At 51.1% G+C, this 57671-nt stretch carries 54 protein-coding genes (2 of these 54 running past the window's edge); 41 read left to right on the forward strand and 13 right to left on the reverse strand.

The features are described 5' to 3' along the window. The 32 genes from HUV30_RS17330 to HUV30_RS17485 all read left to right on the forward strand — a co-directional run. Nucleotides 1-1452: the 3' portion of a SpoIID/LytB domain-containing protein gene (locus HUV30_RS17330; protein ID WP_174406755.1), read on the forward strand. Its footprint begins 144 nt before the window's first position; 1452 of the gene's 1596 nt are visible here — the last part of the coding sequence; its start codon lies beyond the left edge, outside the window; its stop codon occupies nucleotides 1450-1452. Nucleotides 1453-1652: 200 nt separating this feature from the next. Beyond that, on the forward strand, nucleotides 1653-2552 hold the full coding sequence (locus HUV30_RS17335) for a hypothetical protein (protein ID WP_174406756.1): 900 nt from the start codon (nucleotides 1653-1655) through the stop codon (nucleotides 2550-2552). Between the two features lie 8 nt (nucleotides 2553-2560). Further along, nucleotides 2561-4405, forward strand: coding sequence for a CsgG/HfaB family protein (locus HUV30_RS17340; RefSeq protein ID WP_174406757.1), 1845 nt, complete (start codon nucleotides 2561-2563; stop codon nucleotides 4403-4405). Nucleotides 4406-4548: 143 nt separating this feature from the next. Continuing rightward, nucleotides 4549-6483 (forward strand): SH3 domain-containing protein, encoded by a 1935-nt coding sequence (locus tag HUV30_RS17345; protein WP_174406758.1) that lies wholly within the window; start codon nucleotides 4549-4551, stop codon nucleotides 6481-6483. A 17-nt stretch (nucleotides 6484-6500) separates the two neighbouring features. Then, nucleotides 6501-6971, forward strand: a complete 471-nt coding sequence (locus HUV30_RS17350) for a DUF1425 domain-containing protein (protein ID WP_174406759.1) — start codon at nucleotides 6501-6503, stop codon at nucleotides 6969-6971. Nucleotides 6972-6973: 2 nt separating this feature from the next. Next, a complete protein-coding gene (locus HUV30_RS17355) occupies nucleotides 6974-7513 on the forward strand; it encodes an LpoB-related protein (protein ID WP_174406760.1) in 540 nt (179 codons plus the stop codon). A gap of 411 nt (nucleotides 7514-7924) precedes the next feature. Next, nucleotides 7925-8743: a glycosyltransferase family 2 protein gene (locus HUV30_RS17360; protein ID WP_174406761.1), complete on the forward strand. Its 819-nt coding sequence runs from the start codon at nucleotides 7925-7927 to the stop codon at nucleotides 8741-8743. A 461-nt stretch (nucleotides 8744-9204) separates the two neighbouring features. Continuing rightward, a complete protein-coding gene (locus tag HUV30_RS17365) occupies nucleotides 9205-10347 on the forward strand; it encodes a glycosyltransferase family 4 protein (protein WP_174406762.1) in 1143 nt (380 codons plus the stop codon). Beyond that, entirely contained in the window at nucleotides 10278-11429 is a 1152-nt protein-coding gene (locus HUV30_RS17370; protein ID WP_205245250.1) for a glycosyltransferase family 4 protein, read from the forward strand. Before HUV30_RS17365 ends, HUV30_RS17370 begins: the two co-directional genes overlap by 70 nt. Then, on the forward strand, nucleotides 11429-12772 hold the full coding sequence (locus tag HUV30_RS17375; protein ID WP_174406763.1) for a radical SAM/SPASM domain-containing protein: 1344 nt from the start codon (nucleotides 11429-11431) through the stop codon (nucleotides 12770-12772). The genes HUV30_RS17370 and HUV30_RS17375 overlap by 1 nt, the downstream gene beginning before the upstream one ends. Further along, on the forward strand, nucleotides 12759-13685 hold the full coding sequence (locus HUV30_RS17380; protein WP_174406764.1) for a hypothetical protein: 927 nt from the start codon (nucleotides 12759-12761) through the stop codon (nucleotides 13683-13685). The genes HUV30_RS17375 and HUV30_RS17380 overlap by 14 nt, the downstream gene beginning before the upstream one ends. A 122-nt stretch (nucleotides 13686-13807) precedes the next feature. Continuing rightward, a complete protein-coding gene (locus HUV30_RS17385) occupies nucleotides 13808-15592 on the forward strand; it encodes a methyltransferase domain-containing protein (RefSeq protein WP_174406765.1) in 1785 nt (594 codons plus the stop codon). A 433-nt stretch (nucleotides 15593-16025) separates the two neighbouring features. After that, nucleotides 16026-17006, forward strand: coding sequence for a UDP-N-acetylglucosamine 4,6-dehydratase (inverting) (pseB, locus tag HUV30_RS17390; protein ID WP_174406766.1), 981 nt, complete (start codon nucleotides 16026-16028; stop codon nucleotides 17004-17006). A gap of 14 nt (nucleotides 17007-17020) precedes the next feature. Further along, a complete protein-coding gene (gene pseC, locus HUV30_RS17395; protein ID WP_174406960.1) occupies nucleotides 17021-18133 on the forward strand; it encodes a UDP-4-amino-4,6-dideoxy-N-acetyl-beta-L-altrosamine transaminase in 1113 nt (370 codons plus the stop codon). Between the two features lie 47 nt (nucleotides 18134-18180). Further along, nucleotides 18181-19062 carry an aldo/keto reductase gene (locus HUV30_RS17400; protein ID WP_276512329.1) on the forward strand — a complete coding sequence of 294 codons (882 nt, stop codon included), beginning with the start codon at nucleotides 18181-18183 and terminating at the stop codon, nucleotides 19060-19062. Beyond that, nucleotides 19059-20375 carry an aminotransferase class III-fold pyridoxal phosphate-dependent enzyme gene (locus tag HUV30_RS17405; protein ID WP_174406768.1) on the forward strand — a complete coding sequence of 439 codons (1317 nt, stop codon included), beginning with the start codon at nucleotides 19059-19061 and terminating at the stop codon, nucleotides 20373-20375. Before HUV30_RS17400 ends, HUV30_RS17405 begins: the two co-directional genes overlap by 4 nt. A 9-nt stretch (nucleotides 20376-20384) precedes the next feature. Next, nucleotides 20385-21074 carry an acylneuraminate cytidylyltransferase family protein gene (locus HUV30_RS17410; RefSeq protein WP_174406769.1) on the forward strand — a complete coding sequence of 230 codons (690 nt, stop codon included), beginning with the start codon at nucleotides 20385-20387 and terminating at the stop codon, nucleotides 21072-21074. Between the two features lie 14 nt (nucleotides 21075-21088). Further along, complete coding sequence (locus HUV30_RS17415; RefSeq protein ID WP_174406770.1) at nucleotides 21089-22153, forward strand: N-acetylneuraminate synthase family protein; 1065 nt, start codon at nucleotides 21089-21091, stop codon at nucleotides 22151-22153. Between the two features lie 6 nt (nucleotides 22154-22159). Next, nucleotides 22160-22849 (forward strand): LbetaH domain-containing protein, encoded by a 690-nt coding sequence (locus tag HUV30_RS17420; protein WP_174406771.1) that lies wholly within the window; start codon nucleotides 22160-22162, stop codon nucleotides 22847-22849. After that, entirely contained in the window at nucleotides 22842-23612 is a 771-nt protein-coding gene (locus HUV30_RS17425; RefSeq protein WP_174406772.1) for a TIM barrel protein, read from the forward strand. Before HUV30_RS17420 ends, HUV30_RS17425 begins: the two co-directional genes overlap by 8 nt. 6 nt (nucleotides 23613-23618) lie before the next feature. Continuing rightward, the gene (locus HUV30_RS17430; protein ID WP_174406773.1) at nucleotides 23619-24551 is read left to right on the forward strand and encodes an LbetaH domain-containing protein; all 933 of its coding nucleotides are present in this window, start codon (nucleotides 23619-23621) and stop codon (nucleotides 24549-24551) included. Then, entirely contained in the window at nucleotides 24548-25129 is a 582-nt protein-coding gene (locus HUV30_RS17435; protein ID WP_174406774.1) for a hypothetical protein, read from the forward strand. The genes HUV30_RS17430 and HUV30_RS17435 overlap by 4 nt, the downstream gene beginning before the upstream one ends. Further along, nucleotides 25116-26042: a ketoacyl-ACP synthase III gene (locus tag HUV30_RS17440; protein ID WP_174406775.1), complete on the forward strand. Its 927-nt coding sequence runs from the start codon at nucleotides 25116-25118 to the stop codon at nucleotides 26040-26042. The genes HUV30_RS17435 and HUV30_RS17440 overlap by 14 nt, the downstream gene beginning before the upstream one ends. 9 nt (nucleotides 26043-26051) lie before the next feature. Next, nucleotides 26052-26294, forward strand: coding sequence for an acyl carrier protein (locus tag HUV30_RS17445; RefSeq protein ID WP_174406776.1), 243 nt, complete (start codon nucleotides 26052-26054; stop codon nucleotides 26292-26294). 19 nt (nucleotides 26295-26313) lie between these two features. Next, entirely contained in the window at nucleotides 26314-27360 is a 1047-nt protein-coding gene (gene pseI, locus HUV30_RS17450) for a pseudaminic acid synthase (RefSeq protein WP_243452235.1), read from the forward strand. 52 nt (nucleotides 27361-27412) lie between these two features. After that, on the forward strand, nucleotides 27413-28087 hold the full coding sequence (locus HUV30_RS17455; RefSeq protein ID WP_174406778.1) for a class I SAM-dependent methyltransferase: 675 nt from the start codon (nucleotides 27413-27415) through the stop codon (nucleotides 28085-28087). A gap of 44 nt (nucleotides 28088-28131) precedes the next feature. Further along, nucleotides 28132-28815: a PIG-L deacetylase family protein gene (locus HUV30_RS17460; protein ID WP_174406779.1), complete on the forward strand. Its 684-nt coding sequence runs from the start codon at nucleotides 28132-28134 to the stop codon at nucleotides 28813-28815. 12 nt (nucleotides 28816-28827) lie between these two features. Then, nucleotides 28828-30417 (forward strand): hypothetical protein, encoded by a 1590-nt coding sequence (locus HUV30_RS17465; RefSeq protein WP_174406780.1) that lies wholly within the window; start codon nucleotides 28828-28830, stop codon nucleotides 30415-30417. Then, nucleotides 30386-31981, forward strand: coding sequence for a hypothetical protein (locus HUV30_RS17470; RefSeq protein ID WP_174406781.1), 1596 nt, complete (start codon nucleotides 30386-30388; stop codon nucleotides 31979-31981). The genes HUV30_RS17465 and HUV30_RS17470 overlap by 32 nt, the downstream gene beginning before the upstream one ends. A 4-nt stretch (nucleotides 31982-31985) precedes the next feature. Then, entirely contained in the window at nucleotides 31986-33788 is a 1803-nt protein-coding gene (locus HUV30_RS17475) for an ABC transporter ATP-binding protein (RefSeq protein ID WP_174406782.1), read from the forward strand. A 50-nt stretch (nucleotides 33789-33838) separates the two neighbouring features. Next, complete coding sequence (locus HUV30_RS17480) at nucleotides 33839-34435, forward strand: class I SAM-dependent methyltransferase (RefSeq protein ID WP_174406783.1); 597 nt, start codon at nucleotides 33839-33841, stop codon at nucleotides 34433-34435. 34 nt (nucleotides 34436-34469) lie between these two features. Next, a complete protein-coding gene (locus HUV30_RS17485; protein WP_174406784.1) occupies nucleotides 34470-35177 on the forward strand; it encodes a WbqC family protein in 708 nt (235 codons plus the stop codon). A 23-nt stretch (nucleotides 35178-35200) separates the two neighbouring features. Here HUV30_RS17485 and HUV30_RS17490 read toward each other — a convergent pair whose 3' ends face one another. The 7 genes from HUV30_RS17490 to HUV30_RS17520 all read right to left on the reverse strand — a co-directional run bounded on the left by HUV30_RS17490 (nucleotide 35201) and on the right by HUV30_RS17520 (nucleotide 40764). After that, the gene (locus HUV30_RS17490) at nucleotides 35201-36454 is read right to left on the reverse strand and encodes a sulfite exporter TauE/SafE family protein (RefSeq protein WP_243452236.1); all 1254 of its coding nucleotides are present in this window, start codon (nucleotides 36452-36454) and stop codon (nucleotides 35201-35203) included. A 48-nt stretch (nucleotides 36455-36502) separates the two neighbouring features. Beyond that, entirely contained in the window at nucleotides 36503-37687 is a 1185-nt protein-coding gene (locus tag HUV30_RS17495; RefSeq protein ID WP_174406785.1) for a putative sulfate/molybdate transporter, read from the reverse strand. A gap of 99 nt (nucleotides 37688-37786) precedes the next feature. Continuing rightward, nucleotides 37787-38608: a hypothetical protein gene (locus tag HUV30_RS17500; RefSeq protein ID WP_174406786.1), complete on the reverse strand. Its 822-nt coding sequence runs from the start codon at nucleotides 38606-38608 to the stop codon at nucleotides 37787-37789. A 120-nt stretch (nucleotides 38609-38728) separates the two neighbouring features. Next, nucleotides 38729-38983, reverse strand: a complete 255-nt coding sequence (locus tag HUV30_RS17505; protein ID WP_174406787.1) for a hypothetical protein — start codon at nucleotides 38981-38983, stop codon at nucleotides 38729-38731. Nucleotides 38984-39052: 69 nt separating this feature from the next. After that, the gene (locus HUV30_RS17510; protein WP_174406788.1) at nucleotides 39053-39391 is read right to left on the reverse strand and encodes a hypothetical protein; all 339 of its coding nucleotides are present in this window, start codon (nucleotides 39389-39391) and stop codon (nucleotides 39053-39055) included. Between the two features lie 10 nt (nucleotides 39392-39401). Then, nucleotides 39402-40451, reverse strand: coding sequence for a sulfite exporter TauE/SafE family protein (locus tag HUV30_RS17515; protein ID WP_243452237.1), 1050 nt, complete (start codon nucleotides 40449-40451; stop codon nucleotides 39402-39404). Between the two features lie 25 nt (nucleotides 40452-40476). Beyond that, nucleotides 40477-40764 carry a DVU0150 family protein gene (locus tag HUV30_RS17520; protein WP_174406789.1) on the reverse strand — a complete coding sequence of 96 codons (288 nt, stop codon included), beginning with the start codon at nucleotides 40762-40764 and terminating at the stop codon, nucleotides 40477-40479. Between the two features lie 274 nt (nucleotides 40765-41038). Here HUV30_RS17520 and HUV30_RS17525 point away from each other — a divergent pair, with 274 nt between their 5' ends. Together HUV30_RS17525 and HUV30_RS17530 are read left to right on the forward strand one after the other, a co-directional pair. Next, complete coding sequence (locus HUV30_RS17525) at nucleotides 41039-43678, forward strand: sigma 54-interacting transcriptional regulator (RefSeq protein WP_174406790.1); 2640 nt, start codon at nucleotides 41039-41041, stop codon at nucleotides 43676-43678. Nucleotides 43679-43693: 15 nt separating this feature from the next. Continuing rightward, a complete protein-coding gene (locus HUV30_RS17530) occupies nucleotides 43694-46261 on the forward strand; it encodes a PEP/pyruvate-binding domain-containing protein (protein WP_174406791.1) in 2568 nt (855 codons plus the stop codon). 130 nt (nucleotides 46262-46391) lie between these two features. Here the strand turns inward: HUV30_RS17530 and HUV30_RS17535 are convergent, their stop codons facing one another. The 6 genes from HUV30_RS17535 to HUV30_RS17560 form a co-directional block, all read right to left on the reverse strand. After that, a complete protein-coding gene (locus HUV30_RS17535; RefSeq protein WP_174406792.1) occupies nucleotides 46392-46808 on the reverse strand; it encodes a response regulator in 417 nt (138 codons plus the stop codon). Between the two features lies 1 nt (nucleotide 46809). Then, complete coding sequence (locus tag HUV30_RS17540; RefSeq protein ID WP_205245252.1) at nucleotides 46810-47613, reverse strand: sensor histidine kinase; 804 nt, start codon at nucleotides 47611-47613, stop codon at nucleotides 46810-46812. Nucleotides 47614-47633: 20 nt separating this feature from the next. Beyond that, nucleotides 47634-48038: a response regulator gene (locus tag HUV30_RS17545; RefSeq protein ID WP_174406794.1), complete on the reverse strand. Its 405-nt coding sequence runs from the start codon at nucleotides 48036-48038 to the stop codon at nucleotides 47634-47636. An 83-nt stretch (nucleotides 48039-48121) separates the two neighbouring features. Continuing rightward, nucleotides 48122-49780 (reverse strand): sensor histidine kinase, encoded by a 1659-nt coding sequence (locus tag HUV30_RS17550; RefSeq protein ID WP_174406215.1) that lies wholly within the window; start codon nucleotides 49778-49780, stop codon nucleotides 48122-48124. After that, nucleotides 49777-52410, reverse strand: a complete 2634-nt coding sequence (locus tag HUV30_RS17555; RefSeq protein ID WP_174406795.1) for a PEP/pyruvate-binding domain-containing protein — start codon at nucleotides 52408-52410, stop codon at nucleotides 49777-49779. The genes HUV30_RS17550 and HUV30_RS17555 overlap by 4 nt, the downstream gene beginning before the upstream one ends. Before the next feature lie 9 nt (nucleotides 52411-52419). Then, nucleotides 52420-52827: a response regulator gene (locus HUV30_RS17560; protein WP_243452238.1), complete on the reverse strand. Its 408-nt coding sequence runs from the start codon at nucleotides 52825-52827 to the stop codon at nucleotides 52420-52422. Between the two features lie 539 nt (nucleotides 52828-53366). On the opposite strand from HUV30_RS17560, the gene HUV30_RS17565 reads away from it, so the two are divergent. The 7 genes from HUV30_RS17565 to HUV30_RS17595 all read left to right on the forward strand — a co-directional run. Further along, nucleotides 53367-53654: a barstar family protein gene (locus HUV30_RS17565; protein WP_174406796.1), complete on the forward strand. Its 288-nt coding sequence runs from the start codon at nucleotides 53367-53369 to the stop codon at nucleotides 53652-53654. Nucleotides 53655-53690: 36 nt separating this feature from the next. Next, on the forward strand, nucleotides 53691-53945 hold the full coding sequence (locus HUV30_RS17570) for a MafI family immunity protein (protein WP_174406797.1): 255 nt from the start codon (nucleotides 53691-53693) through the stop codon (nucleotides 53943-53945). A 36-nt stretch (nucleotides 53946-53981) separates the two neighbouring features. Continuing rightward, on the forward strand, nucleotides 53982-54179 hold the full coding sequence (locus tag HUV30_RS17575) for a DUF4926 domain-containing protein (RefSeq protein WP_174406798.1): 198 nt from the start codon (nucleotides 53982-53984) through the stop codon (nucleotides 54177-54179). A 174-nt stretch (nucleotides 54180-54353) separates the two neighbouring features. Next, a complete protein-coding gene (locus tag HUV30_RS17580) occupies nucleotides 54354-54725 on the forward strand; it encodes a UCP019853 family protein (protein ID WP_174406799.1) in 372 nt (123 codons plus the stop codon). 103 nt (nucleotides 54726-54828) lie between these two features. Beyond that, nucleotides 54829-55008, forward strand: a complete 180-nt coding sequence (locus tag HUV30_RS17585) for a hypothetical protein (protein ID WP_174406800.1) — start codon at nucleotides 54829-54831, stop codon at nucleotides 55006-55008. A 157-nt stretch (nucleotides 55009-55165) separates the two neighbouring features. Beyond that, complete coding sequence (locus HUV30_RS17590; RefSeq protein WP_174406801.1) at nucleotides 55166-55525, forward strand: hypothetical protein; 360 nt, start codon at nucleotides 55166-55168, stop codon at nucleotides 55523-55525. A 954-nt stretch (nucleotides 55526-56479) separates the two neighbouring features. After that, nucleotides 56480-57671, forward strand: partial view of a pyridine nucleotide-disulfide oxidoreductase/dicluster-binding protein gene (locus HUV30_RS17595; RefSeq protein ID WP_174406802.1) — the beginning only. The gene runs 1238 nt beyond the window's last position; the window shows 1192 of its 2430 coding nt (coding positions 1-1192); it begins with the start codon at nucleotides 56480-56482; its stop codon lies off the right edge, out of view.

Genomic DNA, 57671 nt, shown 5'->3' on the forward strand with positions numbered 1-57671 from the left:
AACGCAGATCTGCTTGTGGATGAGGGAAAGTATCTGGAGGCAATCAGCTACATCAATTCAGCGTTGGAAGAGAGCCGGTATCCCAAGACCCGTTCTGATGCTCTTCGGGCCAAGGCCATGGTGCTGGCCGTTTTCCTTGATGCCGCAACCGAGGCTCTCGAGGTGTACCGTGAACTGGCCCGTGAGTTTCCCGACCAGTCGGAACTCGCACTGTATCAGTCCGGGTTCCTGTTGCAGCAGGCCGGTGATCCGGGACAGGCCCGCGAGCTGTATCAGCAGTATATGCGCACGTATCCACAGGGGAAATATGTCTTTCAGGTGGAGGCCATGCTGAGCAGGCTTGGCGAGAGCCGCGCGGATGTTCCTCTGGTGGTGCCGGAGCAGGCAGAAGAAGGGGGAGCTGTCCCTGTGCTGCGTGTTGCCCTTGGCAAGGCCGCGCAATCAGCCACCTTCAGCGCATCTTCTCCGGACCATCCATCACTGTTCCTCGAAGATGGCAGCGCCCATGCTGCCATAACCATCGTACCTGCCGGGGACGGCCTGATTGTGAACGGCAGGCAGCACCCTTCGGCCGCGATTTCGCTTAAAAGCACGAAACCTTGCCTTGTTGCCGTGGACGACAGACGCAAGCTGGTGCGCGGAAACTTCTTGATCCGCAACGACAGGGGCCGACTGCTTGTGCTGAACCTTGTGGATATAGAAGGCTATCTGCTTTCCGTCGTACCTTCGGAGTCGTATGCCTCGTGGCCCGCTGAAACCCTCAAGGCGCAGGCTATCGCGGCGCGAACCTATGCATATTACCAGAAAATGCATCGTGCCGGCCGCAGTTACGATATTATCGATGACACCCGCGATCAGATGTATGGCGGCGTTTCCAAGGAAACACCGAAGACATCCGAGGCCGTGAAGCAGACTGCGGGGATGGTTCTCACATGGAACAATAAGCCGATCCTCTCTCAGTATACCGCCAACAGCGGCGGATATACGGCGGATGCGGGGGCAGTTTTCGGCACAGTCAAACCCTACCTTGTCGCCCAGAGCGATCCGGCCAGTCTTGCCGGAAAGATGGCCTCGTGGGAGCGCTCGTTCACCGTGTCCCAGATTGTCGGGGCCTTGCGGGCCATAGGCGTGGATGCGGAAGGCCTGTCTGCGATTGAGCCTGTCCTCTCCGGGCCGTCCGGCCGGATTCTCAAGGCGCGGTTACGCCATGCAAAAGGAGAGATGGTTGTGCGGATGCGGACAACGCTGGCAAGTTCGCGGGTGCTGAATCTGCCCGAGGTGCTGGTAAGCATAAACAGGCACGGAGATACCTTTGTTTTTACAGGGCGCGGGCACGGCCACGGGGTCGGTTACTCGCAGTGGGGAGCGGCTGAGCTGGGCAAGAGCCGGACGCATGAGCAGATTCTCGGATTCTATTATCCGAAGACAAAAATTGAACGGTTATGGAAGTAATACCGGCAGCGCCTGCCTTGTGCGGGCCTGTGCCGTTTTGATCGGGAAGAAGCAGAGAGCCGGGGTGCGGTGCTGCGGTTTCAGCGCGGGCCAAACGTGCTCGCGGGACCGATGGCAGATATGCAACGGCTCGGGAAAGATGGAGACCTGCCGGATGGCCGGGAATCCGGCATTGTATTTTACCTGAAAAAGGGGGCTATATGACCACTCATATGAAACATGTGGCAGCAGTTTTCTGCACCTTCCTCGCAGGGCTCTTCCTGCTGGCCGGTGCGGCGCATGCGCAGGGAGAAGCTGCACCGGGCAAGGTGACGGTTGCCATTCAGGAGATCAAGGTGAGTCCTGATGTTTCTGCTGCAGCAGCAAAGAATGTGAACAAGAGCATGCTGCTTGCCGAGCTTGAAACGGCCGTGCGTAACAGCCGCAAACTGGCTTTGTTTACCAGGCAGGCTGACGTGCTCGCCGCTGTGCGGGAAGAGCAGCAGTTTGCCAAGAGCTCCCTGACAAGCGGCCCCGGTGCGGAAGAAGGCAAGCTCGGCATTGCGCAGTTGCTTATCATTCCCGAGGTGCAGCGAATCTCGATGTACCGCGAGGCCGTTGCCATTCCCAATATCGAAAACAAGTTCCGTCGTCGCGATATAGGGGCCATGAGCACGAGTGTGCAGATTGTGGATACCTCCACCGGCGAACTGAAGGCTTCTTATATCGTTGAAAGCAGCTTCTCTACCAAAGAGGCCATCGTGAACAGCGGGAACAAGACTCCCGATCCGGTCATTTTTAAACATCTTGCGCAGAAAATGGCAGCGAAGACCGTGGATGAGTTGCTGGATACGGTGTTCCCGATGCTCATCGTGCAGGTTCGCGGCAATGAAGTGATTATCAACCGGGGGCAGGATGGCGGACTCAAGAAAGGGATGCGCCTTGAAGTGTTCACGCCCGGTGAAATCATCAAGGACCCCTACACCGGAGAGAATCTTGGCAGTGCCGAGGCTTACGCCGGCAAGATCGAGGTGACCCGCGTCAATCCCAAGATGACGACCTGCCGTATTGTGGAAGGTGGCCCGATGGCTGTCCGCGATATCGTGCGTAAGCCGCAATAGGAGCAAGTATGGTATTCCGGATAGTTTCCTGCATGGCAGGCTTGCTGCTGTGTTTATGCCTGATCGGGGCAGAGCCGGGGCATTGTGCAGAACAGACGTTGCCCAGCATCGCCATCATATCCTGCGATGATCAGCTCGCAGGCGGAACCGGCGCCCAGCGTCAGTATACCATTCCGCTGCCCATGGCGGATCGAATTGCGGAAGTGCTGCAGAACAGCAAGCGTTTTCGTGTGCTGGACAGGGGCATGCTGCAGCGTGTGGTGAACGAGCGGCTTTCCAACGAGGAGCCGCAGGGCTTCTTTGCCAAACTGGGCGATGCCATGGAACGTGCAGTTTCCCGTGGCAGCATGATCGGAGACAGGGTTCTCTCCAGCGCTCAGGGGGGCAAGGCTCCGTTGGTGCATGCTCTGCAGAATATCGGCAACGACAGTCAGGCCGATTATCTGGTGTTCGGCAGCATTGAAACCATGCAGGCCAGCCAGACCACCGTTGCCGTGGGCAATGTGACTCTGCCGGTCAGCAAGCAGGCTCTCAACCTGCGCATCCGCATGCGTGTGGTGGATGTGAAGACCACGGAACTGGTGGGCATGATCAATGCCAGCGAGACGGTGGAAAGCTGGTCCGGTGACGGCGGCAGCGACGCGGCCGGAGAAATGATGGACGCTGTCTGCAAGAAGCTGGCAGGGCGTATCATTGACGTGATTTATCCGGCAAAGCTGGCAGGAACCGGTACGCTTGTGGTGACCCGTGGGGCCAACGACGGCGTGGAAGAAGGAGCCGTGTTCGAGATTCTGCGTGCCGGCGAAGCTGTGGTGGAAGAAGGCGTCGGCAGCATCGGCACCATTAAGAAAAGAATCGGCACGGTGCGAGCTGTGGATGTTCAGGAGAGATTGAGCGTTGTGGAGCCGGTTGAAGGTGAAGGATTTATGGCGGGCGACCTTGCCTTCCGGAAGGACGAAGGCCGAACCGCGCGTGCCGCCGGACAACCCGCAGCCTATGCCGGAAAAAAGCTGGCTTCGCCCAATGGTTCCAACAGGTTTGCCATTGCCGTGGGCAAGGTCACCTTTCTGGGCGGCTCCCCTGCGGTGCAGCAGAATGTGGCAACGCGTATTGTCGGTGACCTGTCTGCCCGTCTGACAGCATCCAACCGTTTCATCCTTGCCGACAGAAGCAGCCTTGACCAGAGCGTGCAGGAAGCCACCTTTGATGAAACCGTACACAACGGTGACATGGCTGCCCGCATGCAGCAGCTGCAGGGCGTGGATTATATTTTGACCGTTGAAATGCGTCAGCTTGGCGTAACGGTTAAAACAGAGGCTGTGCCGTATCTGAATGAGACCATTACAAGCGGTCAGCAACACCTGGAAGCAGTTCTGCGTCTGCTTGATACGCATTCCGGAACCGTGGTGCTGGCGGAAAAGGTGTATTCTGCAGAAGATCTGCACGAAGACAGTTCCATCAGCCGTTTCGTGGACAGCTTCTGCGGAGACGCCGTAGCACGCGTCATTAACCGGTTGTTCCCCGTCAAAGTCATGCATGCATCCGGCAAAGCCTGTTACATCAACCGTGGTCTTGATGGGGGGATTGCCTCCGGACAGAAGTTTGAGGTGTTCCGCCCGGGTGAAGAGATGAAGGACCCTGACACGGGATTGACGTTCGGTGCGGCGGAAGTGTCTGTCGGACATATCCGCTGTGCGGGCGTTGAGGCCAGCCGTTCCCGTTGCGAACAGGTGGATGGTGAGCCGCTGCAGGTGGGCGATATCGCGCGAGTGGTAAAGCAGAAAAGTGCTGGGCAGTCTAAGCAGTCGCAGCCGGTCAAGACGCAGGCTGCCCCTGCACAACCGCAATGGTAATAAGGGGGGAAGATATGAAATCGACGTTGCGGGCACGGCCTGTGCCGCATGTTTTTGTGCTCGTTGTGTGCTGTTTGTTTTCGGTCAGTATGCTGCTGGGCGGATGTGTTGATAAGAACGGCAATCTGGCAATGGTGCCGCTGATGACGAATTCGACCTCCACGAAGCAGGTGGAAGAAAAACCCGCTGTCGTTGTGCCGGATGCCAGCGCCACGGCTTTCGAGGCATGCAATGTCAGAAAGCAGGCAAGCACCAAGAGTCCGGTTGTCTTTCGGCTGGCGCAGGATCAGCAGGTTTTGCTGACCGGCCAATCCGGCGATTGGTATGTGATCAAAACGGAGCAGGGCGAGGGCTTTGTCTACCGCTCCCTGCTTGGGGTCAATCTGAGCCCGGGAGAAAGCTACTCCACCTCTCTTCTTGCCGGTAAAAAGCTCTACAAGGAAGCATCGCATAAAACAGCAGTGCTTGGTGTGACCGGGCAGGAGGCCTGCGGTGAGGTGCTTGGCCGCGAAGGGAAATATTATAAAGTCAGCTATGGTGAAACCACCGGATATGTCTTCCACAAGAACCTCGTTATCAATGTGGACAGCCGGTCCGTTCCCGAGCAGAAGGCAGGCCCGGACAATGTGGCGAAGGTGCAGGAGGTGCTGACCTCTTATGCTGAAAAGAATGCCAGTGTCCGCGGTAACTTTGCCCTGGGTAAATATGACGATGTGGCAGCCGAGCTTGATGAACGGTATGGCGCAGAAGACAATCTGGCGGATATTCCGGAACATGCCAATGAAATGGATCTGCTCCCTGCCATTGAGCGTGGCTATCTTGAGTTCGAAATGTCTCGCTACAATGAATCCGTGGCGTATTTCTCCGGGGCTGAGCAGACCTTGACTGACAGGGAAAACCGTTCCTCTTCCGGAAGCTTTGCCATGGGATGTTTTTCCGGCCTGGCAACCATGGTCGGCTTTGAAGAGGTAACTCCTTACGACGGGCCGGGTTTTGAAAAAGTCCTGATGCTCAACTACAAGGCGCTTGCCTATCTGATGAACGGGGAGCGCAAGGCCTATAACGTGACTCGCCGTGCCATCGAGATTCAGGGGCAGGAGCGTGAGGCGTTTGCCAAGCAGATAGAAGAGGCTCAGGCCAAGCTGGAAAAGGAAAAGCAGGAAGCCGTCGAGAAGCAGGCTAAGGAAATTGAGGCGCAGAACGTTGCCGGAAACGGAACGCAGCAGGGAGACAAGAAGGCGCAGGGGGTGGATTTTGCCAAGCTCGATTTCTCCAAGGTGCTGCTCCTGAATTCGGCGTCACAGGTGAAGCGGGCCAAAACTGTTCCCAGCGCTTTTGTGAATCCTTTTGGTGATTATCTGAATGCCGCCATTCTTGAGATTGACGGGTATGAAGATTCCGGCCAGCGGAGCGCAGCGAAAATCGCATACGAAAAGGCAGCTCAACTGCAGCCCAAATGTTCCGTGCTGGCAAAAGCCGCAAAGGATATGGACAAGAGCCCGAAAGGCCGTCTTGTGCATGTGATCGTGGCGGACGGTTTTGGTCCGGAAAAGACCATTCAGACAACGGGCATTCCCATTTCTTCTCTGCCGGTCATTGTCAAATCCGCCGTGTACAAGTCCGTTCCGTCGGACGTTGCATTTGCAGAGGTTGCGTACGGCAAGACCAATACGCGGCTTGAGTTGCTGGCGGATCTTGAGGCATTGGCACTGCGCTATGAGGCAGATGCTCTGCCTATGAATTCTGCAAAGATATTCACCAACATTCTGCGTTCCTATTTCGAGCGTCAGATGCTGTCCAATGCTGCAGGCGGATTCGGCGAAATTGCAGGGGCGCTGCACGACGCCATGTCAAAGCCGGACTCCCGCTCGTGGCTGACCATGCCCTGCACCATCAGCGTGCAGCGGTTGATGCTGCCGGAAAATGTCAGCTCGCTTACCCTTCGTACCCGCAACGCCAAGAACAAGGTGTTGAACACCGTTACCATCAACCTTCCTGCCAATGGTCCGTGCATTGTGTATGCGCGAAGCATGAATGAGAACCTCACTGCTCATGTGAGCAAGGGGTCCTGGCTGTAATCCCAAGAGGAGCAATTATGCGAAATACTCTGTTAACATTCTTTCTGTGTCTCATGCTCTCTCTTTCTCTCGGAGCATGCACCAGTGTCTACACCGGCAAACGCGTCACCTCTGATGCAGGTGCGGTAGTCGGGGCTACGGACAATACCGTTGAAATTGGCGACAGAACCAAATTCATCATCGCTTCTGAAGTTCTTCTCGGCAACGTCATGCTGGAGAATCCGCGCTTCAGAAGAGTGGGGAACTTCACGCAAGGCGCAGCAGTCATCCAGAACATCAGTGATGAACGGCTGTCTCTTGAATACATGGTAACGTGGCAGGATGAGCAGGGCTTCCCTATTGATGTCCCCCATGTCTGGCACCATATCACGCTCATGCCGCATATGTCCGAGCAGATTTCGTCCACGGGCAAGGCGAACAATGCCTATCACATGACCGTTGCAGTGCGTTTTCCCAATGAATCCCTTGAAGCCCCTGTGAGGAAGTAACAATGCAGTATTTCAGACTGATTCTCTTGTGCGCGGCCCTGATTGCCCTTGCGGGTTGTACTTCTTCTCTGGGCAACTCTTTCGGAGGACAGGGGAATGTAGGAATCGTGGACAGCAGCGAACGCACTCACCACGACACCAAGCTGACCGGCACTGACTTTGTGCAGTTCGCGGAAAAGGTGACGGACAAGATGCTGCGTTCCCCGCTGATTTCTTCCTGGGAAGGCAAGCGTCCCAAAGTGGTTGTCGGCCACCTGCTTAACAACACGATGGATGAGAATCTGCGCATTGCAGACATTCACGACCGTATTCAGGAAATGCTCATGGCATCAGGCGTAATGCGCGTGATGGATGCATCTTCCACGTCTTTTGACTACGTGATGAAGAACACCATAACCTCCACTGAACAGGGTAATTCCTCAACCGGAGAAAAGCTGGCCAACTATACGCTGATGCTCAAGATGTATACCATCGAAGGCGAACTGGTTGGCCAGTGGTCGGATGACCTTGTGCTTGCCAAGGGGAAAAGAAGCGTATTTTAATTTGTAGTTAATCGTTTTATAGCAGGCTCCTGCCGGTTAAGCGGCAGGAGCCTGCTTTGCTATAATATCACTCTATGTGGATATTTAGACCTGAGAACTATGGAAAGGGTGATAAACAGTCTGGTTGTATTTGGATTTCCCCATCAGTATGCGCTCCGGCACAAGGGTGGTGTTTGGGAGAAAATCGTGCTAATGTGATTTTATTGGAAATATTCTTTGATAGCAGATGGTTAGCGATATGGTTTTCGTTGATTTTAGCGGGTTTGCATGCAATGCCGACTCTTTTTCGGATGGCAATGATCTTCTGTTGGAACATACATCGGGTAGAAATTGATGCAGTCCTGTTTACTGAATGATTGTTATGGGGCCTTTGAAAAATTTGTCCAGAACGAGGCCGGTGGGCAGCCTAGAGTGTCTGTTCTTATGGCTGTCCATAATGGTCAGGAGACACTTGTCGAGGCCATTCAGTCTGTTTTGTCTCAACAGTATGAGGATTTTGAGTTTTTAATAGCTGACGACGGGTCAACGGATGAAACGTGGAATTTGTTGGTGCAGTGTGCAGCGAAAGATGCTCGGATTTCTATTTATCGACAGAGCAATATTGGACTAACTAAATCGCTTAATAGATTGTTATTGTTGGCAAAGGGTGAGTATGTTGCGCGCCAGGATGCCGATGATGTTTGGTTCCCGGATAAACTGTGCGCACAGCTGTGTGTCATGGACGATAACATGTCGTTGGGAGTTCTTGGCTCGGCTGCGGCAACACTGACGCGGGAAGGGGCGGTGGTAGAAGGGGCTTCCGTTGTGTCGGGAACTCTTGCTGTTGCGAGGGCTCTTGCCTGTTATAACCCCGTTGTTCACTCCTCTGTACTAATGCGAAGAAGTCTTCTTGTTAAGCATGGTGTATATGATGATGTATTTGATTGCGCGCAGGACTATGAATTATGGCTTCGTCTGAAGAAATATTGCGGCATTGATAATCTTGAAAAAGTGCTTTGCCTGAGGCGTGAATCTCCGGGAATGATCTCTGTGCGTAAGGCTCGAAGGCAGCGCTGTTTTGCATTAAGAGCAAAGTATAATCATTTAAGCTGGCGGGATGTCTCTTTTCCTATGATTGCTTGGGGAGTCAAAGACCTTCTATTTATAGTTGCACCTCTCAAGCTGCATGGCTTTGCTCGCACTGTTTTGAAAAGTGCACGCCAGATGGTGTCAAAAGCTAGCACATTGTGATTATGGTGTAACTTGCTATGATTGTATGAAAAATTAGGCGGATAAGGCTGTGTTGAGGCTGCTGTTCAATTGTGCTGAATATCCTCGCTGTGCATGGAATAAATTAAATGTCAGGTGTTGAGTGTGTGAATGCGGAGTTTGTGCTGCCTGAATGATGCGGTGAGCTATTGAGTTATTGGGTGTTTTTCATCGGATAGAGCCGTGTTGTGCGCCATCCTCGCGTAGTCTCGTAAATGTATATGATTTGAACAGGTATTAATGTGTGTCCTGATGTGCTTTGAAGCTCGGATCGCGGCAAATATGAAGGAGTGCAGAGTTGTGAGGGCATTGGGTTCATTTGATAATACTGGATATCCGGTCCGGTTGTTTGAAGGCGAGCTGGCAGGGGCTGGTCCGAATTGTGGTTATTACCATCCTCGGATTGGTGAGGCTTGTGACTCTGGTCGATTGGATGGCAATCGATGAAGCTGGTCCTTTTTTTTACACGTGGCATGTCGTTGCGTCAGTGGGTTGCCCAAGGCCTTTTTGACAGAGAAAAGCTGCTGTATGAAGGCTTGCTGGCATCGGGGAGGTGCAGCAGGATCTGGTGGGTGACTTATGGCTCGAATGATGCGGAAGTGTACAACGAGCTGGTTGCGCAGGGGCGAATTCTCGAGAATATTGCAGTACTCTCCATGCCGCGCGTGTTTGAGTCCAAACTTGGGAAGTGGGTTTGGAGTGTTCTGGCTCCGTTTTTTTTCTCTGCCGTTATCAGGCTGGCTGATGTAGTCAAAACGAATCAAATGGACGGGGCGTGGTCAGCGGCCATTGCCAGCTGGTTGCATCATAAGCCCCTCTACGTTCGTACGGGGTATACCTGGTCGCTGTTTGAGCGGGGAACTGGTTGGAAAAGTGCCGTCCGACGTGGTTTTGCACGTTTGTGTGAACGTTTGATGTATCGTGCCTCCACTGTGGCTGCTGTGAGTAGTAAAGCGGATCTGGCCATACTTCAGGCCAGGCATGCCGGGCTTGGCGATCGTATCTTCTTATTACCAAACTACATTGATACCAACTTGTTCAACCCAGCTTCTGCCGTGGAACGAGAAGAGCGGGTGTTGTTTGTTGGCCGGTTGACTGCCCAGAAGAATCTTGAAGTGCTGATTAGGGCTGCGCATCAGGTTGGCCTCCCTCTTGATCTGGTGGGGCAGGGTGAAGAAGAGGCAAATCTTCGGCGCGTTGTAAGTGGGCTTCAGGCAGATGTTCGTTATCTGGGCAGGGTGTCTAATTCAGACTTACCCGACGTAATGAGGAAATATCGATATTTTGCGTTGGTTTCACATTACGAAGGAATGCCCAAAGCATTGCTGGAGGCTATGGCTTGCGGGTGTTTATGTGTCGGTACCGATGTGGAAGGCATCAGGGAAGTTGTCACTGATGGGGTGACGGGAATTCTAGCGCCTTCTGTGGGGCTTGACTCTGTGCGGGATGCGCTTGTCCGCGCTGTTGGTGTGAGGGATGGTCTTTTGGGAGAGGCCGCTTCACAGTATGTTGTTTCATGCTTCTCGTTTCAAAATATTTTGGAAATGGAAGCTCAGATCCTAAGAAGGGCCAAGGCTGGTGTTTAATGAGCTGTAGTAAGTTTTATAATGTATTTTCTAACGTAGTTAGGTCCGCATTTTTAATCCCAAAGTCTACAATTTTTTTATCAAAGGAAGTTGATAACTGGTCTTTGTTTTGGGATGTTCATTATGTGCATAAAATATTGATAGACGCAGGACTTAGATCTGAAGTTTGTTTCGATATCGGTTTGTTGCGGCAGACTATTTTTTATGTCAATAAATATATATTGCTAAAGCCTCGGTTGCGATTGCACGGAATGAATACTGTGACAATGGCATATTATCATGGATATCCAGGGACTGGATGCAATGAAAGTGATGGGTGTTTTGCATCGCTGGAAAAGTATCATCAGAGAATAGGGCGAATCCAATATACCCATCAGCGTATGGGGGATTATCTTTTAGAGGCTGGAGTTCCTCAATGGAAACTCCGGAAAATTTATATCGGAGTTGATGATAAGCATTTCTCTCCGGTTTCCGATGGCCGGAAAAAAGAGATTCGGTGTAAGCTGGGTATTCCAGAGAGTGCAATTGTCGTTGGTTCGTTTCAAAAAGATGGTCAGGGATGGGGCGATGGCACGGAGCCCAAGCTTATAAAAGGGCCCGATATCTTCGTTGATACGATGAGGATGCTGAAAGGCTTAGTGCCGGAGTTGCATGTCTTGTTGACAGGCCCCGCCCGAGGGTTTGTTAAAGCTGGTTTGTCGGCTTCGGGAATACCGCATACCCACTTGTGTCTTGATCGTTATCATGATCTGCCGGAGTTGTATAACGCTTTGGATTTGTATCTTGTCTCTTCAAGAGAGGAGGGGGGGCCCAAGGCGGTGCTTGAGAGTATGGCGTCGGGGGTACCTTTGGTTTCAACCCCTGTTGGGCAGGCTGTTGAACTGATCTGTCCGGAAGTGAATGGGCTTTTGTCGACAGGTTTTTCGCCTGAGGAATTAAGTTCCTTGTGTTACAAAGGGATTGGGGATGTTGCGTTGCGCAAGCAAATGGTAGAATCTGGTATTCATACAGCTGGTCTCAATACATATGCCAGCCAGACAGAGTTATGGTTAGACTTTTTTGAAGGTATCGAGGTGGACTAGTGTTAAGAATAGTAAAAGATTTACTGCGCAACGTGTTGAAAACTCCTTTATCTAAAGTTATTGGGTTGTTAGTTCCTGATTTTGGGCGATTTTCACGTATTAAGAATGTTTTTTTGAATGGGTACGAATGCTCCCAGGGAGTTGAGGAGGTATCGTCTTATCCAACCCATGTCCGTATCGCTCCTGTTTCTGTGTGCAATTACAGGTGTTTGTTTTGTGAAATCCACAAAGATAACAAGCTGTATCCCAAAAGAGCGAAAAATGAATTGACTATGGAGAGGGTTCGGGAATGGCGTACTTTTCTCTCCAGGGCGTATGCCCTTTCTTTTTTTGGAGGCTCAGAAGAGCCTTTGTTGTGTAAGGATTTCGGGGAAATTTGTCGTGAATTGAAGCGCAATGGAACCCGATTGATGGTTAATACAAATGCTTCTCTGCTGACTCCGGAGTTGTCAGATGTCTTGGTAGATATCGGTTTTGATGAAATTCTTGTTTCATACCATGCTGGGACAGATAAAAATTATAAGTTCTTAATGACAGGCAACAAGAACAGAGTTGATGCCAACTTGAGTTATTTGAAAGATTTGAAGGCTAAGACAGGGTCGAAACTGCCTGTTGTCAATTTTAATTACGCACTTCATAAGCTGAACGCTAATGATCATGAAAAAATAGCTGTTTCAGCAAGAGAGTTGGGGGTTTCTGCTGTCATTGTGAATAAGTATTATGGCGGGAGAAATGCTCTTGATTGCTACGATGTGGCTTATGATAAGGAGCCGGATGTTGGCAACCGAGTGCTTGATGAGATTTACACGTTTGCCAAGGGAGTGAGTGTTCGTCTCGCTCCTGCTGCTCCTGACTATTGGAAAGAGTCTCAGTTGATTGAAGGTGATGGTTTGGAGTGTGTTTGCGATGCTCCATGGAAAAGTATGCATTTTAACCCCGTTCTGGATGCTGCAGATTGTCACTATGTCGGGGTGTGTAACAGAATTGAGCTGTTTAAGATTGATTACAGCAAGATTAATCTTGGTGATGATGTTGTATTTTCAAAGATTTGGAATTCTTCAGTGCTTAAGTATTTAAGGAGAACTGTAAACGCTGGTGGCGCAATAAACAGTATCTGCCGGTTCTGCAAAAATCCAAACAGAGCATACTGGAGAAACGTTGATCCTGCTAAATACGCAGCGATGCGTGATGATGCTGTTAAGAAGTTCTTTGAAGAGGTGCGAGCGGTGATGGGAGAAGTCGCAAGTGTTGACGGTGTGATTGTTCTTAATTGCAACCCGAATGCAGACATCCTTTTGAATGTTGATAGAAACGATACGGTTTCAGGTAATGATGCAGATTGAGAATGTTGATTGTATTCCAGAATTAGACGCTGGGGTGAGGCACCATTTCAGTGTTGTTGAAGATGGGCTTAAACATGAGCTTTTGTTTTTGAAAAAAGATATAAACCTAATCGTTTTTTTGCCAAGTTGGAATTCGAAGCGGAAGGCGATTTATTCTTCACGACCTGAGTTTACCCGCAACGCCTGGTGTGATTTGCCGTATAGTACGGTTTGTGTCAGTGATCCAACCATGCTTGATTACCCCGATGTGCGTAGTGGTTGGCACTTGGGGCGAGCAGATTGTGATGCGCTGGATGGACTTATTCGTATTATCCAGAAAATTCGAACCGTAAATGGTATGAATGGGAAATTGTTGTTTTACGGTTCATCGATGGGTGGGTTTACAGCGCTTAGGGCTGCATCATGCATTGAAGGAGCATTGGCTATCGCTGAAGTGCCACAGCTTGACCTGCGTAAGTTCAAGCCGTCTCGATTGCTTCTAGGTAATATCTTTAATATAAATTTTGAAGAAAATGTTTACCCAAGCAATATTGTTCATAGAATTAATGTCATAGATATGTTTGTTGAAAAACAAAATGTTCCTCGATGCTATATAGTGCAGAAAGAATCTGACCAGCTGCATTTGAAAGAGCATTTGCTCCCATTCTTATCTCAGTTGTATAATCTTCCATTCTCATCCGATAATATTCATGTTGAGATAATTGGGGCAGGTGCTGATGCGTCTGGGCACTCGGCGTTATCAAAGCATGAAGCCATGAGCAGAATAGATTTTATGCTCGGTGGAGGCTGTTGTGATGGTAGTGGCCCCGGTGTTTGGAGAATGCTGGTCCAAAGTGTATTAAGTCACTCTTCCGTGGCAAAGGTAAGTGCCTTTGTTGGTGCTGTCTATAACCGTGTGCGTTCTAAGTTTTAGGTGAAATTGTGCAGGGATCACAGGCTAAAGTTTTTATCGTAAGTCCAGGTGTAGAGGGCCCTTGGGGTGGCGGGGCTCAGTTTATAAAAGCTCTGGCGGGAGCCTTGGCGGAGAGAGGGGGATTGGCAATATCTGCTCGGTGCGCGGACGTGTTTCTTTTTAACGCATCACCAGGCAATTTAGACCATTGTCTTTATAAGTTGTTGGCGCTTCGCCTCCGATATCCTGATGTTCCTATGGTAATGAGGGTGGATGGTCCGATCTATTGCACACGAGGGCAGGACAAAGATTACGATAAGGCGTTTCACCTGCTTGCTCGAAAGTGGTTTAACGGTGTGGTTTTTCAATCGGAATGGAGCCGAAGGCAGCATATGAAATTGGGGATGTGCGGTGATTGGGCTGAAACCGTTATCGTCAACGCGCCAGATCCTGCCAAATTTTATCGGAAAAAGCAGACTACTCCATCTCGCCCCTGTCATATTATTGCTACAAGTTGGTCGGCCAATGTTCGTAAGGGGTTTGATGTATATCAATGGCTTGATGATAATTTAGATTTTAAGCGTTATTCCATGACTTTTGTAGGTAATGCACCTGTAGAATTTTCAAATATTAAACACGTTCAACCCTTGAACAGTGAAGCCCTCGGCGATTTGCTTCGCAGTTCGGATATCTATATAACTGCTTCCCGGCACGACCCATGCTCCAATTCTTTGGTCGAAGCGAGGCATTGTGGGTTGCCTGTGGTTGCTTTTAATGACGGAGGACATCCCGAGCTTGTGCGGTCTGGAGGATTGCTGTTTGACAATGTTGAAGCGCTCCCTGAACTGCTTGATAAGATTTGTGCAGAGTACGAGAGCTTTACGTCACGCTTTGATTTGCCCAGTTTAGGGGCTGTTTCCGATTCTTATTTGGAGTTTTGTTGCAGTCAGGCGCAGATATCGAGGCAGAAGCAGATGGGCTTTGGGCTTAAGCTTGCCAGTCGAGTTCAAAGCGGTGGGGTAGCTTTGCGCGTGTTGTGGCGAATTTTTTTGGCGAGAATCAAAAGGAAGTTTGGTGTGTTGATGCGCAGGAGCTGTGGCAACGATGTTCTGCCTGTACGTGCAGAGGGAGAGGTTCGGCCGATACCCGATACCTTTGAGGAGTTTCAGGAACGTCTGTCCGCCTATTATCATGATTACTATTGTAACGTGTTGGGGCTTCCAGATTGGCAAAAACGGGTTCAGATACGCTTACAGGAAGAAAATTCGTTTGGTGAAAGGGTTGTCCTGAAATTTGAGCAAATTACTGGGGTAGAATTAACAGATAAGAAGGTTCTGGTTGTCGGGTCGGGAACAGGTGCTGAGATCGGATCGCTTTTGCGCAGAACGGCTCAGGTTTATGGTGTGGAGCCTGGGGGGGAGGGAGTGGCTCTGTGCCGTTATCGTGTCAGTGTTGCCGGAGGAGCTCCTGAGCAGGTGCAATTGGGGGTTGCTGAGGCCCTCCCGTGGGAGGATGGTTTTTTTGACGTAGTATTATGTAGTACGGTGCTCGAACATGTTCAATGTGTTGAGCGTGCGATATCTGAGATGGTGCGAGTTTGCAGAAAGGGAGGAAGAGTCTTTATGGCCTTGCCGGATTATAGGTATCCATACGAAGATCATTATAAAATGCTTATGCCGACCTTTTTGCCGAAGGTTGCGCTCAAGGCCTATCTCAAGCTTCGCAGGCGACCTGTGGATTTCTTGGATACGCTTAATTTTTTGACTGCTACTCAGGTGGACAGCATTCTGCATGCTTTGGGCGGCCGTGGCGTGGATTTCATTCGCTATATTGAAGCGTTGCCAGCGGGGCGCGTGCATCCTCTTGTTTGGTGGTATGCGCGTCTGCGGAATGTGACGAAGATGCAGAGGATTGTGTTGTTTCCATAGTTCTTGAAAGTGGTTGGATAGATTTTGAACAAAAAAAGAGGTGAAGGGCTTTAGTTAAATTTATTCAAGGGAGCTGCCCGCTTCAGGTTTGCTTTGGTGGTTTGGGTTTGGCCCGGGCTTGCTTGACACCCCTTGATGTTTGGGCTAGTCGCCCGTGTATTTAGCAAATCTTTTCGGTAAGTTCATTTTAGGTGTTGGGACCGGAAAGGCTTGGCAATGGTTGTATCTGCTTTGTCTCGCTGGTATTGTTCTATCAAGCCTGTTCTAAGTATTTTGCCGCCTCTCAGGCGGTTTTGATTTCAACGTGTGAATCATTGCAACTGGAGAAGGCGAGGTTTGGCTTTGTCTCAGTCTCTTTTGTCAGGTGGGCTTGGTTGTCGAGTTTGACTTAGAAGCAGGCTGGATTTGTGATATTATTTGAAAAGGATCATATATGTTTAATGGAAAAAAAATATTAATTACCGGTGGGACAGGATCGTTTGGTAAAGCGTGTGTAAAAGCCTTGTTGTCTGGATACAGCCCTGAACGGATAATCATTTTCTCTCGGGATGAATTGAAACAATTTGAAATGGCTCAAGATTTCAGCACTGCTGATCATCCTTGCTTGCGCTATTTTATAGGTGATGTGCGCGATAAAGAAAGATTGTATCGCGCTTTCAGAGGTGTTGATTATATCATACATGCAGCGGCATTGAAGCAGGTTCCTGCTGCAGAGTATAACCCCACAGAATGCATAAAAACTAACGTTTATGGTGCTCAAAATATTGTTAATGTTGCCGCAGATGTGGGGGTGAAACATGTTGTTGCCCTCTCAACAGATAAAGCGGTCAGTCCTGTGAACCTTTATGGAGCTACCAAACTTTGTTCAGACAAATTGTTTATTGCTGCCAATGCCTTTATAGCCTCTGATACAAAGTTTTCTGTTGTCCGCTATGGAAATGTAATGGGGAGTCGTGGCAGCGTTATTCCCTTTTTTATTCAGAAGCGTGACGAGGGAAAAGTATTGCCGATTACCGACCCGCGTATGACCCGTTTTTGGATAACTCTCGAGGAGAGTGTGAAAATGGTTCTTGCCTCGTTTGAGTTTGCCGGTGGAGGCGAGGTGCTTATTCCCAAGATTCCGAGTATGAAAATTACTGATCTTGCCGAAGCAATCGCTCCTGGTTGCCAGACAGAGATCGTTGGTATTCGCCCCGGTGAAAAAATTCATGAGGTTATGATTACATCAGAAGACTCCCGGCATACGGTGGATATTGGTAATTACTATGTTATCAAGCCGGAAACATTCAAATATCGTGGGCCGGATGGTGCTCCGGTAGATGATGGTTTCACCTATTCGTCTGGAGAGAATTCGGATTGGCTTTCTGTTGATGATCTGAGGGCGGTTCTGCGTATGCAAGGGTTTGCTATTTAGTCTGGAGTTAGATGATGACAGATTATTTACCCTACGGCCGACACATCATTGATGATGAGGATATTGCAGCCGTTGTCGGGGTGTTAAAGGGAGATTGGTTGACTACCGGTCCCTCTGTTGCATTGTTTGAAGAGGCCGTTGCTGCCCTTGCCGGTGTGGAGCATGCTGTCGCTGTTAATAGCGGAACTGCTGCGTTGCATTGTGCATATCATGCCCTCGGCATCGGGCCTGGTGATGAGGTGGTTGTGCCTGCAATGACCTTCGCCGCTACTGCGAACGCTGTTTGTTATTGCGGAGCGCGCCCCGTATTCGTTGATGTGCTTGAAGATAATCTTTTGATTGACCCAGACGCAATAGAGGCCTGCATTACTCCTAAGACGAAAGCAATTGTGGGGGTCGATTATGCTGGGCATCCCTGCGATTGGAAGGCGTTGAGGAGTCTCGCTGACAGATATGGCGTTGCCTTGGTTGCTGATGCCTGCCACTCAATTGGTGGTGCATTAGATGGAGAGCCAGTGGGGTCTTTGGCTGATATCAGTGTTTTTAGTTTTCATCCGGTAAAGCACGTTACAACGGGAGAAGGGGGGATGGCTGTTACTGACGATGCAGCCCTCGCAGCGCGTATGCGAACCTTCAGAAACCATGGCATAACATCAGATGCTGCGCAGAGAGAAAAGACGCATTCCTGGTATTATGAAATGGTTGATCTTGGATTTAATTACCGCATAACCGACATTCAATGCGCGTTGGGAATCTCTCAGCTTTCTAAGCTTTCTCGGTGGATTGAGAAGCGGAATGAACTTGCAAAGCAGTATGATGCCGCCTTTATGGGGACAGGTGTTGTGCCCCTCCTGCAACGTGGAAATATCCAGCACGCTTACCATCTCTACGTAGTTAGATGTGAGAATCGGAATGATTTGTTCGTTCGGTTGCGTACTGAAGGGATTGGGGTAAATGTACACTATATCCCAGTATATCTCCATCCGTACTACGCTGAAAAGGGCTATGCTAAAGGGCTTTGTCCTGTTGCGGAGAAGGCTTATGGTGAAGTGCTGACCCTTCCCCTATGGCCGGGGATGGAGGCTGCGGACATTGAGCGTGTTGTGCAGGCGCTTGTTATGATTTAACAGTTTTCATACTTGCTGGTGGTATTATTTTGTTCAACGCTTCTCGTTTGGTTCTTGGAACAGCTCAGCTTGGAATGCCATATGGGGTCGCTAATAGCCTAGGAAGGCCCGATCAGGATATGGCGAGACGAATTGTGCGCCAAGCCTGGGAAAATGGTGTTACTTTTTTTGATACAGCGCAGGCATATGCTGATAGCGAGTTGGTCCTCGGTGATGCTCTGCATTGTATTGGCGCAGAAGCCCGTGCGAACGTAATCACAAAACTCCATCCCCGGTTCTTTCGGGAGTCTCCATCTCTCATTCTTGCTGAACTCTCTCGGTCTCTTCAAAGATGTCAGGTGAAGTCTTTCTACGGGGTGATGTTGCACGATGAAAGTGGTTGCGATCTGCTGGCGTGTGGACTGGGAGAAGCGTTGGCAGAGGCCCGTAACAGCGGTATGGCGCGCAGTATTGGTGTGTCGGTATATACGCCACGGAGAGCCATTGAGGCTCTGAAAAATAAATTGATTACGCAAATTCAGCTGCCAGCAAACATAGTTGACCGCCGTTTTTCGAAGCAGTATGTTTTTGAGATGGCTGAGGAGCAAGGGAAGCAGGTGTTTATTCGCGGAGCCCTCCTTCAAGGAGTGCTTTGTTTAAATCCTGACCAATTGCCACAGCGCGTTCAGCATGCTGCTACTATGCTTGAAGAGTATATCGAGTTTTGTAGACGACATGGTTTGGCTCCGGCAGCAGCAGCTTTAACGTATCTTAAGAATAAGTTTTCCTCTGCATTTGTTCTTTTTGGTGCCGAAACCGAAGAGCAGGTCGTGCAGAATATAGGATACTGGAAAACAGCAGTGCCTTCAGGTTTTATGGAAGAGGCTGATCTTCTTTTTAAAGAACAGGACGAGTTGGTCCTTAATCCATCCAATTGGCCGAAAAAATGAATAATTTCAAGTCTCAAGAATATCAAGGGCGGGCGAAGAAAAGTATTCCCGGTATGACTCAACTCCTTTCAAAGCGCCCGGATCGGTTTTCAATGGGGGTTTGGCCAACATACTATGAAAAGGCTGAAGGAATTAAAGTCTGGGACTTAGACGGCAACGTGTATCGTGATTTTAGTATCGGGGGGGTAGGGGCTAATATTTTAGGCTATGCCGACCCGGATGTGAACGATGCTGTTATTGGAGCCATTCAAAAGGGATCCAGTTCTTCTTTAAACTGCTATGAAGAAGTTGAGCTTGCAGAGTTGCTTTGCGAGCTTCACCCATGGGCAGAGATGGTGCGCTATGCTCGTAGTGGCGGTGAGGCTATGGCCATGGCCGTGAGGATCGCAAGAGCGCGCACGGGAAAAGATGTTGTAGCATTCTGCGGGTATCACGGGTGGCATGATTGGTATCTGGCGGCTAATTTAGGCGAGAAAGATGGTTTGAAAGGGCAGCTGCAGGCGGGATTGAACCCTAGAGGTGTGCCTGCTGGTCTGAAAGATACTGCTTTTCCGTTTTTTTATAATGACTTAGATGCCCTCAGAGCTATTGTTGAAAAGCACGGCAATAATTTGGCTGCCATAGTTATGGAGCCTATCCGCCACTTTATCCCTACGCCTGAGTTTATGCCTGGCGTTATGTCTATTGCAAAAGATACCGGGGCGGTTTTGATTGTTGATGAGATTTCGGCCGGATTCCGTCTTGTTTCCGGTGGAGCGCATTTAACGTTGGGGCTGGTTCCTGATATCGCAGTTTTTTCTAAAGCTATGGGTAATGGATTTCCTATTGCAGCAGTTGTTGGAAAGAAAGATGTTATGGAGGCTTCGCAAACGTCCTTCATCAGTTCGACAATGTGGACGGAGCGGGTTGGGCCTGTCGCTGCCTTGGCCACAATCAAGAAACATAGAAAATTGAATGTAGCAGATCATCTTTGTGCAATGGGTAAAGAAGTGAAGCTCGGGTGGAGCAGCCTTGCTGCGAAGCACGGACTGGATTTGTCTGTTTCTGGGCTTGATCCTGTCGGACATTTCTCATTTAATTTTGCTGACAATCTTCATGCAAGGGCATTCTTTGTTCAAGAAATGTTGAAGAATGGATTTCTGGCAACGGATAGCTTTTATGCAATGTATGCTCATACAGCAGAGGATGTTTCGGACTACCTTAATGCTGTTGATGTCGTGTTCGCTTCTCTTCGTAAGGTTCTAGATGAAGGGCGATTGAAAGAATCCTTGGAAGGCCTTCCTGCAGTAGCAGGGTTTACCCGTATAGCCTAGGGAGGGGCAATGAAGAGGATTGCAATTATCCCGGCGAGGGGAGGCTCTAAGAGGTTACCTCGCAAGAACGTACTCCCGCTGCAAGGCAAGCCGCTTTTAGCGTACTCTATCGAGACAGCTCTCGAAAGTGGGGTGTTTGACAGCGTCTATGTGTCGAGTGATGACAAAGAGGCCTTGCAAATCGCGAAGGAGTATAACGTTTCTATTGCGGTTCGCCCCCCTCATCTTGCGACAGACCAGGCTACCGTTGCCCAGACCTGTTTGGATTTACTATCCTCACTGGCCCGTCAGGGCGCCAGTTATGACGAGGTTTGTTGCCTATATGCAACGTCACCCCTTCGGACATCTCAAGATATAGTCAACACCCTGGAATTGCTCAAGAAACCTGGGGTCTGCTTTTCGCGTTCAGTGTGCGGGTACCCCTTACCGCCTTGGCAAGCCCAAAGAGAGGACGAAGACGGTAATTTGTCTTATTTTTGGCCTAGTTATGCTGACAAGAAGTCTCAAGAGCTCCCGCACCTAGTTGTTGATAATGGGAGTATCTATGCTGCCAAGGTTCCGGACTTTTTTAAATATGGATGCTTTTCCGGACCGGGAACTCGTGGGTATGAGATGCCCTATAGTCGATCTGTTGACATAAACACGATGGATGACTTCAAGATTGTCGAACTGCTAGTTTTCCAAAACTATAAACAATAGAGAAGTGAATAGATATGCAAGTGTCATTTGGAAGTATGATGGTGGGAGACGGTAATCCCGTGTGTATTGTCTTTGAGGCAGGCCCCACTCACAATGGCTTGGAATCGGCATTGAAGCTTGTAGATGTTGCTGCAGATGCTGGCGCAGATGCGGTTAAGTTTCAGGTTGTTGATGCTGAAAAGCTTGTATCTGACCCCGCAATTACCTTCAGTTATCAGTGGTTGGCCGATAAAGCCACTGGCCGGGTAGAAACAGCCACCGAATCGCTTCTCGAAATAATAAAGAGACGGGAACTGACGTTTCCCGAGTGGGAAACCGTTATTGGGCATTGTCGAAAGAGAGGGATTGAGTTCTTTTCTACAGCAACCACGGAAGAAGAAGTTCACTTTTTGGCTGCAATGGGTGTTGGTTCAGTCAAGATTTGTTCAGGCGATCTGACATTCCACCATTTGTTGCGTGTGGCTGCTCAGTATCCGTGGACAGTGCAAATAGATACGGGATCATCTACAATCGGTGAAGTCGAGAATGCGATCCTCGTTCTTGAAGAAGCCAATTGTAAGAATATTATTATAAACCATTGTCCTTCCGGTTATCCCGCACATCCCGAGCGAATTAACCTCAGAGTGTTGACTACATTAAAGCAAATGTTCTCATACCCGGTTGCCTTTTCGGACCATACCACCGGGGATGTTATGGATGTCGCTGCCGTTAGCCTTGGGGCACATATGATCGAGAAAACGATTACGCTCGATCGTAATACCCGCAGCCCTGAGCATATTATGTCTCTTGAGCCGCATGAGGCCAAAGATTTTGTAAAAACCATCCGTAGTGTTGAGTTGGCGTTAGGTTCCACCCGCAGGTTGTTGGGAGAGCCTGAGCAGGTGAGCCGGGTGAGAGGACGTCGTAGCTTGTTTGCGGGATGTGCTCTCCAGAAAGGAGACATCCTGGTTCAGTCAATGCTGACCTACGCTCGCCCTGGTGATGGAATCCCGGCGCATTTGGACCATCTTGTGCTGGGGCGGAAGCTGGTGCGCGATGTTCCTGCCGGTAGAAAACTTCAGCTTAGTGATTTTGAGTAGATAGAATTGTCTGCTTTGCAAATGGATGTTTCTAGTTCAGAGCTGTTAGCTCTTGTCGAGCGACAGCTGAACTCTTTCTGGGGAGTGTCCAGGAGGGAGCTTGATGTGTTAAGTCATGTCCTTCCTGGCGCCCTAGCTAAGATTGAAATATGTTTCAGCACGTTAAGCAACAAGTATTGTAATAGAAATGGTGGAGGATATTTTTCGCCGTACCATGCTGATTCGTATTGTGTGTACTTGTATCACTTGGCGAAAGAGCTTTACGAAAAGGAAAGAGACTGGATCGATTTGGCAGATAGGATCTACTATTTGAATCGAGTCATGCATGGGGTTGATTTGTTTTACGGGGTTGATTTACCCACAATTTTTTGGGTCGGGCACCCTCTTGGAGCAGTGATAGGACGCGGCTCATTTGGAGATTATTTTTCATTCAGTCAGGGGTGTAACGTTGGAAATAGCAAGGGGAACTACCCTGTGCTCGGACATCACGTCCATATGTATCCCCGTTCTGCGGTTTTAGGTAGCTGTAAAGTTGGCAATTTCTGCGTGTTGGCTTCTGGAACTATCGTAAAGAATCAAGATGTTCCAAGCAATTCGTTAGTGTTTGGGGAGTCTCCCGATTTGACTTTCAAACCTCTCGAAGAGTCTTATTATTACACCCTCGTTCAGTTCAAAGAAGATCAGGTTTATGTCTAGCTTTCCGTTTTCTGTTGGACTGAAGTTGTTTTCTACTAATAGTCAGCTTATCCCTCTTGTTCAAGACATTCAGGACACAGGGTTGTTTGGGTATGTTGAGCTGTATGTTCTTCCGGGAACATACCGTGAAAATATAAACCACTTTAAGCATATCTCTTTGCCATTTGTCATTCATGCTCCTCACTTTGGGCATGGCGTAAATCTCGCTAACCCGCTTCTGCGTCAGAATAATGTAAAAAAAATTGAAGATGCTCGACGATTTGCCGACAAAACTGGTGCGGAATATATAATTGTGCACGGAGGATTTGATGGAGAATTGGCGGAAGTTATCGAGCAGGTCGGTTTGATTGGTGATTCTCGTTTTTTGTTGGAAAATTTGCCTTTTTGGGGTGATGCAGGGCAGAGATGTATCGGTTCGTCGCCCGATTCAGTGTCAGTTGCGCTGCAAAGCGGTGTATTTTTAGGTTTTGTTTTAGATGTTGGGCATGCTGCATGCGCATCTGCATCCACCCAAAGTGATTTTTTATCATACTTGGATTCGTTTTTGTCTTTATGTCCCAAGATGTTTCATGTTTCTGACGGCCATTTGAATTCCGGTCAGGATATGCATTTGCCCATTGGATTTGGTGATTTTCCTTGGAGAGATATACTTAAGAGAATTCCTGACCGTTCTATGCTGACTATGGAAACCCCCAGGGATATGCGCTTTGGGCTCGCTGATACTGTAAATGATCGTCACCGAATTGAAGAAATTTTTGGGTAACCATCTATGCTTAATGAACTTCTGGATTTGCCCCATAACGCAAAGCTTGTTGTGAGTGTGTGGGGAGAAGAAGCCCTGGCGAGAGTCGTTAGGACTGGGCGCTTGAATGCTGATATTCCGGGTACCATTGTTCATGTTCTGAATAATGCCCTTTTAGAGCGGGCAGTCAGGGCTGAATTTGTTGAGGCAATAATCGTTCCTCAGAGTTTTGGTCTTGATGAGGCCTATTTTTCATCAACTGCCAAGCATAAGGCTTTTATAGTCTCAACAAACCCCGAAGAATTGTTCTATAATCTGCATAATGCCTATGCTGATTATTGCATTTCAAGCCCTGTAAGGCAGAAAGGGCGTGTTGGTGAGTCGGTATGCGTCCATCGGACTGCCGTGGTAGGTGAGGGGGTGGACTTGGGAGACAGGGTTACAATAGGACCCTATTCGGTGGTTGGTGATAATATATCAATAGGAGATGGGACATATATTGGGTCTCATGTGGTGATCGGAGACGATGGCCTCTTTTGGTATGACCCCAGTGGTGAGCGGGTGCACGTAAAGCACGTGGGGCGTGTTCAAATTGGCAAGAATTGTCACATACAGTCCCACTCTGTGATTGCACGATCATGTTTTTCTGAAACAGCAACGTCTATTGGTGATTTTGTGAATGTCGGTTTTCATGTCACAATAGGTCATGATTGTATAATAGATGATCGCTGCAGTATTTCAAGTAATGCTGCTATTGCTGGCCATACTTCTGTTGGCAAAGAGTGCTGGGTTGGTTTGGGCGCTCTCATTAGTAATACGCTTGCAGTTGGTGATAGGGCATCTGTGAAAATAGGGTCTGTTGTTGTAGATGATGTTATGTCTGAAGAATCGGTTTCCGGAAATTTTGCTATCAAGCATAATTTGAAATTGCGCGATTATATGAGGTCAAAAAGAAAATGACGGTTACATTTTGCTATCGAGGAAAAAGGGATTATATACTCGGCGCAGATATTCTTGATTATGTGCTGCAAGAAGCATCTATTTCTATCGATGCCTCTGGGTACGATTTTTTAGTTGTGAAAAAGGCTCATGGTATTTGCAGAATATCTGATTCTTCAAGTGTCGATGCAGATAGTGGCCGTGTTGCTGCTTTAAAGATCGGAAGTCAAGAGTTTTCCATATTTGAAACAGATGATAAACCTGTTTTAAGAGTGGTATGTGATGAGTCGTCTATGTCCGGGTTTTTTACAATAGATGAATCAGGTTCTTGTGTGAACGTGTCGTCTCCTATCAATAATGCCTCGTTTGCAAGATCTGCTGTTGTAGCATTTAAGTATTTGTTAAACTCAATTTTAGGGAACGAAGGGCGATCATATTTATTTGTTCGATTGAATATGAAGGCTATTCCTTCTGCTTCGTTTGCTATTCGCTATGCTAGGATTGTTGCCAAGAAGTTTTACGAAGGCGTGATTGTAGCCGATGGGAATGAGGTCGGCAGAATATACTTTTCAGAGGGTGTTTCGAATGTTGGGAATTAAGAATATTGGTGTCGCTTTAGGTGATACGGTTGTTGACAATGTTTCGCGTGCTGCACTGTTTGGAAAAACCGAATCGTTTGTCACCGATAAGATCGGTTTTTCAACTGTTGTGAGAGCTGATGGCTGTGAAACATCAGATTTGTGTTGTAAGGCGTATGCTGATTTGTGTGCTAAGGCTTCTGTCGATATCGAAACGATAGATTGTATAGTCGTTTGTACACAAAATCCTGATGGTGCTGGTTTGCCACACACCTCTGCCTTGCTCCATGCAAAGTTAAATGCACCAGAAACTGTGGCTGCATTTGATATCTCGCTAGGTTGTTCTGGATATGTCTATGGCCTTTCGGTTGTGCTTGGTCTCATGGAGCACGCTGGGTTTTCCAAAGGGTTATTGTTTACCGCAGATCCATATTCTAAAGTATTGGACTCAGATGACGCAGTGACAGAAATGTTGTTCGGTGACGGGGCAACTTGTACTTTTATTTCAAATGATCCGGTATATGCTGTCGGTAAGACGGCTTTTGGAACCAATGGTGCTTTGGGTGGTGCCTTGGTTGTTGATCCGTTAACGAAGAAGTTGCATATGGACGGACGGTCTATATTTAATTTTACTATGCGTGTTGTTCCTGACCAAATCAGTAAATGTTTAGAGTTGAATAATGTTACGTCTGAAAGCGTTGATTTGTTTTTGCTACATCAGGCGTCAAGATATATAATTGAAAATATGGCGAAGCGCCTTGGTGTTCCTGTGGAAAAGGTGCCGTTTAAGCTTCACCATACTGGTAATCTCGTGTCTTCAACTTTGCCTTTTATGCTCAGTGATTATATTGAATCTGGTCCTGAAAAGATTTTGCTTTCAGGATTTGGGGTTGGATTGTCTTGGGCGTCAACGGTTTTGAACCGTGCTATTTAGGAGTTTGCAATGAATATTGATGATTTTCGTAATGGCTTTCAGAAGGTTTTGGGAGAGGTGGTTACAACTAAATTTGATCGCCCAATCAGAGATGATGAATTGTTCTCAGACTATGGGTTAGATTCTCTTGATGTAATGAATTTATTTTTGCAACTCGAGGACGAATTTGGTGTACCTCTTGGAGAAGACGTAGATCCCGAAGTTTGCAATACGTTGGAAAAGCTTTTTAATTTTGTTGACGAGAGAAAGTAGCTTAGTAATGGAGTCTGTTGTGTCAACTTCATCAGTTCAGATCGGTTCACGGTTAGTCGGATCTGGCCATAAAGCATATATTATTGCCGAAATGAGTGCTAATCATAATGGTAATTTTGATTATGCTGTCAACATGATAAAAGAAATGAGCATGTGCGGAGCTGATGCTGTAAAAATTCAAACATTTACTGCGGATTCGATTACGATAGACTGTGACAGCTCTTTATTTAAGCCGCGGCATAGTCAATGGGCTGGACTGAACTTGTTCAAGCTTTACGAAAAGGCTGCTATGCCCTTCGAGTGGCAGCCTAAATTAAAAAAACTTGCTGATGAGTTGTCTGTTGATTTTATCTCAACGCCTGTTGACAGCGCAACGGCTGTTTTTTTGGATGATCTAGTTTGTGCTTACAAAGTTGCTTCCTTCGAGCTTGTCGATATCCCATTTCTTAAGTCGTTAGGCGCTATGGGAAAGCCAGTGATTCTTTCTACAGGTATGGCAACGTTAGCTGAAATTGAAGAAGCCGTAGAAGCTGTTCGTTCGGGGGGAACCGAAGTGGTGCTGCTGAAGTGCACCAGTGCGTATCCTGCTGTCCCCGAAGAGGCTAACTTGCGTACTATTCCTCACCTTTCCCAAGCTTTTCATTGTCCTGTTGGGTTGTCCGATCATACCAAGGGGATAACTGTTCCTGTGGCCGCCGTAGCGCTAGGGGCGAGCGTTATTGAAAAGCATTTTATGCTCCCTGATGTTGAGGGACTTGATAAAGATTTTTCGCTAACTCCTCAGGAATTTAAGGATATGGTGGATTCTGTCCGTAATGCTGAAGCAGCACTGGGGGCGGTGCATTACGGCCCTACTGAGCGAGAGCTGGCAGGTGGGCATAAGTCGCGGCGTTCCCTTTTCGTTGTTAAGGATATGGAGAAAGGGGAGGTTTTTTCTGATCAAAACGTGCGAAGCATTAGGCCCGGTGCAGGGATGAAGCCCAAGTATTTTGAAAAGGTTTTAGGTAAGGTTGCGACTCGTGATGTTGAGCGGGGAACCCCGCTTAGTTGGGATTTGCTTGGTTAACATTTAGGTATTTCATATTTTTCACAATTTAATGCAATAAGGCACAGCGACCATGACAAAGGAGTTTGATTGCACTTGGGAAGAGCGTTACGCTTCTGGCCATTGCCAGCGATATCCTTGGGATATGGTGGTCAGTTTTGTTTATTCTTCCTTGCCTCGTGATGTGGCGAGGAATGAAATTAGAATTTTAGAAGTGGGTTGCGGTACTGGTAGTAATCTCTGGTTTGCCGCTCGTGAGGGTTTTTCTGTTGCCGGGCTTGACGCAAGTGAAAGTGCTATCCGTTTTGCAGTTGATAGATTCGCTAAAGAAGGCTTGGAAGGAGATTTTCGAATCGGGAGTTTTACATCTCTGCCATTTGAAAATGCAATATTTGATTTGGTGATTGATAGGGCTGCCTTAACTTGTACTGGTTTCTCTCATTCGCGTATGGCTGTTGATGAAATTTATCGTGTTCTTAAGGCTGGTGGGAAAATGCTCTCAATGACATATAGTAAGGAGCATACAAGTTACTGTTCTGGTGATTGTGTTGGTGATGGGTTGATCGATAATATTTCTGCCGGAACTTTGACTGGAATTGGGCAAGTTTGTTTCTATAGTAAAGAAGATTTGCAAAATCTTTTCAGCCAATTCATTATTTCAAAGATGACGCATATTACAAAAAATGAAGTCTATCCTCACAGCGATTGGGTTCATTCTACGTGGTGTGTTGAAGTTTTGAAGAGTTAATCTGGCTTCAAATTTACTTTTGTATTTTGAATGTGGAGTTAATAGTGAAAAGGGCTCTTGTTGTTGCAGCGCATCCTGACGATGAAGTTTTGGGGTGCGGAGGAACTATTGCAAAGCTTGCTATGAATGGCTTTAGCGTGGATGTCATTATCATGGCTGAAGGAGAGACGAGTCGCTCTTCTTTTGAACAAAGTAGTGCTGAAGAGTCACTTGCAGCTCTTCGGAAGGCGGCTACAGAGGCTGGTGCGCTGTTAGGTGCCGCCTCGGTTGTGCTGCTTGGTCTGCCTGATAACCGAATGGACAGCATGGATTTGCTTGATGTTGTTAAACGCCTTGAAGCGACAGTTGGCGATACTTGCTATAATGCCGTTTATACGCATCATTCGGGAGATGTTAATATTGATCACCAGATCGTGAACAGGGCGGTTGTCACAGTTTTTCGACCCATGCCTGGTAAGCATAATCCATCAATTTATGCCTTTGAAGTACCTTCAAGTACAGAGTGGCAACCGCCGTCACAGTCTTTTCCGTTTCTTCCTACTGTTTTTGTTGATGTTTCTGCTGTTCTTGAAAGAAAGATTGCTGCGTTGAAAGTGTATGAGAGCGAGATGCGGCCGTGGCCTCATGCCAGAAGTCTCGCTGCTGTCGAAGCGTTGGCGAAATGGCGTGGAGCGACCGTTGGTGTGGATGCAGCCGAAGCTTTTGTTGCTTGCAGAATAATTGAGTAGAAGATCATTGTTTTGAAAAAAGTTTTATATATAAAATCACCTTGCGCACTCTGGAGTGATCTGGCTGCTAAGCTTTGTGATGAGTATGCATGGCAGCCTTCTATTTTTTTAGGAGCTAACCCCGAGTCCAAATATAGCAAGGCTATTGTCGAAAAATATCCTGATGTACAGCTTGTGACACACTCCTCAGCCCTTAGGGGTTGTCTTTGGGAAGGGATGGAGCAGCAGGAATTGAGTGCGATTGATGCTCCTCTTGTTCAATCGTACTCTGGAGTTTTTCAGCGATTTTATGAAGTTGGGAGGCGATATTTTCTTCCTAATGCGTACCATTCTGACTATTTCGCATACTGTTATAGATTGATAAGAATATATACATGGCTTGTGAATAAGCGAGCTTTTGATATTGTAATAGCAAATAGTGTTCCGCATAGATTTTATGATAATATTTTGTACGAAGTGTGTAAAAGAAATAACGTTCCTTTCCTGGGCTTCGAAGTTGCTACGAATTTTCCGCAGCTCCATTATGTAGCTGCAGACTTTGAAGACAGGGCAAAAGCGATTGGCGACAAGTTTAAAAGTAATGATGTCTTGCCGATTATTCCTGTTGCAATGCGTAACGCTATGGATCGTGTTGCGGGGGCATATCAAGACGGTAAGCCTGAGCATTTTCAGCGGACAGAGAAGCGTTTGCAAGGGCAGGGATGGAAGGCTAAGGTTAGGAGTTCGTTGCCACCGTTCGCTCGCTTGGGATGGGGGATGGCCAGTTTGCTCATCAAGGGGAAGTTGTTTTCTTCAGGTGGTAAATTGCTTATTTCACCTGAAGTTAGGTGGACTGAGGCTTGCTTCGCTTCAAACCGAGCTTGTCAGTGGCAGCGTTATTTAGCGGATAGAGGGGCGCATTTGGCAAGGCGGTGGTATGAAAGGCACACTGTTGAACCTGATCTCACCAAGCCGTATATCTATTTTTCGGCGAGTCGCCAGCCCGAAAGGTCTACGGCCCCTGATGCTGGGCGTTTTGCAGATTTGGCCCTGATCTGTGAGTGCCTGTCGTCCGCAGCTCCGGCTGGCTGGAATGTTTATTACAAGGAACACCCCTCAAACTTCAGGAAGGGCGATATAGAGTATGCCCAGAGAAGCGTTGAGTACTATGAGCGTATACGTCGGGTGGCTCCGAGGGTTCAGTTTATCGCCTCTGATTGTGATCCCTTCGAGTTGATTGACCGATCCAAATGCGTCGCCGCCGCAACAGGTTCCGTTGTGTGGGAGGCGGCGTTGAGAGGTAAGCCAAGTCTGATTTGGGGAGACTTCTGGTTGAGATATTTACCTGGAGTGCAGTACGTTTCTTCAGCAGAATCCTGCGGTGAGGCTTTGGTCAAAATTCAAGAGGGTCTGGCGCCTCGCTATGAAGATGTAGAGCGGTATGTAGCTGCGCTGTATGCTACAGGTTTGCCCAATTCTCTTCACAGGGTTAGGGATATTGAGTCGCTCAAGCGTGATGATGCCGATGGCTATGGTGAGCGTTTAAAGTGTATGGCAGAGGTTGTGCGTCAGGCTTGGCTGAGATGTTCCGATGAGATGGCTGGAGGACGGTGTTTTGATTAAGGTTTTGTATGTTCATACCGCATCGAATGTTTGGAAAAGTTTGATTGAAAGATTTGAGGCTGCCAGATGGCAGCCTGTTTGTTATTGTGGCATGGGAGGGGATGATGTTTTTTTGCATCACAGTCTTCGTTGTGTTCCACAATATTCCTACCGTGATGCTCTGTTGGGTGTTATGCCTGATTGGATAGATTCTCTATGTTGTTTAGATCATGATGTGTTGTCGTATATTGAGCAGTATGAAACAATGTTGCTTGAAATACCATCTCGGTTTGAAGTTTTTGGTTCCTCTTTGAGTTACGAGGAACGAAGGGATTTCTTATATCAAGTTGTGAGGATTTTTGTTTCCATATTGCGAGAATTGAAGCCTGATGTTCTTGTTGCTGCGAGTGTGCCTCATCGTTTTGTTGATAATGTTTGGCACCTTGTTTGCGAATACTACTCAATCCCCACTTTGTATCTAGAGCATGTCAGGATCGCGGATAGGAAATTTGTAATTTCTGATCTACAAGACCGCGGGATAAGTCTTGATTCCGGAGGTGTGACCTGCGGAGAGGGCTTGAGCGATGATATCAGGCTGTTCTGGGAAAATCAGCGCTCCGATTATGAATCGGCTCGGCCACGATATCTTTCACCTGAGGCAGGCTTCTCTGCTTGCGCTATGTCGCGGAAAAAACGTGTGTTGCGTTTTTTAGGGCGTTATCCACGGATCCTTGTGTTGTTGGAGATTGTATTTTTGCTTGGAAAGGGAAGGTTGGGAGCTTTGTCCGGTGTTTACTGTTTGGACAGACATAAGCGTTTGGTGTGGGCCACCGAGAGGGTTCGTGCGATTGCGCGCGCTCGCCTCAGTGCTCAGATTTTAAAGGCGCGTAAGTTCTATCTTTCAGAGTGTGCTGTGCCGGATTATGATAAGCCTTATGTTTATTTTGCTCCACACTATCAGCCTGAGCGGTCGAGTTGTCCAGATGCCGGTATCTATCATGACATGGCGATGATTGCGGAAACAATAGCTAAATCGTTGCCGCAAGGGTGGAGTCTATATTACAAAGAGCATCCGCGGGCTCTAGAAGTTCCCACACATCCAGGAAATCCACGAACAGTTTCATATTATAAGGGCTTGAAGGCCAATTGTCCTAATATCATTTTTCTCGAACCAGATGTTAATCCATTTGATGTGATGGATAGGTCTAGGTGTGTTGCTTCCGGAACCGGGACGTCTCTTCTGCAGGGAGTTTTGCGAGGGAAGCCCGGATTATTGTTCGGAGATGCAAGTTTCTCAAGAGCTCCGGGTATATATAAAATACGAGGGGTTGAAGATTGTCGTTGCGCTTTGGATGAAATACAGGATGGTAGAACCCCATGGGGAAGTGTCGAAGATTATTTGAAAACCGTTGACGCAGTTACTCGTAGATATGACTTGTATTTCAAGGATATGATTTCAATTAGGCGTACAGGTAGTACTGTTATGTCTGGTGAAGTTGCGTGCGATAATGAAATAGATTGTCTTGCGAAAGAGTTTATTGAAATGTTTAACTTTGTGCGAAAGCAGAACGTAAAAGTTAGTTAATCTCATGACAATAACGGAATTGGTTAAAATTTTTTGGTCGATCATAGCGCCTGATAACAAAAAAAGGCTTTTTTTTGTCGTTTTTATGCAGTGTGTGGCAGCTGTTGTTGAAAATGTTATGGCTGTTTCTATTGCTTCTTTTGCTTCATTTTCCGTTAATCCCCAAGCTTTCTTAGAAAATACAAAAGTTATTATTTTGTTGTCACATATACCGTTTGTAGAAGCAAGAGTTGTCGACATAATGTTGTTTCTAGTTGCTGCAATGGTTGTATCCGTTGCTTTGAAGGTGGTGTTTAGCTTAAGCTCTGAGTATATGCAGTCTACTCTTGCTGAGAAGATTAGCAATGACACCGCTATGGCAACGATGAAATCTCTGATGGCTCGAAGCTTTTCTTGGCATCTTAAGCAAAATCCTGCAGACCTTGTGCTGGCTTTACAGTGGCGGCAGTTCGGGAGTGGTCTTTGTTCAACTATAACGCAAATTGTTTTTAACATAATGCTTGCGTTGCTTTTGCTGTCTACGTTGTGTTTTGCTGATCCTGTGCTGGTGATTCCAATGCTAATTATAAGTTGTATGGGAGGGGCTGTTTATAAGGTCTTTCGAGGGAGAGTTTCGAGCACTTCAAAGCTGTATTTTTACATCTGCCTTGTTATTAATGCAATTGTGTCGCGTGGGATCTATGGTGTCCGGGAAGTGAAGGTGTTTCAGGCAGAGAATTATTTAGAAAAAGAATTGTCGGAGCAGTTGGATAAAGGTGCTCCTTACAGAGCTTTGCAAAAGTTTTATGCCGTATGCCCAACAAATGCCCTTGAATTTCTCGTCATTATGACGGTCGGGGGGTTTGGTGCATATTTGATTATATGGTCCGGTATGAGCCAAGGTGCGGCCGTTGCGATGCTGTCGTTGCTGGCTGTGAGTGGGTGGCGCATGGTGCCTGCTGCCAATAAGATCATTACCGGATTCAAAACATTGGAACAATCTTGGCCCTACCTTGAAAAGCTCGCTACCTATATTTCGGGAGGCCATCGAGAAGTGTATGAAGATGGGGAGCAGGCTGAGCTGTGTTTTGATAATGATATTCGCGTGGATAATCTCGCATTTTCTTATGATGTTGAATCTTTACCTGTGCTTTCTGATGTTTCATTCGACATTAGGAAGGCTCAGACGACAGCTATTATTGGTGATTCGGGTGCTGGTAAGAGTACGATGTTATATCTGCTGTTAGGATTGCTTGACCCAACTGGCGGGAATATCTTGCTTGGTGACCGTAGGCTTGATGCTACTACTAGAGGTGCCTGGTTGAAGAGGGTGGGGTATGTTCCTCAATCTCCTTATGTTCAAACGGGAACATTGGCTGAAAATATCGCTTTTGGCGTTCCGAAGCCTGAGATATCAATTGATAGGGTGATGGAGTGTTGCAAGTTGGCTGCAATTGATTTTATTGACGAGCTTGCGAACGGTCTTGATACGGTTGTTGGGGATGGTGGGGTCAGGCTTTCCGGTGGCCAGTGTCAGCGAGTTGCTATAGCCCGGGCGCTGTATAGAGATCCTTGTGTGCTTATTTTCGATGAGGCAACAAGTGCGCTGGACACTCATAATGAGCAGGCTGTGATGGGAGCCCTTATGTCTTTGCGCGGGAAAATGACCATGGTTTTGGTTACCCACCGACTTGATAGTGCTTTTGCATGTGATCGCGTTGTGTATTTAAGGAAGGGGGAGGCTGTGGTGGTGGGGGCGCCTGATGAAATCATACCTTTGTACAAAGAGCGTCAGGTTTGCGATGTCGGTTTTTCCGAATGCCGTTAGTTGGTTGTGTTTAGGTTCTTGTGGTTTGTTTTTAAGAGAAGGGATTTTTTATGAAGTATGCTGATAAGGTCGTGGATTATTTTTCAAAGCTGATAGATAGGCACGGCGAGTCAGTCGAGGTGGTGGATTGGGGTAGCGAGTCGAGCCAGAGGCTTCGGTTTGATGTCATATATGAAGCTGGTTTAGGTGGAGTTGGTTCCGTGTTGGATGTTGGCTGTGGTAGAGGGGACTTTTATCCTTATATTTTATCGCGGAATCCCGCTGTTGATTATTTGGGAGTTGATCTCACCCCCGGGATGGTTTCGTTGGCGCAGAAGCGGTTTCCGCATGCTCGTTTTGAGTGTCGAGATGTGTTGGTTGACACGCTTCCAGAGGGGGCATTTGATGCTGTAGTTGCGTCTGGAATTTTCCATATTGTTTTGGAGGATAATATTGCTTTTGCAAGAAAAATGATATCTTCTTTGTTTTTGTGTGCCCGTAAAGTTCTTGTTTTCAATATGCTGAGTTCGCACGCTTCAGAAAAAGAACCAGGAGAGTATTATTTTTCTCCTGAAGTTGTTTTGAATGTTTGTCAAAGTATATCTGTGCGCACAGTGATAAGGCATGATTATAAGATTAACGATTTTACTGTTTATATGTATAAGTAAAATCTTATTTCCATAAATATATTAGGAAAATATTGTGAGTAAATCTATTGTTATTAGTCAGCCAAGGTTTCTTCCTGCTTTGAATTATTTTCAACGTATGGAGATCTGTGATTGTTTTGTATTTCTTGATACGGTTCAATACTCGCCAAGCGATTGGGAGAATCGTAATAAAATAAAAACCCCTTTGGGTGCGCAGTGGGTTACCGTTCCAGTTAAAAACTCTGGTCACGGAATGCGAATTTTTGATACAGAGATTGAGAATAAGCACAACTGGAGATCGAAAATACTCAAGACGTTGCGCCAGAATTACTCTAAGGCGCCTTTTTACACTTACTGTATGCCATATTTGGAAGAATGTTTTTCTCAGGATTGGTATAAGCTTGTTGATTTGAATATGCATTTGATCGACTTTGCTTGTCGTACTTTAGATATTTCATGCGAATTTGTATTTTCATCTGAACTGAATGTGGATGGTTCTGGTGAGGCTTTGTTGATCAATTTATGTAAAAATCTTGGTGCAGATAAGTACATTTCTGGTTCTCTTGGTCGTAATTATATCACGAAGAGAAATTGGGATGATGAGGGTATAGAGCTGTGTTATCATGATTTTGAGCCATATGAGTATCCCCAAATCTACGGTGAATTTCTCCCGTGGCTTTGTTTTGTCGATTTGTTTATGAATTGCGGGCCAAAGAGTAAGGACTATTTTTTTAAGAACTTAGGTGAAATAACCCCAGCATAAAAGGCCATTTTGCCCTTACTCTGTTACACTTCCCGCAGCATATGAACACGACCGATAAGGGTTGAGAGTACCCATATGCAGAATATGCTGATGGCACCGTAAAAGGCATAGTTTCCGGCGCGGGCCAGCATTGTGGCTGTCATGTCGGAGAGTGTGAGCATGTCCATGGCCTGCATTTTCAGTGGCAGATCAAACAGGCGGTTCAGAAAACCGGCCAGAATGGCTATGGCGTAAAAGCCTCTTATGTAGGTGCCTTTCACCACGCGGGTAGTCATGGCGCCGAGCTGGATGCCGAGCAGGGAGCCTATGAGCATACCCACGGCCAGCGTGTAGAAGACGAATCCATAGGCAGCGTACTGCGTTATGGAAGCATACCCCGCCGTGAAGATGATCTGCAGGATGTCAGTGCCCACCGTGGTGAGGCTGGAAACACCCAGAACGTACACGTAGAGCGGAAAGGTGAGAAACCCGCCCGCAACGCCGAGCAGGGTGGCGATGAAGCCCACAATGGCCCCGCAGCAGGCGACAAACCATGCCGAAATGCGCTTGCCGCCGTCGAAGAGGTCTTCGTCAAAGGCAACCATGGGGGGCAGGTTGATGGCCTGCAGGCTCATCGGCAGGCTGGGTTCATTGGTCTGTGCGCCCGTTCCGGCCGTCATGCGCAGGCGTATGAAATCAAACAGGGCATAGCTGCCGAGAAAACCGAGCAGCAGAACATACATGATGTTGATGAACAGATCGCTCAGGGCCGGGTCGGCACTGTAGAGCGCTCTGTTTATGCTGCCCCCTGCGGAAACACCCGCAATGGACCCCGCCAGCATGGCAAGGGCCAGCCGCACATTCACGTTACCGAGCTTTCTGTGCACTATGGTGCCCATGATGGCCTTGGCGAAGATGTGGAACAGGTCGGTGCCCACGGCGATTATGCCCTTCACGCCAATACTCATGAGTGCAGGCGTGATGATGAACCCACCCCCCGCCCCGATGCAGCCGGTGATCAGGCCGGAGCAGAGCCCTATGACTATGGCGAGGCAGAATATGCCCGGCGTAAAGTACATGGGGCTGTAAGAAAGCGTTCCTCCCAGCGTTTCCGGTCCCTCAAAACCGGCCTCGGCAACGGAAAGCCCGATAACCGGCAGCAGCAGAAGAAAGAGCGCAGCCCGTGCTCTTGGCGTTTTTAGTATGGAAGAAGCCAGCTCACGCTCGCGCTGTGCATACATCCGCGAAGCCGCTTTGAGCGTGGTGATTATTCCTGACATAGAAACAGTTCTGGGCATGTCGTCCATCTCCTTGTCGTCCATCTCCTTATCTGCCGTGCGACGGGGCTATACCGAAATTACCCCTCGTTCCATGAGCCATGCCACCAGTATGCCGCACAGAAACGCCACCGTAAGGTTGAAGGTGAGGGTGCAGGCAACCATGAGGAATATGGTGAACAGGTGGCCGCGGGTTTCCATGTCGCGCATGGCAAGGCACAGTTCAATGCCTGCAAAGAGCAGCATGGTGCCGAGAACGGCAACGGGGATGATGCGCACCACGTCAAACATGCCCTGTCCGGCAAGCAGGGGCAGCATCAGGAATATGCCTCCGATCATGAGGTTGCTTGCGCCGGTTCGCGCACCGAACCGGTAGTGCGCAGCCAGACCCCCCGCACCGTGGCACATGGGCATGCCACCGAGCAGCGCGCCGCCCAGACAGGCCAAGCCCATGCTGGTGCACAGCGCGCGCGGGGTGTTGCGGGCAGCACCTTCCGGATAGTACTTGTTCGCAAGGTCGGCGTTGGCGAATACGGCATTGCCAATCGTCATGGGCAGCTGTGGCAGCACCATGGCAGGCAGGGCGATGATGAAGTCGGAGAGCCCCGGCAGGCCGTGGGGCAGCAGGGCGGGCAGGCTGGGGCTGAAAGAGATGGAGTGCTCGCCGAAAATCAGGCCGAAGATGATGCCGCAGACAATGGTCACCAGCGCGCCGGGGAATCGCTTGCTGTCAATAAGCCCCAGCAGAAGGAAGAGGCTGATTACGCCGAGCACCAAACTCCAGGGGATGCCTGCAAGGGAACCCATGCCGAGCCATGGCTCGGAAAGCTTGGCCTGCAGGGGCGATATCCCGGCAATGAATCGCACTCCCTGCAAGGCCAGCAGCAGGCCGGTGGAAACCTGCACTCCGCGGATAACTTCCTTGGGGACAATGCGTTGCAGTCGCTTTGCCCCGTCAAACCATGCGATGAGCAGAAGCAGTATGGCCATCCAGATGCCGGCCGCATGAACGACAGTAGCCGTGGCACCTGTGGCCACGGCATACGCACCGATGGTCTTCATGGGCTGAACGGCAATGGGCGTGCCGTAGTAGTGACCTGCGATCAGATAGAAGAGTCCGACGCCTACAAAGAGCCCCATGGCGTCCAACCCGTTTACAGCGATCATGCCGACCGAAAGGGGCAGCAGTGTTCCAAGATCGCCAATAGCCCCGGCCAGTTCAGTACGTGTGAAGCGCATGCGGATGCTTTGCATGGGTGTCTCCGGCAGTCCCGGTTCAAGGCCGGAGGTTGCTGAAGCCTCCGGCCGTGAGGTGGTTATGGCTTTCAGGCCAACGCGTATGAGGAAATTTGTCTAATTCGTACCGTCGCTTTGGGGGCGTCCGCTTCCGGGAATATTGATGCTGACAAGGTAAGATGCCTTGATCCGCACGTCCGGTCCCACGGATGCCATGGTGCTTGTGTCATATACGTCGCGGGCTTCTATCGTGCCCATGTAGTTGCCGCTAGGGTCGAGCAGCGAGAGCAGCGAGCCTTGGTGCACCCCGTGCCGCTTGCCCAGATTAAAGGCAATCTCCCATCCCTTTCCTTCCCGCGCCATTTTGAAGATGGTGCTCATGCCTTTGGCCTGCAAAGCCTCTTCCTGAAGGATGGAGGCCTTGTACGAGTAGTAGAGAAGCAGCAGGCAGCAGGGGAAGACCATCAGGGTGATGATCCATGGTTTGAAGCCGAACAACCGTTCGGAGAAGGTCTCCATGTCCGCACGCATGTCGGTTTCGTTTTCAAAGATCCGTATGGCGACGCGTGAAGTTCCTTCGCCGACAGCAACTCCCTTTTGGTGAACGGTAATGTGGTAGGTTCCGGCGCGGGTGTCGTCCGTTACCTGATACGTACCCCGCCACATGCGGCCGGAAAGTTCCTGAATCACCAGTGAGCCGGAAACATTGTCGGTTTCATAGAGAATGTTCTCGGCAAGTGCCTTTGGGTCGTTCTGCATGCCGGCAAGGCGTTCAAGTTCGGGTCCCGAGGAATCCAGATCTCCGCTGACGAGTATGGGGGCTCCGCGCAATCCCCGTACCACCTTCCCTCTGTCACCGATGGCGGTGCACGAATCAAGAAGAGAGAAAGCCAGCAGGGAGAAAGTGAGTATGGCTGCAAGGCGGAGAGATCTGTCCATGGGATGTTCCTTTGTTGTTTGGGCTTCTTTGGGCGGGTTAGCGCCTGATCTGCCGGTGAATGGCAGCGCCTGCGGTCAGGCCGATGAATACGGCCAGCATGATGAGCATATATACCATGGCTAAGCCCCCAGTTCCTTGGTCAGTCCGTGTTCTTCCATGGGATCGAAGGTGCTTTCCTGACCCTTGCCGAATCTGCGGATGAGATGGCGGCAGGTGAAGAAGGTGGCAAGCATCACGGGAACGTAGAGCTTGAGAAAGGTGTAGGGCATGGTTTCCGGGTCGCCGTGGCTGTAGTAGATGCAGAAGGCAAGCTCAGCCAGCAGCAGAATGTCCATGGTGATAAGGGTAACGCGTTGCTTCGTGTTCAGGCTCATAAGATTTCTCCTTGTGAGGTGCCGGGATGGTAGGGACATCCCGGCACCTTCCGGGGGGTGGTATGCAGACTACTTTTTCATCAGGTCTTGCTTGGAAACATTCATGACCTTGATGGCGCTGCGCTTGTCACCTTCGACCTTGTAGGCGATGCGGACGATGTCGCCGGGCTCGGGGTGCATGCCCACCTTGGCCTTGGATACGTCGTAGATGTTGATGATGCCGGTTGCGCCACCGTACTTCTGGCCTTCAGTGAAGTGCGTGTCATATTCTTCAATCACCAGCTGCTTTTCCTGCTGGTTGAAGCTTTTGCAGATGCCCTGGCTCACTTCCGCAGCGTAGGTGACGGAATGGATGGCGAAGATGCTGAGAACTGTGAGCATGGCAAGTAACAGGCGTGCGGTTTTCATATCTGTTCCCCTAGGCCGCATGGGCCTTGTTTTCGCGGTTCTTCTTGGCGCGCAGTTCAGCTGCGGCTCCGGTGAACATAACCTTGATGATGTAGAGACATATCAGGGAGATGGTGCCGAGAATCAGAATGGCGGAAGGCATGTCGTACTTGAACTGCTTGAGGATGATGGAGATCATGCAGCACAGCACTGCGATGCCGAATGCCACGCGGATGCCGTAACCCTTGGAGTACTTGGTCGCCACGGTGCCGATCTGCGCGCCGATGGCTGCGCCGGTGAGCATTACGAATACTGCGACCAGTTCAATGCGGCCCTTGAGCGCGAAGGTAAAGGCGCCGTACAGACCGGAGATCATAACTTCAAAGAGGTCGGTGCCAACTGCGATATGGGTGGGGCAGCCGATCAGGTATACGAGGGCGGGCATGCGGAGCAGGCCGCCGCCGATGCCGAGGAAGCCGGCCAGAATACCGGTGGCAAGGCTCACGAGAATGGGCAGCCATGCGGAACAGGTGAAGCCGGAAGCCTTGAAGTGAACCATCGGGGGAATATTGATGCGGTGCAGGGTCTTGTACCAGGTAATACCTTCTGCGCCGCGGTCGGTCACGTCGCCCATCTTGCTCTTCTTCACAGCCTTTGCGTAGTCATAGAAGACCATCCAGCTGATGAGCGCGAGGAAGACAACGTATACCCAGCGGACAACCGAACCGACGAGGCCGATACGCTCCAGCCACATGACGAGCTGGGCGCCTATTTCGATACCGACCATGGTACCTACCAGCATTACCATGCCTAGTTTGTAGTCCACGTTACCGAACTTGGAGTGGCGGATGGTGGAGATCATGGACTTGCCGGCGATGTGGGCAATGTCCGTACCGATGGCGAATGCCATGGGGAAGCCGATGATGTTGAGGCCGGGGGTAACCATCCATGCACCACCCATGCCGAAGAAGCCGCCGATAACGCCCACCGAGAAGCCGATGAGAACCAGCGCAGGCCACAGTACTTTCACGCCCGCGATGGGCATGTACATATACAACCAGTCTGCTGCGAACATTTCCATGGTATTTTCCTTCTACTCGCGGTGGTTAATGTTCCACAATCTTGCGGGATGTGAGGTCAAGGCCGGTGCGGCTGAGCAGGAAGTCCATGAGCACGCCGAGGAAGCAGCCGTATACGGCGGTGAGTATTACTGCCCACGTGGCATTCATGGTCGGGTTCGTATTATACAGGTCCGCAAAATAGCGGAGAATGCCGGAATCGATAACCCGGGTGTCTGCCACCACCACGAGATCCGCTGCTTTGCCGGCAGCTGCATGTGCCAGAGCGGGAAGTGCCGCTACCATGGATACGGCAAGAGCCATAATCCGCTTCATGTTCCGTCTCATAAGAACTCCTCCAGTTTTCCGTTGCATTGAAAATTTCAGCTGTTTCAGTCTGCGGCTCCCCCACCGGAGCGGACTTGGTTGCCGCGCAATTGCAAGTGTTTAGAGCAAGAGGTGGGCCATTGCGCGAAGTGGTTGACGAAGCTGGCTGAAATGTGTGAATATTTTTTTGTGAAAAAGGTCACAGACTGATTTTGGAAAAATGGCGTTGCGCGGATATGCGCGGGTGTGCGCGGAAAATGCGTTGGTTTTGCGGGAGAAGTTCATGAGCATAGTGAGCAGAAGAAATTCCCATTCACTGAGTGTGCCGTTTCTGGCCGGTTTCAGGCAGGCGTCTCTGCGCACCCGTCTTCTGGTGATTCTGGTGCCGCTCATCGCCCTTGTTCTGGCTGTGACCGGAATCGTCTCCTATCTCGTGACCTACGATTATGTGACCATCGCATTGCGCAGAAACGCAATGGTGCACAACCTGGCAACAGCTGAAGCCTTGCGCAATGTGCTTGAAGAAAGTCGCAAAGATGTGAGTATTGTTGCTCAGCAGGGTCTTGCGCGAGATGGGATGCGCGATTATTTATCGCGCAAAGCAGAGGCTGGCGGCGGCAGGTACCTTGCCGCAGGCATGGTCAGAAAGGATGGCGGCTGCACGCTGATGATGTCCACCGCCAAGGGGGGCTTTGTCGATATTCCGGAGGCCGAAGCGGAGGATATGAAGCCTTCGCCCCACTCCATCCTCCAGCGCGTGCGGCACCTGCCGGATGGGCATGTCTGGCTCTCCGAGGTGATGACCATGCGGTTCACCGATCCGGAAAGCCCGGATATGACAGGCAGGCTTGAGATTCCGGCCGTCATGCTGGCTGCGGTGAGCGATGTTGCGGGCGAGCGCCTTGTCTATTTTGTTGTGCTGGATGCCCGTATCCTCCGCAATGTCCTTTCGCTTTACGGTTCTGAAAAGTCGCCCATCAGGGCCTTTGTCCGCACGCAGGAAGTCCGCTACAGCTATCTTTTCAACATGTCCGGGTGGATTTTGTTCCAGTCGGAATCTGTCGATACTCCCGATGTTCCCCTTTCTACCTACCTTGCCAGGTCTTCCAAGGTTGGCACGCTTGGCCTGCCCGAACTGGATTGCGCCTTCCGCCCCGAGGCGGACGACCGCTTCTGGCACATGCTCGGCGAAGTACGGCAGGGGCGGCAGGGCGTGCTTGAAGACCTGCGCCCGCCATATCTGACCGAAACCATGAAGGAGATTGCCACTGCCTATGCGCCGGTTTCCTTCCGTCCGGCACCGGATGCTGCTCCCTATATATGGGGTGGAATAGCCTACTATGATGTGAGCCGCCTGACTGTTGCGGCCGGCTACAAGCATATCGACATCATGTTCATTGTGGTGATTGCAGCCTGTGTGCTGGCAACGCTGCTTATCTATTTCGTTTCCGGCATGCTTACCCGCTCACTGCGGGGGATCACCCGCGCGGCAGAGGCCATGCACGATACGGGCGATCTTGGCCCCATTAACGTGGCCGCACAGGGGTATGAAGCCCGCATGCTGGAGAAGGCCATCAATTCCATGCTGAAGCGCATGCGGGCGCAACTGGACGAGATACAGTGCAAAGATAACGCCATCCGCGCGGTGGGCATGAAGGAAGCCGTGCCGCTGGAAACCTTTTTCATCCGGCCCTCCGAGCTTGCAGAACGGGTGCCGCAGATCATAGGCGGCGGTGCAACGCTCGATGCTTTGCGCCGCAATATCCTTAAAGCCGCTCAGGTGGACGTGGATGTGCTTATCGTGGGCGAGACCGGCACCGGCAAGCAGCTGACCGCAGAGGCAATACATTGCAACAGCGTCCGCGCTGAATATCCTTTCATCTCAATCAATTGCGGCGAGCTTGATGAAAATCTGCTCATAGATACCCTTTTCGGGCATGTGAAAGGTGCGTTCACCGAGGCAAGAAACGACCGTCCCGGTGCGTTCCGTGAAGCGGATGGCGGTACTCTTTTCCTCGATGAAATCCAGCTTGCGTCGCCCAAGGTACAGCAGTCCCTGCTGCGTGCGCTGGCCATGCGGGTTATCAAGCCGCTTGGCAGCGACAGGGAGGTGCCGGTCAATGTGCGCGTCATTGCCGCGACAAACGTTGATCTGCGTGCCCTGTTTGCAGACGGGCGGTTTCGTGAAGACCTTTACTTCCGGCTCAATGTCATCACCATTGCCACGCCCCCGTTGCGCAATCATCCGGAAAATATCCTGCCCATTGCCGCGTACTATCTGTGCGAAGCAGGAAAACAGGCGGGCAGGGAATCGCTGGCGCTCAGCCGCGGGGCCGTGGAAAAGCTCATGGCCTACCGGTGGCCGGGCAATATCCGCGAACTGAAAAATGCCATTATCCGCGCAGCAGTCATGACCAATCATGACGTTATTCAGGCGGATTGCCTGCTCCTTGACGGGCGGGAGGAAAACTGGACTACGCCGGATGCTGACCGCGCAAACGAAGGTGGAGGACATGAAGCATCATGGATGACTTCCTCCCCGTCTTCTTCCGCGTCTGCCAACTCGTCAGCCAACGCGTCTTCCTCCGGCGTTGCTTCCGAAGCCCTGTCCGGTGCAGCCTCTGCGGAGACCGACAGGCAATCACACCGGCCTTCCTATGCGGAGAGCAGCGCAGCACGCGAACCCGCACCCGAAGTTCTTCGCGAACCAGAGGGGCTGAACCCGCGGCAGCAGCTTGCATGGCGCATTCTTGCCCGCAAGGGAACGATCACACGACGGGAGTATGAAGAGGCCGTGGAGGGTGACATTGCTCCGCGCACAGCATTGTATGATCTGCAGGATATGGTCAGGCGGCAGGTAGTTGAACGTGTGGGCAGCGGCCCGGGAACCGTGTATCGCCTCAAGAGGCCCCCGTCGCGGTAACGCAAGGAAGGTATCATGCGCAGTCTTTCGTCCATGTTGTCACGGCTGTTCGGCAGGGGAACCCCTGCAGGAGCGACAAACGAACAGGCTGCGGACCTGTTCGGCAGACGCTACAACGCTTTTCGCGACCTTCTGGAATCCAACTCCGAGCTGCTCGGCATTATCAGCGGGCTGCAGGAGATGCTGGACGGCGAGACCGTATTTGGCCGTCCCTTCATATCCACTCAGACTTCCCGTCTGCTATTCCATGCCACGCGCATGGTTTCCAGCCTCGATACGCTTTCGGGCGGCCGCTATCCCGACCTGGCCGTGGCGCTTGCCCGCATCCGCGGTGAGATGGATGCGCTGGTCACGCAGCCGCGCCACAGCGGTGCCACTCCCTATGTATTGCCCCTGTCGCAGCTTTCACGCCTTGCGCTCGATACGGTGGGGGCAAAGGCGGCAAACCTTGGTGAACTGAAACGGCTTGGCCTGCCTGTGCCGGAAGGCTTTGCCGTGAGCACGGCAGGGTTTGACGCCTTCATGGGTCACGAAGGCCTGCTCGACGATATTCTCCGCAGGGCGCGGGAAATCATGCCGGACGATCCTGCCTCCATCCGCGAGGCTTCCGACGATATTCAGAAAATTGTGATGCAGAGTGCGCTGCCTGCCGATCTTGAGCAGGCTCTTGCCGAGGCATGGGCATCCCTTGCGGCCAGAGGTGTTACCCGTTGTGCCATGCGCAGCAGTGCCGTAGGCGAGGACGGCGAGCTTTCCTATGCCGGACAGTATGCCACAGTGCTCAACGTGGATGGCGCATCCATGGTGGAAACGTACCGGCAGGTTGTGGCCAGCCTGTTCTCTGAACGGGCCATAACCTACCGGCTGTTCATGGGCGAGCCGCTGGAAGCCTCGGCCATGAGCGTGCTGTGTCTGGAGATGGTGGATGCCGTGGCAGGGGGCGTGCTCTATACCCGCAATCCCGTGCCATTTGCCGAGGGCGAGGAGCACATGGTGCTGGACGCCGTTTGGGGGCTGGGGGCCTACGCCGTGGACGGCGAGGTGACGCCGGACAGGTTTGTGCTTTCGCATGATGACCCGCCCCGTCTTCTCTCCTCAGCCGTGGCGGACAAGCTCCGGCAGCTGCTCATGAATCCCGAGGGCGGCGTCACCCCCGCCGATGTGCCGCAGGATAAGCGGCAGGCTCCGTGCCTTTCGCCTGCGCAGTGCATCGAACTGGGAGCCATGGGGCTGCGTATAGAAGCGCATTACGGGTCTGCACAGGATATTGAATGGGCACTTGGCCGTGATGGCGGGCTGGTGCTCCTGCAGGCTCGCCCGCTGAAGATGGAACTGGAACAGCAGGTGGCCTGCATTCCCGTGGCAGGGGAAACCGTGCTGCTGGAAGGGGGCGACTGTGCCGCCTCCGGCGTTGGCTGCGGCACGGTGCTGCTGCTGGATGAAGAGAATATTCCTGCTGGCATTCCGTCCGGCACCATTCTGGTTGTCCGGCATCCCTCGCCGCGTTTCGTGCCTGTTCTCGTGCGTGCGGAAGGGCTGGTGGCAGAAACGGGCAGCCTGACAGGGCATCTGGCATCGCTTGCACGTGAATTTCAGATTCCGGCCCTGTTCAATGCCGAAAGTGCATCCTCCGTGCTGCGGCAGGGCGATGTGGTCACGCTGGATGCCGCCTGCGCCCGTGTGTATGCAGGCGAGGTGGCTGCCGTGCTGGAACGCAAAGCGGAAAAAATGCCTGTCATGGCAGGAACAGCCATGCTGGAACTGCTGCGCAAGATCGCAGACCTTGTCATTCCCCTGTACCTTACGGACCCTGCCTCCGGCGACTTTCGGCCCGATTCGTGCCGCACGGTGCATGACCTCATGCGGTTTGCGCACGAGGTCTGCTACAAGGAGATGTTCCGCATAAGTGACATGCTTTCCGACAAAAGCGTTTCTGCCGTGCGGTTGCAGGCGGCGCTGCCTGTTGATCTGCATGTGATTGACCTTGGCGGCGGGCTGCATGGCTCAGGCGGGTTTGTCACGCGGGAAGAGGTGCTCTCCGAACCCTTTGCCGCGCTGCTCGACGGCATGCTGGACCCTGCCGTGGCACATGGTGCCCCGCGCCCCGTCAGTCTGCAGGGATTTCTTTCCGTAATGAGCCGCCAAATGCTGGAACCGCCCACGGCAGGTGACCAGCGGTTCGGCGAGCGCAGCTATGCCATTGTTTCCGACCGGTACCTGAACTTCAGTTCACGGGTGGGCTACCATTACAGCGTGCTGGATGCCTTTTGCGGGCAGGCGATGGACAGCAACTATGTGCATTTCGAATTCAAGGGCGGTGCGGCGGGTGAGGAACGCCGCAGCAGGCGGGTGCAGGCGCTTGCCCGCATTCTCTCCGCTCTGGGGTTTGTGCTTGAGGTGCGGGGTGACCGTGTTGTGGCCCGCTTCCGCAAGTATGACAGGGAAGAGACAGTGGAACGCATAACCGCGCTGGGCAGGCTGCTGATTTATTCGCGCCAGATGGATATGCTCATGCACGACGATGCCTCGGTGCAGATGGCCGCAGAGCATTTCATAAACGGTGAGTATCGCCGGTTTTCGTGATGGAGTGGCGGCACCTGCGTGCTGTCGGTGTATGCTGTCGCGTATTGTCGGGCGTTTTCGGCACGATAGCGTTGCCGGTTGCCAGGGCGTAAAAGGGCTGGGTGTGGACGCTGCGCAGTAGCGGGAAGGACTAGGCCTTACCCTTGCTGTTGGTAAAGGTGCCTGTGCGTTGTTCCCTCGTGCGCTCGTAAACCCTGTGGATGCGCTCGGCAAGTTCATCTGTGGTGCAGGGCTTGAGCAGATATTCTGCGGCCCCGCAGTGATAGCCTTGAACAGCCTGATCCACGCAGGCATGCCCGGTGAGGATGATGCAGGCTGGCGGCTCGGGCATTTCGCGGATGCAGCGAACCGTCTCTGTGCCGTCCATGCCCGGCATGCGCATGTCCACAACGCACACATCCACGGTTTCGGTTTTCAGCAGGGTAAGTGCTTTGGTGCCATCTTCGGCGGCGAACACGGAAAAGCCCCGCAGAGAGAGAAGCCGTTGCAGATTCTCCCTGAAACGCAACTCGTCATCCACAATCAATACACGAATATTCTGGGCCATATCATTTCCTTCCGCGTTTGCGGGCCGGTGTTTCCGGTGTGGGAGACGTGGCGTTTTTGCCTGCTTCCCTGCCGGTATCCTTAACGGGGAAATGCGCTATGAATTCCGCGCCAAGCCCCTGCGTGCTGCCCACTTCGATAAATCCGCCCAGCTTGCTGACAATGGATGCCGTGATGGTAAGGCCAAGGCCGGACCCCACACCGGGCTGTTTGGTCGTGTAAAAGGGGTTGAAGATGCGGGCAATGTCTTCAGCCGGAATGCCGCAGCCGTTATCCCGCACGGAAAGCACCCAGAAATCCGTGCCTTCGTGCCGGACGGTGACGTGGATTTCGCCCTTGTCGGTTATGGCCTGTGCGGCATTATTCAGCAGGTTGAGCACCACCTGCCGCAGCAGCGGCGGATCAGTTGTGATGCCGAGGGCAGATTTGGGGTAATGGCGCTGGATGGTTATGCCTTTCTTGCGGACCTCACGTTCCATGAGCGTGACCATGCCGTCTACCAGCGAAGTGGCATCCGCTTTTTGCGGAATGGGCGATTTTGTGGAAGCGAGTGAAAGCAGGCTGTGGATGATTTCTGCGCAGCGGTCCACCTGATTTTGGATCTGCCTGAGCGATTCGTCCGATTCAGGCGTAACCCCGCCGCTCTGGCCAAGATGATGGCGCAGCAGTTCAACCTCCTGCCCGATGATGCCGAGCGGGGTGTTGATTTCGTGGGCTATGCCCAGCGCAATTTCGCCCAGCGCCGCCAGCCGGTGTGACCGCATGAGCGGCTCCTGAATGAAGCCCAGCTCATCCTGGCGCGCCATGCGTACTGTCTGCCACGTGCTCATTGTGCCCTCAATCGTTCCATGTGCAGTTTGCGCCGTTCATAGGCGCTGCGGATTTTGGCTTCCAATTCGTCTATGGCGTAGGGTTTCATGGCGTAGTCGTATGCGCCGTATTTAAGGCTCTGTATGCCGGATTCCACTGAACCGTGCCCTGTCAGCAGAATCACTTCGACGGTGGGCACCTGCCGTTTGAGCTGAATAAGCGTTTCCATGCCGTCCATGCCCGGCATCTTCAGGTCCAGCACAACGACATCCACGGGAATTTCATGCACCCTTTTGAGTGCGGTCAGCCCGTCGTGCGCCTCGAAAACTTCCATGCCCCGTTTGCCGAAGCGTTTGGAAAAATAGAGGCGGAAGTCGTCCTCGTCATCCACTACGAGTACCTTTATACCTGTCCTGTCCATCGGGCCTCCCGTTGTGATCCCGATACATGGTGAATATTCAGGGCCGGTCTGCCGTTGCCATGGGTATTTGCAACGGCTCATCATCATGCCGTTTCAGCCAGAGGCAGCAGCACGGAGAACGTGGTGCCCGTTTCCGGTGAGCTTTCCACCCGTATGTTGCCGCCCATTTTTTCGACAATGCCGTAGGATATGGCCAGTCCCAGTCCTGTTCCCTCGCCTGCGGCCTTGGTCGTGAAGAAGGGGTCGAATATCTTGTCGATGATCTGCGGCGGAATGCCGGGGCCGGAGTCCATGAAGTCTATCTGCGCAAAGCCCGCCGTGGGCGCGACCTGCGTGCGTATGCGTATGGTGCCGTCATGCCCCACCGCGTCTATGGCGTTGTCCAGCAGGTTGAGAAATACCTGCTGCACCTGCGAGGGGTCTATGCGGACCGGGGGCAGCGCGCTGTCGAGCGACCGTTCTATGGTGATGTTCCGGTGCAGGGCTTCGTTTTCCAGAAACGCCACGGTTTCATCCACCAGCGCGTTGGCGTTCACATGTTCCTTTACCGGTTCCATGCGGCGGCCGAACCCGAGCATGCGGTGGGTTATGCCGCGCGCGCGTTCTATGTATGCGTCGATGCGGGTGAGCACCTTGCGGATTTCATCGCGGTCCGGCTCTTCGTTTTCGTCCGGGTCCAGCAGGTCGTGCAGCCAGCCTGCAGCTTCGCGTATCAGGGTGAGCGGGTTGTTGAGCTCGTGCGCCACGCCTGCCGCCATTTTGCCCAGTGCCGCCATCTTGCTCTGATGCAGCAACGAGGCATCAAGCCGTGCCGCCTCCATGTCCGCCTTGCGGATGTGGGCCACCAGCAGCCTGCTGGTAGTTATGGTGCCTATGACGATAATGATGATGCCGATGGAGCAGAGCAGCAGCACATCCGTCTTGGTGCTCAGCAGCGGGCTCATCTCCTCTGCCACATCGTCGGTAATGACCAGCAGCCATGGGGCATTTTCCAGCCACGACATGCCTATCATGCCCGGTCTGCCGTGCATGGTCTCGTTATGTACCCGTATGCCGCGAAACCGCTCAACGGATGTTAACGGAGCGGGTGCCATCGGGCCGCCGCTGAAGCGTGATGCCGTCTGCAGTTCCATCTTGTCGTTGACGAGAAAGGCGTCGCCGCGGCTGCCGCTTTGCACGCTCTGCACCAGTGCGTTGAAGACGTTCATGTCTATGGTGGCACGCAGAATCCATGTTTTTTCCCCTTCATCACGCCGGATGGCGATGACGAAGTGCGGAAAACGGCGCTGCCCCATGAAGACGTTGCTGACGTAGACACCGCGCAGCAGCACCTCATGAAACCATTCGGCATCGCTGTAGTTGGCCGTGCGCAGTTGATACGGCCCTTCGTAGGCTACATGTCTTCCCTGCTCGTCGATCACGCCCATATCCACGAACGAGGCATTGGCGTGCGAGGCGGTTTCGCGGAACAGCCTTCGCAGGTACCCGGGAGATGTGAGGGTTTCGTAATCATGTATTCCGGCCAGCGTCTGCAGGATGGAGCGTTTTTCTTCCAGAAACAGATCTATGGCCATGCGCTTGTTTTCAACCGTGGCGCGAAGGTTTTCCCTGATCTTGCTGTTGTAGGTTTCCGAGAACTGAATATAGATGAAGACCGCCAGCGAAAGCAGCGGTATGACGGCAAACACGAGGGAAATGCCTGCAATGCGGCCGAACAGTTTCGAATACTTTGCTTCGATCACGTCCGGCCCTCCGCAGTGGTATCGGCATTTCCGGCGGCACTGCCGTGCGCGGCGTCCTCCGCATCCGCCTGAGCTGCGGCGGCCCGCTCTGCCCGCCTGCTCCGCACGGCTTCTATCACCGTTTCCATGCCCTGATAGAGGCGCTTTCTCCATTCGGAAGCCCTGCCTGCATCGGACATGACCATGTCGAGCTGGCGGCTGTGCATGATCAGAAAGCCGAGCAGCGCGGCGCCTTCTTCTGTTTCATGGGCATACAGGCCCTCTATGCGGGCGAAAAGGGCATCCTCCACGACATCCACACGAAATCCGCGTTCTTCAAGCAGCTCACCCAGCAGGCGCACGCGTCTGAGCCTGCGGTCAAGGTCTGCTGCGCCGCCCTTGAAGCGCAGGGTGGCGTAGTTTTCCTGCGGGGTGTCGGTTATCTGCGCTTCTGCTGTGCTGAAATGGAAGCCGAACCGTGCCTGCAGGTTGCAGAAGGTGGAGGAAATCATGAAATAGTTCTGCTGCGTGAACTGGGTGTGCGCGGCAGGGTCCAGCTCAGGGTTGGAGGCCGCCTGCACCAGCACGGACATGAACCCGCGCGTATCAAGAGCCACGGGCGCTTCAAGGGGTACTGCGGTCATACCTTCCCACAGGGCAAGCATGGGGACGGAGCGTATGTCCTTTATCTGCACGAAGCGTGCATCCAGGTCCGGCCCGAGGCCATCGTCAAGGTCCACCACGCGGTATTGCATGGGACGGTCTATATAGAGCTGTCTGCTCAGGGTGTCTCTGGGGAATCTGTCGTCCACCCGGAAGAGTTCTTCAACGGCCTTTTCGTGGCAGAAGCGGGTTATGTCATGAAATGTGTTGCAGCTTGCGGGGCGGAATTCTTCAGCTGCCGGATCAAGCAGGTGCAGCGGCACGATATGCTCTGCGGCGTTCTTGAGCGTGGCATGCACGGGGCTGCCCTGCATGAGGTTGCGCGGTTTGCATGGCCTGTCTGCGAGCAGATGGCTGGCGCATCCGGCATAGATGCGCTTGTAGTCCGCATCCACGGTAATGTCCGCCACGTTTTCCAGCGCGGCAACGGCCCCTTCCAGCCCGAACAGGGCCGGAATGCCGAATTCGCGGGCCACACTGGCCAGATGTCCGGTGGCGCTGCCGCGTTCTGCCACAAGCCCTGCCACCCGGTTCATAACCGGTGCCCAGCGGGGCAGCGACTGCACCATAACGGCAACGGCCCCGTGCGGGCAGCCGTAAGCATCTTCACTGTTGCGCAGAATCTGCACCGGACCGTGGGCAATGCCCGAGGCGGCGGTTATGCCCCCCTGCATGAGCGGGGGGGGCGCATCGTCATTGCGGTCGGGGAGCGGGTCTGCCGGGGCGTCCGCATGCAATGGCCTGCTTTGCAGCAGGATGAGGCTGCCGCTTCTGTCCAGCGCCCATTCCACATCCTGCGGGCTGCCGAAATGCCGTTCCAGCCCGTCCACCTGTCGCGCAAGGGTGGCGAGGTGTTCCTGCGTCAGCAGGTTGCCGGTAAGTTTGGCAGTGTTGGACGTTATTGCAATGCCGCTGTCGTTGCGCCGCATGATGATGAGGTCGGCATCGCGGCTGCCGTCCACAACGGCCACTGGTGCGCCATCCACCGCGTTGATGATGATATCCGGCGAGGCAATATCCGCGGGGTCGCGGCTGTAGGCCACGCCGCCTGCCACGGCATCCACCATGACCATGCAGGCCACGCACATGTCGATATCCTCGTCGCGCAGGCCACGGTTGAACCGGTAGGCAAGGGCGGGGACATCGTATTTTCCCGCCACAACCTGCCGGTAGGCGTCTATGACATCATTGAAGCGCACATTGAGCACGGTGCGGTACTGGCCTGCGGCGGTCATGCCCGCCAGATCCTCACCCAGCGCGCTGCTGCGGACGGCGAGGGTTCTGTGGCTCCCCATGCGGCGGCGCAGCTCGCTGCAGGCATCTTCTATGGCGTCCTGCAACTGCGGCGGCAGGGGGGATTGCTGAATCTGTTCCTGCAGCCGGTGGCTGAGGGCGGCCAGCCCTTCAAGGTCGCCGGTATCCGCTATCTGTGTCAGACGGCGGATTTCATCCCGCAGGCCGGAATGTTCCATGAACAGACGAAAGCCCGTAGCCGTGACAACAAAACCTTCGGGGATTGCCAGTTGCAGGTTGGCTGCCGCAAGGCTGAGATTGAGTGCCTTGGGGCCCACCTCGCCCGCATGCTCCTGTGTCAGGCCGGCAAGCGGCAGGGCCAGCGGGCCGGATGTATCCCTGACTCGCGGTTCCAGCGTTGCGGCAACGGCGTTGTTTATGGCGTGAAAACGTTCTTCGAGTTCAGGGTAGCCATTGTCGGAAAGGGCATTGATGCGTTGCACCATCTGGCGGACGGAAGAGGCAACCTGCACGCACCGGCTGCGGATGAATGCCATGCCGAAGGGCATGGTGCCGTGCAGGGCTTCCTCAATTTCCGACATGCCTTCCAGCGCCTTGTTGTTGGCGCGGATGAGCAGGCGAAAGTCGTTGCAACGCGCGCGGTGGCGCTCCTTGATCAGGGACGGATCGACAGGCGGAGTGGCGGGGCGGCCGAGAAAGGCCATGACGCGTGCAATGATGTTCGGCTGGGGCACGGCATCCTCCTATGGGGCTGCGCCCGACATAGCGGGCGGAGGCTGCAGGCACCCGCAGGAGCATACATTGACGATGGCTTCCACCAGTTCGTCAATATGCACGGGTTTTACGAGGTATTCGAATGCGCCAAGAGCAAAACCCGTTGCCGTGTCAGAGAGATCGGCATGGCCCGTGAGTATGATGCAGTGTATGAGCGGGCGCATCTCTTTGAGACGGCGCAGGCATTCAAGCCCGTTCATGCCGGGCATCTTCATGTCCAGCACCGCCGCATCGAAGGTGTTGTCTGCGGCAAGCCGCAGCGCCTCTTCTCCGCCGGAAGCCGTGGTCACCACAAAGCCGCGTTTGGTCAGCCGCTTTGACATGAGCTCCAGATAGTCCAGCTCATCATCCACAAGAAGCACCTTCAGGTGGGACATATGCGCTCCTGATTGTCGGTCTGGTTTTGCCCGGGCAGCATCGCAGGCCTTTCCTGCCTTCATGGAAAGAACAAATTGCGTGCCAATCAAGCGCGAGTGTAGGTCAATGTATTTCAGGGTGTTATGTCAGATAAAGGCGGGCGCTCTCTGCGGAGCTGTCATGGTCTTTTACGGGCTGTAAAAGATTCAGCCCTCACGGTGCAGGTTGTTGAGGCGGCGGATGATCACCGTCTGACCCACCTGAAAGGCGAAGCCTCGAATTTCGAGATGTATCTGTATACCGGAAGATACAAGGATACCTTTGTAGTGGTTTCATCTGCGTGGCATCCATCCATGGTGCAGCAACCGGAGGGGGTCAGCTCCCTATGTGCTGCGCGATATGCAGAAGATCAGAATGGAAAAGGGGTCTGAACGTGGTGCCGATGAATTAACATGCTGCGCGGATATGCTATGGCGTAACTACTTGATAAGCGGAGAATATTATGATGAAAGTATATGCGTGGGGCTAAGCTTTGAAAATTTAATAGGTGGTTAGGCGCATGGATATCTTGATTGAAGGCAGCATGTTGCAGAGTGAGTCGGATTTTCATCATGAGCTTGCAGTAGTGCTTGGTGTGGAGGCCTATTATGGCTACAATCTTGACGCACTTTGGGATTTGCTTAGCGCAAACATAGAAAGACCTATTCTCCTGCGATGGATTTGCTCAAACGAATCAACGGAGTATCTGGTTGATAAGTTTGAAGAAATAATCAATGTGTTGGAACGGGTTAAAAAGCAAGACGAGCGGTTTGGCTTGAGCGAACGGTTTGATTATTGCCTTGAGTAGGGTGGTGGGACATTCTTAAGAAATAAGGGCAATGAGATGGAAAAAATAGAGATGGCGGAACTCATCATTAGGACTGTTCTCGGTCAAGTCGGAGATGAATTCCCTGACAATACGGTGCTAATAGTTGATGATCTAATTGCCCATAGCGAAGTTGGAGTGGCGTTGGAGATTTTGTGCTCTCAAATTTTTGAATACAACATTGAGCTTTCTGATGGGCATAGGGCTCGCCTCAAAGATGCGGCGTGCTTGCTGGAGATGTCTCAGTCTCAGCTGGATGGCCTGTCTGATTAGATGTTTGGCCTGTGTCCCCGTCAAAAGGAGGGTAGTATGATTAATGAATATGATTCTGTTGTTCTGGTGAGGTGCGTAGAAGGAATCCCTGCTGGGACTAGTGGTGCTGTCTTAATGGTTTTTGATAATGGAAATGCTTATGAGTGTGAATTTTTTGATGGGGAAGAGAGTCTTGGTACGGTAACTGTTAAATGTGAATGTTTGCGTTTGGTTGAACGCTATGTAGAAACGTAGTATGTGTCTTCGTAAGTAAATGCTTCGCTTTGTTTCTTATAGATTTTCTGATCTGTTTTATTGTTCTGTATTACTTTGCTCGTATGTTGTTGGGGTGTTAAATTGACCAGTCAATTTTGTGTTGTATGGTAATTAAGAGTATGGCGTTGGTGCCTAGGTGTTATGAGATGGAGTGTGCTGGTGATATATACTGCTAAGATTGTTTCAATTGACAATAATGATGAGGATGATTTGTCAATAAATATTGATGGATGCGTGTTGCGATGCTTTTGTGCTTATACTCCATACGATATTGTCGAAGGGGAAGTGTATAATGTGGAGATGTCGTTGTTTTTTAATGATGACATAGATATGAATATATCAAGTAAAAGTGTTGGAGTGTATAATGTTTCATACTATAAGCATTTGATTGTTGGACACTGTGTTAATGGTTGTGTGTGCTCTGGTATCAAATTTTGTGATGAATATTTTAAGTCTTGGTTTGGAATGTATGATGGAAAATTGGTTGAAATTGTTGTCGATAGGATTGATTTAGTTTTTTTGTAATTGACTTGTTTTCGTATGTAATATTGTTGGTGTTGTGTAAGATTTGGCTGTATAAGCGAATGTGTTGTATGGTATTTATATTTTAAAAATATGGAAATTTATTATGATAAACATTGAAGTTACTGATGATGAATTGAGGTATCTGATTGCTTGTGGTTATGCATTGTTACTCAATGTGCCTGAGGAATCACTTCCAACGTATTGCCGTTTTACTAAAGAGCAAATAATAGAAATAGGCTTAAAGTTTCGAACAATAGCTGATGAAAACGGTATTGATCTTTAGAGTAATGGAAGCTGGAATCACAGATGCGCGTAAATAGATTGCTATGTGAATGATTATCAAGTCATGGTTTTAATATTGGGATGTGCTGTATATTTGTCGAGTATTGGTTTTATAAATGTGCAAAATGCTGAAGCGTATGCGGACAGCGTGTTAGGGTGTGAAAGGCAATGGGTTTGAAGTTGCCTTAGAGATACTTTGCAATAAATATTCAAAATTGTACTTGTCAAAAGTTGTTTCTAAAGCTGTTGTTAATGGTGTTTCGTCTCTAAAAAGTAATCTATTGTTCGCTGCAGGCTATTGTGTCAGCGAAAAGCAAGAGTATTATTTTAATGATCTTGTGAGATTTTATGAGGAGGTTGTTGACTTATTTGATATAGATAGCTCGTGTCAATATGACATTTTTAGTGTTTATTCTTGTTTTAATTGCTTATTGCGTTATAAGTCTGTAGGAGATATGTTGTCATCTGAAGGTGCTGCTATGATTGTTGGTGGCAGCCTATCGAATGAGTTGCTATGATATTGGTGATTGATTGTGAAAATTGTATATATAGATTGGCTTTCCCTAGAAGGTAAAGAAGCTTTTATGCACGTTGATTCGTGCGTTGGCGAGTTCGTTGTGTTTTGCCATCCATGTAGCTATTGTATTTCAGATAATGTTGTCGATGGGCTTTATTGTATGTCTGTAGGCAATGTAGCTGTCACGGCTGGTAGATGTGGTATATTTATGAATAATGTGGATCATGCATTGTTAGAGGGGTTGTTGATGGGATAAGAGATGTTGTTGTTGGTAGTGATGTGAGGGTTGAGGTTGATGTTGATTTGGGGTGTGGATTTAAGGTTGGTGATTTGGTGCAGTTTTCTTGCGGAAGAATTGACGTTCTGTAAGTTGCACAAGGGCTTGTTTTTAATTGTTTTAGAATGTGGCAATGAGATAATTAAGGCTGCCCCAGGTGGGCAGCTTTTTCTTTGCCGCCTCTTCCAACTTTTCGGAACTTACGAAAACTGAAACTCCCGTCAGCCCCCCCCATTCCCTCCCCTCTCTACACTTCATGGAGCATATGAATGCGCCCGATAAGGGGTGAGAGCACCCATATGCGGAAGATGCTTATGGCACCGTAAAAGGCATAATTTCCGACGTGGATCAGCATTGTGGCTGCCATGCCACCGGGCTGCGTGCCGTTCAGACAGGCAAAGCAACATGCTGGTGCACAGCGCGCACCGGGGGCTTCCGGCGGTTGACTTAATATGTCGCCAAAGACATAAGAATGCCGTAAGTCGGAGAAAACAGTCTGCGGCGGGCAGTCCCGTCCCTGAAGTGGGACTTGCCGGGTGGGCTGGGGGTGATGGTAAGGGGCATGGCTAAGTACAGGGGAACACAGTAAAATGACAATCAAATTACACCTGAATTGATGTCGATTTCTTGCGGGCGGCTTTGTCATGCGCTTCCCGCATTCTTTCGGAGACCTGCACGATGGAACAAGCCGAACTTCGAAGCTGGGAAGCCCGATGTACGCAGGAAGAGCCGCCGCGCTGCCGCGCAGCCTGCCCCCTGCATGTGGATGTGCGAGAATTCTGTACCCGTATGGCGGACGGAAAGGTGGATCAGGCATGGGCCACCCTGTGCCGCTCGCTGCCGCTGCCATCCGTTATGGCGCGGATATGCGATGCCCCCTGCAAAAACGCCTGCCTGCGCGGCGAGGCGGGTGGTGCCGTAGAGGTGGGCGCGCTGGAAAGGGCGTGCGCCGATGGCGCATCGCGAACACCGGTATTACCGGTTCCCCCTTCCAAGGGACGCACTGCAACCGTGTTCGGCAGCGATATGGCCGCACTGACAGCGGTGTGGGACCTTTCCCGCAAGGGCGTTGAGGTGGTTCTGTACTGTCCTTGCAGCACTGCTGAACTGCCTTCCCGGTTGTATGGTCATGTGGCCCCCGAGCTGGCGGCGGACCTGCAACAGCATTTTGAAAAGGAACTCGGCACTCTGAACAGGCAGGGCGTTGTCCTGCATGAGCAGGATGCCCTTTCCGCAGAGATGGTGGATGCCGCCATGGCAGAAGGGCGGGCAGTGTTCATTGCGCCGGATGTGTATCACCTGCTGCACGGCGGCGATGTGCCGCCCGATCAGGTGACACTGGGTACGGTGCGCAGCGGTGTTTTTGCGGCAATGCCGTTATCCGGTCCGGCATCGCCCGTACAGCTTGCCGCACTGGGCCGCAGGGCAGCCATTTCCATGGACCGCCTGTTCCAGAACGCCAGCCTTGCTGCGGGAAGAGAGCGCGAGGGCGTGTTCGAAACCCGTCTGTTCACCAATATTGCAAAGGTTGCCCCCGAGCCGCCGGTTCCGGTGCCTGCCGAAGGCTATTCGCCTGCGCAGGCAACAGAAGAGGCTGCCCGCTGTCTGCAATGCGAGTGCATGGAGTGCGTGAAGAACTGTGCCTACCTCGCGGAGTATGGCAGTTATCCCAAGCAATATACCCGCCGCATCTATAATAATGAATCCATTGTCATGGGCACGCGGCAGGCCAACACCATGATCAACTCATGCATGATGTGCGGGTTGTGCGCATCCCTGTGTCCTGAAGGATTCGATATGGGGGCGCTATGTCTGCAGTCGCGGCGGGGCATGGTGAAACGTGGCAAGATGCCGCCCTCTGCGCATGAAT

The sequence above is a fragment of the Desulfovibrio subterraneus genome, assembly GCF_013340285.1.
Classification (GTDB): Bacteria; Desulfobacterota; Desulfovibrionia; order Desulfovibrionales; family Desulfovibrionaceae; genus Halodesulfovibrio; species Halodesulfovibrio subterraneus.

What these genes read in the sequence shown, in the direction of transcription:
- HUV30_RS17335 (WP_174406756.1), top strand. Translation starts at nt 1,653, where the DNA reads ATGACCACTCATATGAAACATGTGGCAGCAGTTTTCTGCACCTTCCTC.
- HUV30_RS17340 (WP_174406757.1), top strand. Translation starts at nt 2,561, where the DNA reads ATGGTATTCCGGATAGTTTCCTGCATGGCAGGCTTGCTGCTGTGTTTA.
- HUV30_RS17345 (WP_174406758.1), top strand. Translation starts at nt 4,549, where the DNA reads ATGACGAATTCGACCTCCACGAAGCAGGTGGAAGAAAAACCCGCTGTC.
- HUV30_RS17350 (WP_174406759.1), top strand. Translation starts at nt 6,501, where the DNA reads ATGCGAAATACTCTGTTAACATTCTTTCTGTGTCTCATGCTCTCTCTT.
- HUV30_RS17355 (WP_174406760.1), top strand. Translation starts at nt 6,974, where the DNA reads ATGCAGTATTTCAGACTGATTCTCTTGTGCGCGGCCCTGATTGCCCTT.
- HUV30_RS17365 (WP_174406762.1), top strand. Translation starts at nt 9,205, where the DNA reads ATGAAGCTGGTCCTTTTTTTTACACGTGGCATGTCGTTGCGTCAGTGG.
- HUV30_RS17370 (WP_205245250.1), top strand. Translation starts at nt 10,278, where the DNA reads ATGCTTCTCGTTTCAAAATATTTTGGAAATGGAAGCTCAGATCCTAAG.
- HUV30_RS17380 (WP_174406764.1), top strand. Translation starts at nt 12,759, where the DNA reads ATGATGCAGATTGAGAATGTTGATTGTATTCCAGAATTAGACGCTGGG.
- pseB (WP_174406766.1), top strand. Translation starts at nt 16,026, where the DNA reads ATGTTTAATGGAAAAAAAATATTAATTACCGGTGGGACAGGATCGTTT.
- pseC (WP_174406960.1), top strand. Translation starts at nt 17,021, where the DNA reads ATGACAGATTATTTACCCTACGGCCGACACATCATTGATGATGAGGAT.
- HUV30_RS17405 (WP_174406768.1), top strand. Translation starts at nt 19,059, where the DNA reads ATGAATAATTTCAAGTCTCAAGAATATCAAGGGCGGGCGAAGAAAAGT.
- HUV30_RS17410 (WP_174406769.1), top strand. Translation starts at nt 20,385, where the DNA reads ATGAAGAGGATTGCAATTATCCCGGCGAGGGGAGGCTCTAAGAGGTTA.
- HUV30_RS17415 (WP_174406770.1), top strand. Translation starts at nt 21,089, where the DNA reads ATGCAAGTGTCATTTGGAAGTATGATGGTGGGAGACGGTAATCCCGTG.
- HUV30_RS17425 (WP_174406772.1), top strand. Translation starts at nt 22,842, where the DNA reads ATGTCTAGCTTTCCGTTTTCTGTTGGACTGAAGTTGTTTTCTACTAAT.
- HUV30_RS17430 (WP_174406773.1), top strand. Translation starts at nt 23,619, where the DNA reads ATGCTTAATGAACTTCTGGATTTGCCCCATAACGCAAAGCTTGTTGTG.
- HUV30_RS17435 (WP_174406774.1), top strand. Translation starts at nt 24,548, where the DNA reads ATGACGGTTACATTTTGCTATCGAGGAAAAAGGGATTATATACTCGGC.
- HUV30_RS17440 (WP_174406775.1), top strand. Translation starts at nt 25,116, where the DNA reads ATGTTGGGAATTAAGAATATTGGTGTCGCTTTAGGTGATACGGTTGTT.
- HUV30_RS17445 (WP_174406776.1), top strand. Translation starts at nt 26,052, where the DNA reads ATGAATATTGATGATTTTCGTAATGGCTTTCAGAAGGTTTTGGGAGAG.
- HUV30_RS17455 (WP_174406778.1), top strand. Translation starts at nt 27,413, where the DNA reads ATGACAAAGGAGTTTGATTGCACTTGGGAAGAGCGTTACGCTTCTGGC.
- HUV30_RS17470 (WP_174406781.1), top strand. Translation starts at nt 30,386, where the DNA reads ATGAGATGGCTGGAGGACGGTGTTTTGATTAAGGTTTTGTATGTTCAT.
- HUV30_RS17475 (WP_174406782.1), top strand. Translation starts at nt 31,986, where the DNA reads ATGACAATAACGGAATTGGTTAAAATTTTTTGGTCGATCATAGCGCCT.
- HUV30_RS17480 (WP_174406783.1), top strand. Translation starts at nt 33,839, where the DNA reads ATGAAGTATGCTGATAAGGTCGTGGATTATTTTTCAAAGCTGATAGAT.
- HUV30_RS17490 (WP_243452236.1), bottom strand. Translation starts at nt 36,454, where the DNA reads ATGCCCAGAACTGTTTCTATGTCAGGAATAATCACCACGCTCAAAGCG.
- HUV30_RS17495 (WP_174406785.1), bottom strand. Translation starts at nt 37,687, where the DNA reads ATGCAAAGCATCCGCATGCGCTTCACACGTACTGAACTGGCCGGGGCT.
- HUV30_RS17500 (WP_174406786.1), bottom strand. Translation starts at nt 38,608, where the DNA reads ATGGACAGATCTCTCCGCCTTGCAGCCATACTCACTTTCTCCCTGCTG.
- HUV30_RS17505 (WP_174406787.1), bottom strand. Translation starts at nt 38,983, where the DNA reads ATGAGCCTGAACACGAAGCAACGCGTTACCCTTATCACCATGGACATT.
- HUV30_RS17510 (WP_174406788.1), bottom strand. Translation starts at nt 39,391, where the DNA reads ATGAAAACCGCACGCCTGTTACTTGCCATGCTCACAGTTCTCAGCATC.
- HUV30_RS17515 (WP_243452237.1), bottom strand. Translation starts at nt 40,451, where the DNA reads ATGGAAATGTTCGCAGCAGACTGGTTGTATATGTACATGCCCATCGCG.
- HUV30_RS17520 (WP_174406789.1), bottom strand. Translation starts at nt 40,764, where the DNA reads ATGAAGCGGATTATGGCTCTTGCCGTATCCATGGTAGCGGCACTTCCC.
- HUV30_RS17525 (WP_174406790.1), top strand. Translation starts at nt 41,039, where the DNA reads ATGAGCATAGTGAGCAGAAGAAATTCCCATTCACTGAGTGTGCCGTTT.
- HUV30_RS17530 (WP_174406791.1), top strand. Translation starts at nt 43,694, where the DNA reads ATGCGCAGTCTTTCGTCCATGTTGTCACGGCTGTTCGGCAGGGGAACC.
- HUV30_RS17535 (WP_174406792.1), bottom strand. Translation starts at nt 46,808, where the DNA reads ATGGCCCAGAATATTCGTGTATTGATTGTGGATGACGAGTTGCGTTTC.
- HUV30_RS17540 (WP_205245252.1), bottom strand. Translation starts at nt 47,613, where the DNA reads ATGGCGCGCCAGGATGAGCTGGGCTTCATTCAGGAGCCGCTCATGCGG.
- HUV30_RS17545 (WP_174406794.1), bottom strand. Translation starts at nt 48,038, where the DNA reads ATGGACAGGACAGGTATAAAGGTACTCGTAGTGGATGACGAGGACGAC.
- HUV30_RS17560 (WP_243452238.1), bottom strand. Translation starts at nt 52,827, where the DNA reads ATGTCCCACCTGAAGGTGCTTCTTGTGGATGATGAGCTGGACTATCTG.
- HUV30_RS17565 (WP_174406796.1), top strand. Translation starts at nt 53,367, where the DNA reads ATGGATATCTTGATTGAAGGCAGCATGTTGCAGAGTGAGTCGGATTTT.
- HUV30_RS17570 (WP_174406797.1), top strand. Translation starts at nt 53,691, where the DNA reads ATGGAAAAAATAGAGATGGCGGAACTCATCATTAGGACTGTTCTCGGT.
- HUV30_RS17575 (WP_174406798.1), top strand. Translation starts at nt 53,982, where the DNA reads ATGATTAATGAATATGATTCTGTTGTTCTGGTGAGGTGCGTAGAAGGA.
- HUV30_RS17585 (WP_174406800.1), top strand. Translation starts at nt 54,829, where the DNA reads ATGATAAACATTGAAGTTACTGATGATGAATTGAGGTATCTGATTGCT.